Origin of the sequence: Natrinema hispanicum (assembly GCF_900111485.1) — an archaeon.
Taxonomy (GTDB): Archaea; Halobacteriota; Halobacteria; order Halobacteriales; family Natrialbaceae; genus Natrinema; species Natrinema hispanicum_A.
This window is the reverse complement of sequence record NZ_FOIC01000005.1, coordinates 167,672-222,909: the sequence shown is the minus strand read 5'-3', so window position 1 is coordinate 222,909 and position 55,238 is coordinate 167,672. Positions and strand designations below refer to the sequence as shown.

Below are 55,238 nucleotides of genomic sequence, written 5' to 3'. Positions count from 1 at the left end.
TCCGGACTCTCGTTGGCGAGAATATCATCGGTCCCGTCCTCGTCGCCGACGTCGGTCTGAAGCTGGTCGAAGACGTCGGCTGCCGTTTGCTCATCACCGACGTCGGATTCGTCCCCGTCGGCGGTCTCGGTCTTCGTATCGTCCCCTGAGTCGCTATCCGATTCGATCTCCCCGAAGAGGGCCGCGCTCGAGCCCACGTCGAACCCAGAATCGCCCGCCTGTGTGTCTATCGTACTATCTGTCATGCGCTCGCTCTATAGTAGTGGATTGTCACGAGTATTTAATTTTTGGAATTTTTCCAGTCCGGTCAAATTACATCAATGACGTATTAGTCTACTGGCCGCCAGCGGGAGATAGCGGGAGCGGTGGTTGACAAACGCCCAGCCGAACGGCATCAAAGCCGTCGATCCAGCGAATCTGACGTTGTGTGAGCAAGCCGCCGTCGACCGACCCCGGCCGACTGACGATCGGCACAAGTCCTATTAGTCGACGCGATGAATGCGATTCGGTACCATGACTGGAATCGAGTACGACGACTTTCTGGACCTCGGGTACGAGCCAGCGGCGACGGACCTAACCTGTGAGTTTACGATCGACCCGGCCGCGGACATGTCGATGGAAGCCGCAGCGAGCCGGGTCGCCTCCGAGTCCTCGAACGGCACCTGGGCAGCGCTCCACGTCGACGAGGACGAACTGACGGATCTCGGCGCGGTGGCCTGCGAGATCGATGGCTCCGAGATCACCGTCGCTTACCCCGCCGCGCTGTTCGAGGCCGGCAGCATGCCACAGATCCTCTCGTGTATCGCTGGGAACATTCTGGGGATGAAAGCCGTCGACTCGATCCGGCTCGAGGACTGCCACTGGCCGGAATCGATTGTCAGTGGCTTCCCGGGGCCACAGTTCGGGACGAGCGTCGCCCACGAAAAACTCGACGCCGGCGAGCGACCGGTACTGGCCACGGTCCCGAAACCAAAAGTCGGGTTATCGACCGAAGCCCACGCCGACATCGGCGAAGAGGCGTGGCTGGGTGGCGTCGACCTGCTGAAAGACGACGAGAACCTTACCGATCAGGCGTTCAACCCCTTTGAGGACCGCCTGACGGAAAGTCTCGCGGCCCGCGACCGCGCACAGGAGGCCACCGGCGAGCGCAAGGACTACCTCGTGAACGTGACCGCTGAGACCACCGAGATGGTAGAGCGTGTCGACCTCGTGGCCGAACACGGCGGCGGCTTCGTCATGGTCGACGTGATCACCGCCGGCTGGGCGGCCGTCCAATCGGTACGGGACCGCTGTGAGGAGCACGGACTGGCAATTCACGCCCACCGCGCGATGCACGCCGCCTTCGATCGACTCGAGCATCACGGCGTCTCGATGCGCGTCATCGCCCAGATCGCTCGCCTCTGTGGCGTCGATCACATCCACACCGGCACTGCAGGGCTTGGGAAACTCGCAAACGAGGACACGCCGGGAATCAACGAGTGGCTCACCGGCGAGTGTCACGGCCTGAATCCAGTGCTGCCGGTCGCGTCCGGCGGACTCCATCCCGGCGTCGTCGACCAGCTGCTCGACACCCTTGGCACCGACATCATCGTCCAGGCCGGCGGTGGAATCCACGGCCACCCCGACGGCACCCACGCAGGCGCGAAAGCGCTCCGCCAGTCCGTCGACGCGTCGATGGCCGGTGAGTCGCTCGAGGACTATGCCGACGACCATCCGGAACTGGCGACGGCCCTCGAGAAGTGGGGGGCAGAGACGCCGCGGTGACGCCGTCGGGACCGGTCGCCGTGAGCACCACGACCCAGCTGCCGGGGCCGGTAACACTCATGTAACTAGACATTCTTCTAGAATTCAGATAAATACATATAAATACAGCTGAGAGATACGGTAATGTCGTATAGACAGTCACGTCATCGTGGACGTCCGTCGCCGGTGACTGTTCTGACCACAGTGACGGCTGCCCTGATCGCCGGGGCGGCACTCGGCGGCGTGTTGCACGCGACCGGCAGTCTTCGGTCGGTGGCCGATGTCTACGGGCTCGAGGGGGTGGTAAACGAGTGGACGTTGGTCTTCTGTCACAGCCTCGTTGCGGGCGGGCCGTTCGTCGCGCTCGTCACTCGGCTTTCGCGAGGCCGATATACCCCGCAGCCGCTCGCCGAGTGCTATCGAAGTCCGTTCCTCGGTGCCTGCGTGGGCCTTTCCTACGGTGTCATCCTCTGGGTGACGGTCGTCGCCTACGGTGGCCCGCTTTTGCTCGGGCTCGCTACGTCACGTCCGTATCCGGTTCCCGTCGACCACTGGGGGAGTTTCGTCGGGCTGTCGACGTTCGGGGCCGTCTTCGGGGCGTGGTATCCGCTGCTTCGGGCGTTTTTCGCCGACCGGCGCTGATCGCGGTCGCCAATTGAAACGGGATTCGTTCTCAGTGGGTGAGCCGATCGACCTCGAGTGTCGTCTTTCCGGCGAACTTTTTTGTTTATTGTCATCGACCACCATGATCGTATGTCAGAGTCGCCACCAAACGTTCAGCCGCCGACACCGGCGGAGATCCGCGAGTACGCACGACGCCATCACATCGACCTGACCGACCAGGAGGTCGAAGACTTCGAAGCCGCCATCGCCGAGACGCTACTGGGCTACGAGCGATTGGACCAGCTTCCAGACTATCGACCGCGCGTCGAGTATACGGACCGCGACCCCGGCTACCGGCCGGGACCCGACGAAGATCCACTCAACGCCTTCGTCACGAAGTGCAAGGTAAAGGGTGCGGACGACGGCCCGCTCGAGGGCTACGAGGTTGGGCTCAAAGACAACGTCAATCTGGCCGGCGTTGAACTAACGGCCGGATCGAAACTCTTCGAGGGATACGTCCCGTCGACCGACGCGACGATCGTCACGCGGTTGCTCGACGCCGGTGCGACCATTACCGGGAAACTCAACATGGAAGACATGGCCTTTTCCGGCAGCGGCGAACTCTCCGCGACTGGGCCGGTACTGAACCCCGTCGATGAGGACTACATCGCGGGCGGGTCGTCGTCGGGGTCGGCAGCGGCCGTCGGCAACGGCGACGTTGACGTCGCCATCGGTGGCGATCAGGGCGGCTCGATTCGAATCCCCGCCGCGTGGAGCGGCCTCGTCGGCCACAAACCCACGCACAGTTTGGTTCCGTACACCGGGATCGTCGGTCTCGGTCGCTCGTTCGATCACGCCGGGCCGATCTGTCCGACCGTCGACGACTGCGCGCGAGTGCTGAACGTAATCGCCGGAAAAGACAGTCTCGACCCTCGCCAGGGAGTCGTGCCGACCGACGACTACCGCGAGGCGCTTTCGGACGATCCATCGGATGTGACCGTCGGCGTCCTCGAGGAGGGGTTCGACCGCGAGACAGGTGAGTCGGGTGTCGACGAAACCGTTCACGACGCGCTCGCCGAGTTCGAGGACGCTGGAGCGACGGTAACGGAAGTCTCCGTGCCGATGCACCTCGATGGGCTCACCATCTGGAACGCCATCGCACTCGAGGAGACGGCCGCGACAGTTGACGGCGAGTGCGTCGGCCACTACGGGAAGGGCTTTTACGATACACAACTGGCCGATGCGTTCGGGCGAGCACGGCGGTCGGACGCCGACGATTACATCACGACGTTGAAACTCACGCTTGTCCTCGGAGAGTACCTCGCGGACGAGTACCGCGGCCACTACTACGCGAAAGCGCAGAATCTCAGTCGGAAACTGGCCGAGGAGTACGACGACGCGCTCGCGGACGTCGACGTCCTCGCGATGCCGACGACACCACAGACTGCCCACCCGGTCGATGAGTCGATCTCGCGTCTCGAGGCGATCGACCGTGCGCTGAACATGCTCCACAACACGGCTCCATTCGACGTAACCGGCCATCCGGCGACATCAGTGCCAGCCGGGACGGCAGACGGGTTGCCGGTCGGACTCATGCTGATCGGGGAACGCTTCGACGATGCGACGGTGCTCTCGAGCGCGTGTGCGTTCGAACAGCAGATCGAAACCGGCCTGTGAGCGGCGGACGATCACGGGATCGTGACCGTCCAAAAACATTATATACTCGTTAACCGCCATTCTGAGTGTGGTTTACGAGACTGGAAACGAGACGGTCGACGACGCACTCGAGCGGGTCGTGGCCGGCGAGCGACTCGATCGGACTGACGGGCTGGCGCTGATGGCCCAGTCGGTCGACGTCCTCGCCGAAGCCGGCGCGGCCGTGCGCGATCACTTCGGTGATGGCACGGTCGATGCCTGCTCGATCGTCAACGCGAAAGCGGGCAACTGCGCCGAGGACTGTGGGTTCTGTGCACAGTCGGTCCACTTCGACACCGGCATCGAGACCTATGGCTTTCTCGGCCCGGAGAAGGTCCTCGAGGCCGCCAAACGCGCCGAACGCGACGGTGCCCAGCGCTTCGGGATCGTCGTCGCGGAGAAAGGCGTCTCGAAGGAACACCGGCCCGAGGAGTGGGCCGAGGTCATCGAGGCGATCCGCCTCGTGCGCGACGAGTGTGATCTCGAGGTCGACGCCTCGCTCGGTATCCTCACCGAGGAAGAGGCTGCGATCCTCGCCGACGAGGGGATCAATCACTACAATCATAACATCGAGACCTCGCCGAACTACTTCCCCGAGATCGTCGACACCCACAGCTTCGAAGATCGGGTGAAGACCCTCGAAGTTGCCAAGGAGGCCGGCATGGACCTCTGTGCGGGCGTCATCCTTGGGATGGGCGAGACCCCGACCGACCGCGTCGAGGCTGCTATCGCGTTGCAGGATATCGGCATCTCCTCGCTGCCAGTGAACGTCCTCAACCCGGTTGAGGGAACGCCACTGTACGAGCAGGGTGTCGGCATCTCGACCGAAGAAATCGTGAAGACGGTTGCGGTGTACAAACTCCTCCATCCCGAGTCGCGGGTGCGACTCACCGGCGGCCGCGAGGTCAACCTCGCGCCCGACGAGCAGCATCTGCCACTGGAGGCCGGCGCGGACGGCCTGCTCACCGGGGACTACCTCACGACCGAGGGCCAGTCTCCCGGCGAAGACATCGAGATCATCGAGCGTGCGGGGCTCGAGCCCAACCGGGAGACCAACGAGTTCGACCCCGAGGAAGTGAAGGCCCGCCACAGCGACGCTGCGGAGTCGTCGACCGAGACGACAGCACGAACAGGCGCAGAACCGAGCGACGACTGACAGAGATTCAACATACCACGACAACCATGGACGACGTTACGTTTGCGGTACTCGGAACCGGCGGTATCGGCCGACGAGCACTCGAAGTGAGCCAGTACAAAGACGCCCTAACACCCGTTGCGGCGTGTGACCGCCACGGGACCGCGATCGATTTCGACGGCCTCGACGTCGACGAACTGCTCGAGGCAACTGAAGGAAATATTGACAACGAGGTTGCGACCGATGGGGGAGCAGACGCGGCGGCCGTTGAAAGCGGCGTCAAACAACACGGCGAAGATCTTGGCGTCGTCGCCTCCGAACAGGCCCGCCCGAGCGAGGATCCGATCCAAGACGTGATCGACCACGGCGACGAGATCGATGCCGTCCTCCTCGCACTGCCCAACTACGAACACGACTTCATCCCGCGGACCGCCGAGCGGTTCATCGAGGGTGGCTACTCCGGCGTCATGATCGACGTTCTCAAGCGCTCGCGCGTGATCGACATGCTCGACGACCGCCGTGAGGCGTTCGAAGACGCCGGTATCACCTTCATTTGTGGCGCGGGCGCGACGCCCGGCCTGCTGACCGGCGCGGCGGCGCTGGCCGCCCAGTCGTTCGTCGAGGTCACTGACGTCAACATCCACTGGGGCGTCGGCCTCAAATCGGGCTACGAGGACAACCGCGGCACCGTCCGCGAGGACATCGCCCACCTCCCCGAGTACGACATCGAGACCGCTCGAGAACTCTCCGAAGCAGAGATCGAGGAAATCATCGACGACCACGACGGCGTCATCGAGTTCGAGGACATGGAACACGCCGACGACGTGCTCCTCGAGCGTGCGGGCATCTGCGACGCCGGAGACGTCACGGTCGGTGGCATCCTCGACGTGTACAACGACGAGAAGCCGACGACGACAACAGTGCGTGTTACTGGCCGGACATTCGATGGCGAGACCGCGACGAACACCTTCCAGCTCGGCGACGAGACGAGCATGGAAGCGAACGTCAACGGGCCCGCGCTGGGCTATCTGAAAGCCGGCGTGCGACGGAACCGTGCCGGTGAGTACGGCGTCTTCGGCCCCGCCGAACTGATGCCCGGCTTCTGACAACACCGCGACGAGCATTTCCCTCGATTCGATGAGACGCACACACATGATGACACAGAACCGTCGCGTCCCGGCGACGAGCCGACCGAACAGCGCCGAATCAGCCGATCGATCCGAATCGTGAGAGTCAAACCGTGGCGCTGAGTCCGTTTAGCCGAATGGCCGACCGTGGGTTCGACCTCGAGGACCGACTCGAGACCCTCGAGGACAACGATCTGAAACGCTCGCTTTCGCCCGTCGATCGGGTCGCCGAGCGCGGCTACTTCGCCGAGCCCTCGGGCGGCGACCTGCCCGTTCTCGATTCGGCGGAGGCGCTTGTGTTTGCCTCGAACAACTATCTGGGGCTGACGGACGACCAGCGCGTCCAAGACGCCGCGCGGCAGGCTGCCGCGACTGTCGGTACGGGTGCCGGGGCGAGCCGGCTCGTCACGGGCGACACGATGGTCCACCGGGACCTAGAGCGGCTGCTCGCCGAGACGAAAGGAACAGAGCGCGCGCTTGCCTTTTCGTCGGGCTATGCCGCGAACGTCGGGACGATCACGGCGCTCGAGCCGGACGTCGTCTTCTCCGACGAATTAAACCACGCGAGCATCATCGATGGCTGTCGACTGTCGGGTGCCGAGACCGTCGTCTACGACCACTGCGACGCGGCGAGTCTGCGATCGAAACTCGCGGAGCGAACCGACCAAGCAAGACGGGACGGCCGCGACCCGGCCGACGAAGCCTGGCTGATCGTCACCGATTCGGTGTTCAGCATGGACGGCACTGTCGCCCCGCTTGCGGCAATCTGTGACGCCGCCGAAGAGTACGGCGCGTGGGTGATGGTCGACGAGGCCCACGCGACCGGCCTCTACGCGAACGGCGGCGGGGTCGTCCAGGCCGAAGGGCTCGAGGACCGCATCCAGATCCAGCTGGGGACGCTCTCGAAGGCACTGGCCAGTCAGGGCGGCTATGTCGCCGGCAGTACCGAGCTGATCGAGTTACTGATCAACGATGCGCGCTCGTTCGTCTTCTCGACCGGGCTCGCGCCGCCGGCGGCCGCTGCCGCAAGCGAGGCGTTGCACATCGCTCGCCACAGCGACGTCCGCGACCGCCTCTGGGAGAACGTCGCACATCTCCGCGACGGGCTCGAGTCGATGGGCTTTGAGGTATTGGGCTCCTCGCAGATTCTGCCCGTGCTCGTCGGCGACCGACAGGACGCACTCGCGCTCGCGGATGGCATCCGCGAACGAGACGTCGTCGCGCCGGCGATTCGGCCGCCGACGGTCCCCGAGGGAACAAGTCGAATTCGCGTCGTCCCGATGGCGACACACGATCAAGACGACGTCATCGCCTGTCTCGAGGCGTTCCGTGCGGCCGGCGAGGAGGTCGGGGTGCTGTGACCGCGACCCAACCGATCGCCGTCGTCGGCACCGGCACTGGCGTCGGAAAGACGGTCATTACGGCCGGGCTCACGTGCTTGCTTCGCGAGGCCGGCCACGACGCACGGGCGATTAAGCCGGCCCAGACGGGACATCCGCCCGACGACGACGCGGAATTCGTCGCCACTGCCTGTGACAATCCCAAGGCTGCGACCTGTCCCCGATATCTCGAGCCGGCGCTCGCTCCACGGGTTGCAGCCGAGGTCGCCGACGAATCCCTCTCCTACGAGACGATCCGCACCGCATGTGAACGCGAGATCGACGCGACTGCAGTCCCGATCGTCGAGGGAATCGGCGGGCTGCGGGTGCCACTGGCCGGCGACCACGAGGTGATCGACCTCGTCGCCGACCTCGAGGCCACGGCGGTCGTCGTCACCCGGTCGGGACTGGGCACGCTCAACCACACCGCCCTCTCGATCGATGCCCTTGAGGCCCGCGGGATCGATATCGTCGGCATCGTCTGCAACGAGTACGCCGGCGAGACGGTCGCCGAACGGACCAATCCAGACGAACTCGAGCGGATGACCGGCTACGCGGTCGAGACGGTGCCGCCGCTGGCTGACGATGCTCTTTCGGATCCGCGTCAGATGGCTATCGGCGTCGGGGACGCACTGTCGCCGGCGTTCCGTGAGTTACTGCCGGTAGAAACCAGCTGATCACACCCTCAGGCCGACGGCGCTGGTCGCTCTTCGTCGACTGTCGACTGCTCGCTCTCCGATGGCAGTGGCCTGTCCTCGACGTGGTCGTCGACGAGGTGTGACACTACTTCGGACTTCCGATGCTCGACCTCAAGGTGAACCCGAAGGTCGGTTCGGTCGGTGTACGTTTCCGTACAAAGCGGGCAGCGACGTGGTTCTGTCATTCAGGCGGTCACCAACAGCCACTCTCACCGTTCACCGATGTAATAGTGTCGATTGGTAAGAAATCATTTACTTTCGCATCGAATGTAATCAGAAGTCGTGTCCTAATCGGAACTGTCAGATACCACAGTTACAGATCGATCGAACGCGAGAGACGATGAGCCCACACGGACTGCTTGAGTCTCCAGCGTCTCGATGGAACCGCTGGCTCACATGAAGTCGCCCAATCCGGATTGATCGCCATCCGGTTCGTCAGGTGCCGTTGAGTCGGCAGCCGCTGCAGATTCATCTGCCAACGTGTCGTCCGCCGATGTCGCAACCGTTCGCTGTCCACTGTCGTCATCGTCGGTCGAGTCGTCGGTAGTCTCACTCGAGCGTTCGGTCTCGAAGAAAGCGTTGCCCGAGTGTTCGACTGCCTGCTCGGCTTTCAGATCGGCGGCGTCCTCGACGATCGACGCGACCTTGTTGGTGTCTTTCCCGCTGCCGGTAATAAACGAGACCTCGGCTTCGTCGAGGTCATATGCCGCTGCCATCCGGACGGTCAGGTCTCGATTCCGACAGTGGTGTGTCATCGTCGAGAGGAACGGAAGGATCTCGCGGCGGGCAGTAGCGACGCTTGCGCCTTCGCGCTCGGCGATGCGTTCGGCGATCGAATCGCGGGTGTTCCGGGTTCCCTTGGTGCGGCCGAGTTTCGACCAGTAACTCGGTGGGCCGTAGCGCGTCCAGCCGCCTTTGGAGCCACGTCTCGAGGCGGCGACCCCGGCGGTCATGTTGTCCGTCGCGTATCGCCAAAACGAGTAGTCCTGTGTCGCCCGGACTCGACCAAGCCAGCGGTCGGCGTTCGAGAGGAACCCGTAGGCATCGGCCAGTTCCGCGCCCTCGTAGTCTTTCGGGACGTTGTCCTCGATCCAGTTCAACAGGTCGTCGGGGGTTTCGTCGACGTCGTAGGAGGCTCGCAATGCACCTTCGGCGTCTTGCTCTTTGATGAGGTCGTCGAGGAAGTCGAAGATCCCTTCGGTGGTGTCGCGCTCGCTTGTGACCACGTCCTCGACGGTCAGCCGCTCGGTTTCCTCGGCGACTGCCTGCAGGTCGTTGACTGCCGAGCGCAGGTCGCCGCTGGTCGACTCGGCGATTTTCGCTAAGGCTTCCTCCTCGAACTCGACACCCTCGCGCCGACAGATGTCCCGCAGGACGGGCACGATCGAGCGCTTCGAGACGTCGCGAAACTCGATCGTCTCGCAGGCGTTTCGGAGCGACTGGCTCATGTCGTAGAACTCGTTTGCCACGAGGACGATCGGCTGACTTGCGTTCTTGACAACGCGAGTGACCTCCCGCGAGCCGCCGTAGTCGGCGTTCCCGTGGAAGTTGTCCGCCTCATCCAAGATGACGAGTCGGCGGCCTGCCTCGCCGCCCGTCAGCGTGCCGCTTTTGGCGGCCTCGCCGGCGATCCGCTCGATGACGTCCGCCCCGCGGCTATCGCTGGCGTTGAGCTCCATCACCGGCCAGCCCATGTCAGCGGCCAGCGCGTGGGCAGCGGAGGTCTTCCCGACGCCGGGGCTGCCGTGGACGATCACCGCCTGCCGGTGGTCGTCCCAGGTTTCGGCCCACTCTTTCAGCTGGTCGCGGGCCTTGTTGTTGCCGCGTACCTCCGACAGTGTCGTCGGGCGGTACTTCTCCGTCCAGTCGGTCATTGCATCGTGGTAGGGGTGAGCCGCGTTTAGTGGTTGCGGAGCCTCACTCCTCGTGCTCGTCGACCGTCTTCAGGTCCAGACGGGATGTGACGTCTTCGTACGTCTCGTCGCTTGAGACGATTGTCTCTCGATTCGATTCAACGAGGTGAAGTGCGTCGAACGGTGTGAACCCGTGGTCTTCCACATACGTCGCCGCCGTAACGACCGTCTCCACATCACCACGTACCTCGACGAGGTTGGCGGCGTTCGAAACGACGCGTTCGGTATCACGTTCCTCGCGGTAGGCGACCATCAGGAGTTCGATGAGCGTGAACTGCGACGTCCATAACTCGTCGTGGTGCTCTCGGTATATCGACTCGGCAGCGTCGCCGAGCCAGTCATCGTCCTTAATCAGCGCGAGAAGGAAATCTGTTTCCGCATACATCTATCGTCCGGCCGCATCGAGCGCTGCTTCACGTGCTTCGTTACGAAGTTCGTCGGCCGACTTCTCGACGTCCGCGAATTCGTCCCTGAGTGCCTCGAGCGGGTCGTCGGCGACAGGAATTAATTTGATCCCATCAGGGAGCTGCACGACGTGATATCGGTCCCCGTATCGCTCTCGGACCTCCTTCGGGAGCGTGAGACGGCCACGGTCGTCCAGCGCTACGTCGGACATACCTCGGTGTATGGTGGGTGAAAATAAAAATGTTCCCCGATATATGAGGATACCCATTCTGCGTCCCCCGATCGGAATTTGTCTTCACATCCGTGAGCGAACGATAACGCGTATTCGACGTTCTCAGCGCATCGAATCTCCATCGTATTTCCCCGACTTCGCCGTCCAGTCGGTTATTGCATCGTGGCAGGGATGAACCGCGTTTAGTGGTTGCGGATCGGTATGCCGCGGTTATCCCGACGCGTCACTATGATCATCCGGTGTGAGGTCGCCGAGACAGTCGCTTGTGTCGGGGTTCTCGTGTGTCGGGACGACCCGCTCGTAGTCCGCCTGTCGAGTCGTTAGCGACGAGATGACGGTGCCGTCGCCGCCGTAGTCCGAAATCGCGACGATGATCTCGCCGTCACGCTCCCGGATGTGGGAGCCGTCAGCGATTTCGAAGATGACCGTTCCCGAAAACGGGGCATCGACGTCTTCCCCGAAGACGACGCCATCCTCGAGACGGGTATCACCGTAGAGCCCGTCCTGGTAAAATCCCGTGTTCGCGAAGGCGACGTCACCCGCCTCGAACGTGCCGGATACCCTGGCTCGCTCACAGGAATCGAAGGTCACGTCCCGGTGTGTCTCGTCGGTCGTCACCGTCTGGTCAGAACTGTCGGTGTCCGTCTCGGCGTCGGAGCTCGTCACTGAGTCGTTCTCGGAATCCATCGGTTCAGTCTCGTTGCTCGGTTCGGTTTCACCGCCCGATTCGTTACGCGCCGTGGTGAGACAGCCCGCAAATCCCATTCCGAGTCCGGTGGTCGTGACGAACGTCCGTCGATCCATACCGTGCCCTGTCTGCCCCGCACCATAAAATGTTTGAGAACAGTCATGTTTGGATACAATCACTGATTTCGACGTTTTGTGCTGGCAGGTCAGTCCGCCGACTCGAGCGCACGCCTGTTCCCGCTCGAGTGTTGCTCAGCATCTGTCTGCGGTGGTAATCGGGAATCGATTCAGCAACCGCTAGGCCGCATGCCGTTTCTCGAGGAGCCGTATACACACCGCCGCGAAGCCGGCAACAGTGAGAACGAACCGCTCACCGGTCGCGGTGATCGGGAAGATCCGCTCGACGTTGGCTGCGGGTTCGCCACGGGTTGGATCGAATCCCGTCCGGTAGTGGGTGTTTTCGGTCGTCCCGCGGACCGTCGACTCGGCAACGCCACCGGACTCGAGCTCGACGAACGTCTGGACGAGTCCGCGCTGGTCGGTCACGAGCAGCGTCCCGGAGAGGTCGTAAAACCGGTCATGAAGCGGCCAGAAGAGGTTGACGCCGTTGAAGAAGGCGTCGAACAGGACGTGTGCGAACAGCAGCGCCGCCAGCGTGACCCACGCGACGCGCGGGGCGGCGTCGCCCCATCGTCTTCTGACGAGCGATTCCTCGCGGATCACACCGTCCCACAGCAAGACGGCGGCGGGAACGAGGACGATCCAGACGTTGTGCAACGCTGCCCGATGCGTTCCAGGAACGACGATTCCGATCAGCGTATCGAGATCGAGGAGGGCGCTCGTGCCCATTACCACCAGGATCGATCGCGTGTCGAAGGTCTCATCGAGTAACGCGGCCCCGAGCAGGCCGGCGAACGCGACGTGGACGACGGTCGATGGCACACTCCACCGACTCGAACTGCGAGGGCTTGACTGTTGGGGACACCGGGAGACGAACCCACCTCACTGATGGCGTCGCTTGCGGAGGTACTGTCCGAGCGACAGGAGCCCACCGATCCCAGCGACGATCTCAAGCGACCCCTCGTGGAAGAGCAACACGGACGCGGCAACGAACAGGGCTCCAGCGAGGACGGCGTAGCCGACTGCTGGATCACCGCCGGTGGGTGACTCGACGGGCTCGGTCCTGACGACGAGTTCGCCGCGCTCGAGTTGGCCGAAGACGGTGTCGAACCGGGCCGGGGTCCGTGCGAGGACGGGCAGTGATTCGCGCAGATCGCCGCGGACGTCCGAAAGCAGCGTCTCGAGTTCACTCTGGATAAAGCCGTGGTCGACGAGAAACGAGCGTGTGACCCCGAGGAAATCGAAGTCGGGGTCGAGCGTCCGACAGACGCCTTCGCCGACCGTGCCGACGCGCATGAGCAACATCACGTTCGGCGGGATGCGAAACGGGAATTCGTGGAGCCGCGCGAACAGTTCGGTGATGATCTGTCGCCAGGTAACCTCCGAGCGCCCTTCGAGGTTCTCGATAACGAGTTCGAGCACCCGCCGGACCTGAACCCGATCGACCGCCGGGTCGAGCACCTCGAGCGCGATGAGCGTGTTCAGGAGGCCGTCGACGTCGCGACGGACGAGCGTCCGGTAGAGGGCGGTGATGTCGGCTTGCTCGTCGGCTGTCAACCGCTGGCTCATCCCGTAATCGTAGATGACAAGTCGGCCGTCGTCGGTCACCGAGAGGTTCCCCGGATGGGGATCCGCGTGGAAGACGCCGTCGATGAGTCCCATCTTCAGGTACGTGCGGGCGATCAGCGTCGCCATCTCAGTGGGTTCGATGCCGACCGCGGCCAGCGCACGCTCATTGGTGATCTTCCTGCCCTCGACGTACTCCATCGCGACGACGCGCTCCGAACACAGGTCGGGATAGGTATCGGGGACGATGATCCGATCGTCGTCGGCGAAGTTGTCGTCAATCTCCGCCATGATCGACGACTCCCGCGCGAAGTCGAGTTCCTCGAGAATGATGTCCTCGAAGTCGCCCGCGAGGTTTTCGATCGAGTAGCGCTGGCGCTTGTCGGCGAGCAACAGAAGCAACGGGACGAATCCCCTGATGACCCGCAGGTCGCGCTCGATCACCGCAACGATCCCCGGCCGCCGGACTTTCAGGGCGATCCGCTCGCTTTCGTATTCGGCGGTGTAGACGAACGCCAGTGAACCGCCGGCGACCGGCTCGAGCGTCTCGAGGTCGATGGTATCCTCGAGTTCGGCTTCGACGACGGTCATCGGATCGCCGCCTGCCTCTTCTGGGACCTCGTCCTGTAGCGTCGCGAATTCCTCGACGTACGTCGGCGGAACGATGTCCGGTCGCGTCGACAGCACCTGGCCGACCTTGATGAACGCTGGCCCGAGATCCAGCATCGTCTCTGTGAGTTGCTGGGCGCGATCCCGGTGGACTGCGGTCGAGACCTGCCGGGATGGCCCGAACAACAGAAACCGCCGTCTATCCCTGAGAAACGCGATCGCGAGGGGAAAGAACCGAAGGAGAACCTGAACGTACCGAAGATAGTAGCCCCTCATCGGTCGTCGGAACCGGCCACCTCGATCGGACGCTCGTCCATACGTCGTGTTCGAACACTGGACACAAATACGTCAGTGCTCCGGCGGGTGATACCGCCGGGACGATCGGTCGCCGCGATGGCGGCAGGTATTAGACCCCAACCAGTCTCCGGTAGCTACTTGAGTCGACCGGATGACCGACGGGTATGAGCGGGCGTGGACCGAAACGGGAGCTCGCGGAGAAGATTGCCGGGGAGATTACGCTAAGCGACGACCCCGGCGCGACACTGCGCAAATGGCGCACCGACTTCGATATCTCACAGACCGACCTCGCGGCCGAACTCGACGTCTCGTCGTCGGTCATCTCCGACTACGAGAGCGGTCGCCGGGAAAGCCCCGGCATCGGCGTCGTCGGCCGACTCGTTGCAGGATTGCTCACAATTGATGAGCGACGTGGCGGCGAACGCATTCGACAGTACGGCCGCGTTCTCTCTGCCGGGTTCGAGAGTGACGTCGTCTACGACCTCCGAGAGTACGCCACCTCGATCCCCCTCGCACGACTGTACGACGACCTCGAGGCGACCGAAGTCGCCGCGGGCAGCACCGACCGCGTCAGCGGCCACACCGTCATCGACAGCATCGAGGCGATCACGCGCCTCTCGAGCGAGGAGTTCTTCCGCCTCTACGGGCAGAGCACGAACCGCGTGCTCGTGTTTACCGGCGTGACCCGCGGGGAGTCACCGCTCGTGGCGCTGCGGGTCGTCAATCCGACGCCCAACGCGGTCATCCTCCATGGCATCGAGGAGGCAGATCTCTGGGATCACGCGGCCGACCTTGCGCGGATCGACGGCTACTCGCTTGCCGTCACGAACGCGCCGCTCGACGACATGCTCGAGTATCTCGTCAGTCTTGAATAAGATGCTTTGTTGAATAGGGGTATGCCGTCGGGAGTTGGCTGTGCAGTGATCGTGACTGCCAGTGGCGACGCTCGGTCGATCGAACGCCGGACGGACGGATGGCTGTCGTGGGTCCGACCGCGTCGTGAAAAAGCGATTGAACGAGTCAGTACCGACGGACGCGATCGGTCGCCTCAGTAGAACTCGCGGACGAGGTCCATTGCGTCTTCGGGCGCGCCGTCCGGGATCTCGGACATGTCCTCGGTGACGCCGTGTTTCTCGTGGTACGGCACGGAGTTTTCGTCCTGGTACATGACGCCCTGGTACTCCTTGTCGCTGTCGAGGATGACTTCCTTGGCGGCCTCGTAGTCGGTCGGGTCGTGGTCCTCCTCCTCGAGGTCGACGAGGTTGTCACGGAAGTAGTCGTAGGTGTCGACGTCGTTGAACGTGACACACGGGCTGAAGACGTTGACGAAGCCGAAGCCGTCGTGTTCGATGGCCTTCTCGACGATTTCGGCGTGGCGCATCGCGTCAGAGCTGAACGACTGGGCGATGAAGGACGCACCGGAGGCAAGCGCCAGTGCAAGCGGGTTGACCGGCGGCTGTTTGGTGCCTTCGGGGGTCGTCGAGGTCTCGAAGTCGGACCGCGAGGTCGGCGAGGCCTGTCCCTTCGTCAGCCCGTAGATGCGGTTGTCCATGACACAGTAGGTCATGTCGACGTTCCGGCGGACGGCGTGGACGAAGTGGCCGGCACCGATCGAGTAGCCGTCACCGTCACCACCAGCAACCATGACCTCGATGTCGGGGCGGGCCATCTTGACGCCGGTGCCGACCGGGAGCGCACGACCGTGGACCCCGTGGAGGGCGTAGCTGTGCATGTACGTCCCGATCTTGCCGGAACAGCCGATCCCGGCCACCACGAAGGTGTTGTCGGGGTCGTTGCCGGTGTTCGCGAGGGCTTTCATCATGCCGTTCATCGTCCCGAAGTCGCCGCATCCGGGACACCAGGTCGGCTGCTTGTCGGATTTGAAGTCGGTGAATCGTACGTCGGAGCTCATTGTGCTGGCACCTCTTCAGAGAGTTTCGCGGTAATATCGTCTGCGAGTTCGTCCGCCTTGAAGCGGACGCCGGTGTACTTGTTAATGCGTTTCACGCGGGTAAGCACGTCGTGTTCGATCAGATCGGCGAACTGCCCCGTCGCGTTACACTCGACGACGATCGTCTCGTCGGCGGCTTCGATCTCGTCGGACAGGTCCGGTCGTGGGAAGATGTAGGGCACCGAGATGACGCGGACGTCGATGCCGTCGTCCTCGAGATACTCGAGTGCTTCAGCGAGTGCGCCCTCGTTGGAGCCCCAGGAGATGACGAGGTTGTCGGCGTCTTCGTTGCCGAACTCGCGGTAGTCCCAGTCCTCTCGTTCGCGGGCCGTCTTGACTTTGCGGTTGCGCTTGTCGACTTGCTGGACGCGTTCCTCTTCGTCTTCGGTCCGGCGACCGAGTTCGTCGTGCTCGAGGCCGGTGCTCATGTGCGCACCGTCGGTCATGCCGGGGATGGCACGCGGGCTGATGCCGTCGTCGGTGACGGCGTGGGCGCGGAAGTGGCCCTGCGCGTCGAGCCACTCGTCGACGTTGTCCTCGTCGACGAGCTTGCCGCGGTCGATTTCAACTGCGTCCATGTCGAAGGCCTCCGGCGGGAACGTCTGTTCGGTAACGGACATCGCCAGGTCAGAGACCAGGAACACGGGCGTCTGGTACTTCTCGGCGAGGTTGAACGCCTCGACGGTCTTCCAGAAACACTCGTCGATCGACGTCGGCGCGACGACGAAGCGCGGCACTTCGCCGTGGCCACCGTACAGGGCCATGTTGAGGTCGCCCTGTTCTTGCTTCGTCGGCATCCCCGTCGAGGGGCCAGAACGCTGGACGTCAGCGATAACAAGCGGCGTCTCGCTGGTCGCGACCAGTCCGAACGTCTCGGTCATGAGGTCGATCCCTGCGCCCGACGTCGCGGTCATCGATCGGGCACCGGCACGTGCGCCACCGAGTGCCATGTTGATCGCCGAGAGTTCGTCTTCGGCCTGGACGACGTGGCCGCCGTATTCCTCGATTCGCCCGGTCAGATACTCCATGATGGAGGTCGCGGGCGTGATCGGATAGCCGGCGTAGAACCGACAGCCGGCGGCGAGTGCTCCCATGCCGACCGCCTCGTTGCCGTTGAGAAGGACGTAGTCGTTGTCCGTCGTCTCGAGGTTGTAGCCGAGGTGAGAGAGATCGTAGTTCTCCTGGACGTACTCCTGCCCTGCCCGAGCGGCTTCCTTGTTGTTCTCGACGATCTTCGAGCCCTTGCCGCCGAAGCGCTTCTCGAGTGCTTCGTCTAGATACTCGACGTCGAAGCCGGTGATCTCACACGCAGCACCGAGCGCGACGATGTTGCGCATGATCGCGCCACCGGCTTCCTCGGCCAGCGACTTCAGCGGGACGTCGACCGCCGTCATCTCGTCGGGAATCTCGGCCTCCCACGAACGCTCGCCGTCGTAGATGATGGCGCTGCCTTCGTGAAGTTCGTCGAGATTCTCGTCGATAGTACGCTGTGTCAGCGCGACGAGGATGTCGAGACGGTCGACGACGCTTTGCACCTGGTCGACCGACGTGCGAATCTTGTAGGCGGTATAGCCACCCCGAATTCGCGATGCGAAATCTTTCGACGTGAATACGTGCCGTCCTGCTCGGGCAAGTGCCTGAGCGAAGATTTTCCCGGTGGAATCGATACCGTCTCCGGCTTCGCCACCGACCGCCCAGTTGAGATCCTCAGCCATGTTATCCTGAGCCTTGCCCCCCATAAATGAAAAGGCTTCTGAAACCCTAGGCGTACCTCCGCAACAGTGGAAGGTTTATCTTATAACTACTGTATTTATAATTGACAATTATCGTTCCTGATCGGGGCCGACTCCAACAACGACTGGCGATCAGGTCCCTCTCAGTCTCGCCCGCCGCGTCCGGCGCGTCCTGCCACTGACGCGGCACAGACGCCCTGCCGAAACGGAACGCCTTTTCAATCGGCAGCCAAACCGCCTTGCATGGAGGGGACGCCAGTCACCGTCGCATCGGTCAGCGAAGTCGGACCCGGCACCGTCGCACTCGAGCTCGAAACACCAGCGGACTTCGACGCCCAGCCAGGGCAGTTCGTCTTACTCCGAGCGATGCCCGACGACGAGGAGATCTCGCGTCACTACACGCTCTCGTCGCCGTCCGTCGAGGACACGTTCGAACTGACCGTCGGCATCGATCCCGACGGTGATCTCTCGCCGTGGCTTGCCGACCTCGAGGGCGGCGAAACCGTCGCCATCGAGGGGCCGTTCGGTCGAAGTACCTACGACGGCGACGGTGACGTCGTCGCGGTCGCCGGCGGTCCCGGCGTCGGCGCGGCGGTCGCGATTGCCGAAGCAGCGCACGAGGCAGGCCATGACGCCGTCGTGATCTATCAGGACGACGAGCCCGCACACGAAGCCCGGCTCGAGGCACTCGAAGACGCGGGCGCGACGGTCACCGTTCTCGAGGACGATGCGGACACAGCGCTGGCAGACGCCGTCGCGACCCACCGCGAGGAGGGCCAATTGTATGCGTTTGGATTCGACGACTTCGTGACGTTCGTCGCCGACACGATCGAGCGCGACGGCGGCGATCCGGACGAGGCCCTGATCGAGAACTTCGGGTAACGTTCCCGCGCGGTCGGTCGACTCGCGGAGCGGCTTACGGACGACAGCTTTTGATTCGACCGTGTCCGTTGGTGTCTCGAGCAACGACAGTCACTCTCAGAAACCAGTCAGCAATGGTGACAAAGATGTTTAGGTCACATCGTAGTGGCGTCGACTATGCGACGGCGTCATCTGTTCGTCGGCACGGCCGCCGTGCTCGGCGGGCTCGCTGGCTGTGTTGATTCGGCGCTCGAGCGCCGCAGGACGGATCGAACTGGCAGCTCGGGCGGCGGACCCGGCTCCGGATCGGACGAGCCGATCACCGTCGGCGATCCCGACGCCGTTCCGTTCCCCTCTGCACAGCCGCCACACGAACTCGCGCTTCGCAACGACGGCGACACAGAGCGCACGGCTGCCGTCGAGATCACGGCCGACGAGAACGAGCCACTTCTCGAGCGTGACATCACGGTGTCCGCAGACGAGACGGTCACGTTCATCCTCGTCGAGCCACGTTCGTACACCATCTCGATAACGACGAGCAACCCAGACGGGAGCAGCGAATCGAGTACGACTGTCGGCGTCGATCGCGAGCCGTTCGACTGTACGCAGTCACAAACGACGGTGACGCTGCGCGAGAGCGGAACCAGCACGGACTCGACGTCGCGATCGACGTCGTGTCCCGAACCAGCGGTTACGGACACGTCACTCGAGAGCAACGCGCAGGACTGTACGAGTGGAACGGACGGAACTGCGACCGTCGAGTTCACGGACGAGGCCGTCGTCGTGACCGGACGGATCCCGACGCCGACGCCGTGTTACGAGCCGTCGTTCGCCGACGTCGCGTACGATGACGGACGCGACGTGCTCACGGTGGTCGTCGACAGCGGCGAGCAGACGGCCGACGGCTGTGCCGACTGTCTTGGTATCGTCGACTACGAGGCCACAATCGACCTCGATGGCCGATACCCCGGCCGCGTCGAGGTGCGCCACGAAACGCGCGCCGAGAGTCGACAGGTGGCTACGGCTACGCCTGCTGTGTCTGAGTAACAACAACCCGAAACAGCCAAGCGATCGCCGTCAGTGTTCGACGAGTTCGACCAGAATGCCGCCGGTGTCTTTCGGATGGAGGAACGCGACCGAGTGACCCCACGCGCCCGGCCGTGGCTCCTCGTCGATGAGCGTCACGTCGTGGTCGCGGACCGTCTCGAGGGCGGCCTCGATGTCGTCGGTCGCGAGCGCGAGGTGGTGGATACCCGCACCGCCATCCTCGAGATAGCGGGCGATCGTCCCGTCGTCTTCGAGGGGTTCGAGTAACTCGAAATAGCCGTCGCCACACTCGAGGAAAACGACGCGCATGCCGTCGAACTCCTCTTCGTGAGCGACCTCGAGACCGAAGAGATCGCCGTACAGTTCTGCGAGTGCCTGTGCGTCGTCGGTCGCGATGCCGGCGTGATCGAAGTGCATCAGGCTGAGTTCCTCGCGGCGACCGCGTTATTGTTGTGATTTATCCTCGAACAGCCGATGGCGCGCTTGACAGCGTGTAATCAACTGTTAGATTCGCGCGTGCTTGCGAAGGTGAGACGAGACGATAGAAGATAGTCGTGAGATGGAGCGGTCGGCAAGTCTCGAGGCCGCTGTTGTACGGCCCGTCATGAAGTCATTGATAGTCCGGGTCGATCTCATCGACGAGCCAGTCGACGGCCTGCTGGTACCAGTCGTCGGTCGTGCCAGCGTTGATATACCGCTCCCAGTCATAGATTCCCGATTCCTTGGCGAGCCGGCGAAACTGCAGCGTCAGAATCGCCGAGTCGAGAATGACGCTCGAGCGGACCATGCCCGCGTCCTGATAATGTTGCTGGCCGTCCCGCATGAGTTGCTGTTCGTCGTCGTTGAGCAGTTTCAGGTCCCGCATGTCGACGAGGACGCCGAACTCGTCGGGCGAGTCTTGAAGCGCCGCTCGCGAGTCGTTGATCCACTCGTGGAGTTCTGCTTCGTCCATCTTTCCGGCAAAGGTAATCTGAAATCCGAAATCCGTCCGTTCAATTGTATACATTAGTGAACTATGTTGGCGTGACGAAATATCACGGTATTACCGTTGCGGTATCCGCTACGACATGTTCGCCGCCTATACAATAGCAGTTGGCGAGAATGCCGTCGTGGGGTCCCGGTCGAATCGGATTCGACAGCGACCGATCCCGTCAGACGACGGTCCGAAAAGATGCGCTCGCGTCTCGCGTCTCCTCGGTGGCGGAACCGTGATATCTGACGGGATAGCCGCCGACCGGGGTCAGTGCCAATTCGGGATGTGAGTGCTCGAGAACGCCCTCTCAGACCGCGCTGCCGGGCTGGTACTCGCCGAACTCGTCGCGCAGGACGTTACAGATCTCGCCGACCGTCGCGTAGGTTTTGACGGCATCGATGATATAGGGCATCAAGTTCTGGTCGCTCTGGGCGGCGTCCCGCAGGGCCTCGAGTGCCGCATCGACTTCCTCGTCGTCGCGATCTGTGCGCGTCTGCTCGAGGCCGTCGATCTTCCGTTGCTGGTCTTCCTGCGTGACCTCTTCGACGTCCATCTCGGGCTCTTCGTCCTCGATTTCGAACTCGTTGACGCCGACGATGATCCGGTCTTTCTCCTCGATTTCGCGCTGGCGGTCGAAGGCCGTATCCTGGATCTGGCGCTGGACCCACTGTTGCTCGACAGCATCGAGCATGCCGCCGCGTTCTTCGACTTCGTCCAGAATCTCGTAGGCTTCTTCCTCGACCTCGTCAGTCAGGGATTCGACGTAGTAGCTGCCGGCAAGCGGGTCGATGGTGTCGGCCGCGCCGGACTCGTGACCGAGGATCTGCTGGGTGCGCAAGGCGGTGCGGACGGACTCCTCAGTCGGCAGGGCGAGTGCCTCGTCCTTGCCATTGGTGTGGAGACTCTGGGTACCGCCGAGGACGGCCGCAAGCGCCTGATAGGCGACGCGGACGACGTTGTTCTCGATCTGCTGGGCGGTCAGCATCGAGCCCGCGGTCTGGGTGTGGAACTTGAGCTGTTTGGACTTGGGATCGTCCGGGTCGAAGCGCTCGTCGATGATGTCGTGCCACATCCGACGGGCCGCGCGGAACTTCGCGACCTCCTCGAAGATGTTGTTGTGGCCGTTGAAGAAGAACGAGAGCTGGGGCGCAAAGTCGTCGACGTCGAGGCCGGCCTCGATCGCCGTCTCGACGTACTCGATGCCGTTACCCAGCGTGAAGGCAAGTTCCTGGGCCGCGGTCGAGCCGGCCTCGCGGATGTGGTAGCCCGAGATCGAGATCGTGTTGAACTTCGGCGTCTCCTCGGCACAGAACTCGAAGATGTCCGTGATGATCCGCATCGACGATTCCGGCGGGTAGATGTAGGTGTTGCGTGCGATGTATTCTTTCAGAATGTCGTTCTGGATCGTCCCTCGGAGTTCCTCGCGGTCGACGCCCTGCTGGTCGCCGACGGCGATGTACATCGCCAGCAGCACTGACGCCGGCGCGTTGATCGTCATCGAGGTCGAGACCTCGTCGAGCGGAATGCCGTCGAAGACGGTCTCCATGTCCTCGAGCGAGTCGATCGCGACGCCGGCCTTGCCGACTTCGCCGGCGGCCATGTCGGCGTCGGAGTCGTAGCCCATCTGGGTCGGCAGGTCAAACGCCATCGAGAGCCCGGTCTGGCCCTGATCGAGCAGATAGTGATAGCGCTCGTTTGTGTCTTCAGGGGTCGAGAAGCCGGCGTACTGGCGCATCGTCCAGAGCCGACCGCGGTAGCCCGTGGAGTAGACACCGCGCGTGTATGGCGGCTCGCCGGGGTTGCCAAGGTCTTCCTCGTAGTCGAGGTCATCGACATCCGCCGGGGTGTAGAGGCGATCGACTTCCTGGCCGCCCGTATCGGTCGTAAACGTTTCCTTGCGTTCGCCGAAGCGGTCGAGGACGGGTTCTACCTCCTCTTCGTGCCACTCCTCCTTGCTGGCACGGATCTCCTCGAGTTCGTCGGGATCGAACATTATCGAAAGCGAGGACGGCACGGGGCTTGAACTTTGATGAACACGCTCAGGGCCCCTATCGTGTCACTGAATCGACTAATATAAGTCTAGACGTTGTCGTCCGGTTCGTGTCGGGCCGCCATCCTCGAGGCTTCCTCGGCATAGCGAGCCTGTGTGTCCGGATCATCGACGGTTCCGAGCGATTCGGACGGGACGAGTAATCCGGCTTTTGTCTCGCGTTTTGGGCCCGTAAAACTGGTCAGCGCTCGCTCCCGGCGGTGGTACTGCCGACCGTCTTCGGTCGCGTACACGAGGATAACGATATTGAGTTCGTCGTCGCCATACGTTCGCTCGACGAGCCAGACGCGAACGTCGTCTTCGTCGCTGTCGGCGTGCTCGTTCTGGGTCGTCGGCTCGGATCCATCAGCAGTCATGACTGTTGGATGTCCGTCTGTCTCTGGTTATGGATTTCGGCATTCGACGGCCCAGTCACAGGTCCAGCGTCGCTGTAGGTGTGCGCCACTGTCACCGACCCGTATCGTACTTGTACGTCGCCGAGTCGGGATCGATGCCGAAGTCCTCGGGCGATTCTTCGCTGTCCGCGTCTTCGCGGCCTTCCGGCGCGCGCTTGAACGCCTCTCGGAGTCGCGCTGGCATCCGGAACTCGTCGACGTCGATCGACAGCGGTACCGCGTCCGGGTCGGATCCGTCGCGTTTGGCGTCGAGTCGGTCCTGGAGTACGGTCGGCAGGTCCGACTCCGAGATCCGCTGAAAACCGAACTGGGCGAGATAGGGCCCCTCGCCGGTCAGGGCGTAGACGGTATCGAACCCCTCGTCGCCGGCGTACTCCACGAGTCGTTCAATGACGTGGGCCCCGACGCCCTGTCCGCGCCAGTTCTCGAGGACGCCGATGCTGGTTAACTCGCAGACGTCGTCCGAGTCATTGGGTTTGTGGACGCGGATCCGGCCGAAGCCGGCCTTTTCGCCGGATTCCTCGTCGATAGCAACGACGTAGTCGCGAGAGCGAAACGCCGTCTCATCGAGTCCCATCGCCTCGATGTGATCCAGCAACCAGACTTCCTCTCTGTTTTTCGCGTCCCGAACGTACATGATTCGACGTAGGCGACGTGCAGCCAAAAGGGTTTGTGGGTTGCCATACCGTTCGATCACGGTCCGCGTCCCTCGCATCGGTTGGCGGGCCAGTCGTTCGACAGCCCGACGACGCTGATCGCACGGTCCTGTTCCAGATTCGATGTCCATCCGTAGCACACCATAGTTTGACAGATATTGTATTCTGGATGCAATCAAATTATGAACACTGACTAATACACCGAAGCGAGGCCTGATACATCCGAATGATATGCATAATCGCAACATTTGGAAAAGGTTTATACCTGGCCATGACAACAAATAGCACATCATGGTAGAGTGCGAACGCTGTGGCGATAACGTCTCCCGGCTCTTTACGCATCGACACCGGTCCGACACCATGACCCACCGCCGAACGCGAGAAGTCTGTGCGACCTGCCATCCGTCCGTCCCGAAGGCAGTCTGATCCGATCGTTCCTCCGAGAGACCCATCGCCGACGGCGAGACACACGCCGCGTGTCCGATCTGTTCAGGAACTACGATCGCCGTCGGTGACTCGCCGACGTGTGTCGACTGTGGGTGGACCGGCAAACGGTAGTCGGTCTCCAGTTCCGGAACCCAGTTCGACCGGGTCGGCCGTCACTGAAACGGATGTCGCCTACTCGAGACGGACGACGTGCTCCTCGTGGCGGCTAGCCGCTCGACAGCGCTTCATCGAGTCGCTTCTCGATGTCGGCCAGTTCCTCGCGCAGGGCGTCTCTCTCGGTATCGTCGAGGTCGTCGATCCGGTCTGCGAGTCCCTGCAGCCGCGAGTACTTTTCGTCCTCGTCGACGCCCGTCTTCTGGATGTAGACGTCTTCGGTGACGTCGTAGACCTCGTCTGTCTCCAGTTCGGTCACCGCGAGGACGACGTCCAGTTTGTCCCGGTCGATGCCAGTGACCCACTCGCGGGGGATACCGTGGTCGTCGAGCGCGGCGAACACGGTTTCGGCATCCTTCGGCCGGCGACGGTCCCGTGTCGTCCGCCGGACGGTTCCGTATCGCCCGTAACGTTGCTGGTCCGGCCCTAGCCGCTCGAGCAGCGGTTCGCGCGCCGAGCGACGCAGTCGATCGGTGCCGTGCTGGACATCGGATGTGAGGACGTACAGATCCGTCAGCGAGTCGGTCTCGAGTGCTGCGAACTCGTCCGTCTCGAGCCGTTCGAGCAGCGCCGCCAGAAGCAACGCGTCGTCGTGGACGCGTTCGCGCGGGGCCCGTGCGTCCGCCGCGGAGACGAGAAACGGACTCTCCCCGGCGACGGCGTCGGGGTCAGAGCTGATCGTCCCGTCGTCGACCGCATACTCGTCGGTGAGGGTTACGACGCTTGCATACGGTTCGATCCCCGGCTGCAGTCGCTCGATAGCGACCGCCCCCTCCTCGAGTCGCTCGAGGACGACGACGAACTGTTCGCGCCAGAGCGACTGTCGCTCGCCGCTGTCCCCGAACCGGACGACGATCCGATCTGCTGCGGTTCGCTCGATGCCGAACGGCCGCTCGGAGACCGGTGTGATCAGTTCTGCACCCGGCTCGAGGGCTTCACACTGCTTCCGGAGGCTCGTCCAGGTGTCGTCGGGGTCCATACGTCGTGTACGGCACGGAGGCGCAAAAAGCGCGGCCACGAATCTGCCTCGATCCAGCGCTCGTCGGTTCCGGGTGGGGCTCACAGCCGCTCGGGGTGGCGGTTTGGTCGGGGTCCGTGCGTCGAGGAGCGGCCCTCTTACCGGAGCGCAGCCGGAAGCTGCGACAGTGACGAGAGCTGATAGGTCGGCGTCGCATCTAAATCGGGCTCGTCGGCTTCGGGCCGCGAGATGAGCGCCGAATCGATACCGGCGTTGTCGGCTGCGCGGATGTCGACGGCCCGGTCACCGACGTACAGCGCGGTCTCGGCCTCGAGATCGGCGATCGCAGCCTCGATGTTCGTTGGATCGGGTTTGCGTCGGGACAGTCCATCGGGAGTCAGCGGGCAGCCATAGACGGTCTCGAACAGCGATCGGAGCCCGAATCGATCGAGCAGCGTCGAGACGACGGTCGGATGGTTGTCACTGACGATTCCAAGGGGTGCCTCGAGCGACCGCATCGCGGCGACATCGTCGTAGGCGGAGCGAAGCCCACGTTCGACTTCCTCACGCTGGACTCGGACCATCTCCCGGGCGGCCTGGGCACAGAACGAGTCGGTTTTGATGCCGAGGCTGTGACACCGCTGGGCGAGCGACTCGAAGTCGCCACGCATGAGTTCCTGAAACGTTTCAGAAGCCGGCCCAGAGCGACCGAATTTTTCGTAGGTTCGGCCGAGCGCGTCGTAGAGTCGCTGGGACGAGGGATTCTCGACCACGACCCCGTCGAAGTCGAACAGGACCGCGTCGTATTGCATTGCTACCGGGTCGTATCGACTCCGAGGCTATAACCCTATCTGATGCTCTCGACTCGCGTGAAGACTGTCCGTCACATCCAGTGGGCCCTGCGCTCCGACCCTGCTTCGGAAAGCACAAACGTACTACTGAATATGCCGACCGTTCGTGGCGCGTCTCGAACCGCCGGCTGACCGCAATCCTGTTGTGACTCGTCTGCCGAAGAAAGCGCAGTGGCACTCTCGAGACGGCTTCGACGAACGCTCTGGGTACTGGTGGCGGCAGCGACGTTGACAGTCATGGCGGGGGCCGTTCTCGGCCCGGTCGTGCCCCGGATTCAGCGCGAACTCGGCGTCTCCGGGCTCGCAGCCGGACTCGTTATCACGACTCACGGCGGTGTCATCGTCCTCGCGAGCCCGCTTATGGGATCGCTCGTCGATCGGATCGGAGCCCGTCGGCCCTTCGTGGGCGGCCTCGTCGTCTACGGCCTTGGCGGCGGCGCGGGGCTGTTCGCCGACTCGTTGTACCCGCTATTGGCCTCTCGGATCGTCCTCGGACTCGGCACCGCTGCAGTCTATACGTCGGTGACGGTCCTCATTTACGACTGCTACGAGGGACAGGCGATGGAGCGGGCACTCGGATATCGAAGCAGCGCGAACAGCGCCGGTGCCGCAGTTTGGCCGCTGGTCGGTGGCGCGGCCGGTGCGATCGCGTGGAACCTGCCGTTCGGCATCTATCTCGTCGCGGTCCCACTGGGCGTCGTCGCCGCGCTCACGGTTCCCGAGACGGAGCAGGCTGCCACCAGCAACGCGGCCGCCGACGGGAGCGGACACGGAGACGAGCACAGCGACATCGCGGCGGTGCTTTCCGTGTTTCGCGACCGGCCAGCGCTCCCGCTCGTGTACCTGCTGTACTTCGGTGCGAACGCGTTGCTGTACGTGATCGTCGTGTTCTATCCACAGTTTCTGGCCGGTATCGACGTGACAGACTCCCTCCAGATCAGCCTCTATCTCGCAGCCAACGGCGCTGCCGGTGGCCTCTCGGCAATCACGTACGACCGCCTACTGCGGTACGTCGATCGCTCGGCGCTCGTGCTGGCGGCGCTCGTCCTCTGGACCGTCGGATTCGGGATCGCAACCGCCGTCGGAACGCCCACGGGCGCGGTGATACCGGTGGTCCTGTTCGGACTCGGCGTCGGGCTGGTCTTCCCCTCGACGTTCGCATGGGTTGAAGCGTTCGCACCGGCGACACGGCAGGGCCAGTTCAGTTCGTACATCGCTTCCTTCGGCTACACCGGGCAGTTCCTCTCGCCGGTCCTGTTCGGGGCTCTCGTGCCGTTTGCAGGCGTTAGAGGTGTTTTCGTCGCCGCCGGTGTAATCGCTGGCCTCGCCGCCGTCGGGCTCGCCACGAACCGACTCCGAGGAGCGGCAACCTGAGTCGGTCGACCTCGCAGGTCCCGGTGCGGTCTGTGCGCCGAACACGACGCGCCGAGCCCGGTTCGGACACCCTACAGTGTGACTGACTCGAGCTCGATGCGAGTCGATTCGGGCACCGACGCAGCCGACTCGCTCGCGACGGCGTATGTCCCCTGTTCGGTCGGCGTCTCGTCGCCGTTGGGCAGCACGATCACGCCCCTGGCCAGCAGCGGCGCAATCACGCCGGCCGCGACGGTTCGGGGATCCGACAGCGGCGCGCGGACGACGACTCGGTCGCCAGCCTCGAGGCCGACGTCGTCGACGACCCCGCGGGCGGCGTCCAGCACCCCCTCGTGGGTCACCGTTTGCTCGCCGTCGGTCAGGATCGTGGTGTCGGGATCGATCGACAGCGGCGGGAACGACGGGTTCTCGGTCCAGACGCCAGCGTCGAAGTGGTGGACGTCCGGCGAGTCGGGTTTGTCGCCGTAGCCGACTCGCTGTGCGCCCTGTGGCAGGTCATACTCCGCGAGTTCGTCGACGGGCGCGACGAGCGCCCGGAACGCGTCGTCGTCCGCGAGGTCGGTTGGCGGGTCAAAGCGAGTCTGCCCCTCGAGCAGCGTCGTCCCCAAGAAAGCAAGCAGGGCCAGCGGGCCGTCGCCGACGACGCCGACGGTGACGCCCTTGCGGACGCCCGCATGGCGCAGGAAGTTCCCGGATTTCCAGGCGGTGGTACACAGCCAGTGGTAGTCGTACTCCCGGCCCGTCACGTCGACGAGCCCGGTCTGTTCGTCACGCAGCTCCCGGGTAAGCAGATCGTCGACCGTCGCGGCGTTCATACGAATGTCTGGGGAGCGCGGCGAAAAAAGCACGCCGACTCGGCTCCCGGATGATGACGTCGAACGCCGTCATACGACGGGAGAGGGAGTCATCCCAGTGTAATATCGAGATACAGCATCACGATCACGCCGGCCATGACTCCGAGCGTGGCGATCCGCTCGTACCCGCGGGTGTGGGTTTCGGGGATGATCTCGTCGGAGATCACGAACAACATTGCACCGGCAGCGAAGCCCATCGCGTAAGGGAGCAGCGGCGTGACGACGCTCACCGCCAGTGCGCCAAGCACCGCAAGCGGAATCTCGACGACACCGGACCGGATTCCGGCGAACGCTGCGTAGAAGCGCCGATCCAGCCCGGCATTGATCGCGGCCACCGAGACGGCCAGCCCCTCGGGAATGTTCTGGATGCCGATCGCGAGCATGAGCGCGATCCCGTTCTCGACATCACCGGAGCCGAAGGCGACCCCCACGGCCAACCCCTCGGGCATGTTGTGGAGCGTGATCGCCAAGATGAACAGCACGACGGGGACCAGCCGTTCGTTCTCGAGCGGCAGCGACGTACTCGGATCAGCTTCGTCAGTCCGTGTACGGCCAGTCAGGAGAAAGTGAGCGTGGGGGACGAGCCCGTCGGCACGATCGAGAAAGGCCGCGCCGAGTGCGACGCCCACGAGCGTCGGGACCGGGTCCCCACCGGCGTACTGTTCGATCCCCGGGATAATGAGGCTCGTAAAGGCCGCAGCGAGCATGACGCCGGCTGCGAACCCAAGCGCCCCATCGAGCGCGCGCCTCGAGGGGTCTCGCCAGACGAGGACCAGCAATGCGCCGACCAAGTTCAACGTCGCGATAACGATCCCGCCGATGAGTCCCTGTATCACCGGGTTTTCGCCGGCTACCTGCACGAACAGGTCGACTATCGAGACCATGCATCCATCCTTCGAGTCACGGTCTCGTCTCGTCGCTCACTGGTCCCCATTGCTGTCATATATACTGACGACCAGCATATAAGGCCACCAATCAGGTGCGGTGAGTTACCACGTTAAGCGACGGTGCGAAAACGCGATTGTAGACCCTCTAGAACGCCCGCTTGATCTTCTCGAAGAAGCCCTCTTTGACCTCGATCTCGTCGCCACCTGCCTCGGCGAATTCCTCGAGCGCCTCGCGTTGATCCTCGTTCAGGCTCTCGGGGGTGACGACCTGCACCTGCACGTAGAGGTCACCCTGCCCGCGACCGCGCAGACGGGGCATGCCCTTCCCCTCGAGGCGGAAGGTCTCGCCGCTCTGGGTGCCCTCTGGGATTTCGAACTCGACCGCACCGTCGAGCGTCGGCACGGAGACGGTATCACCGAAGGTCGCCTGCGGGAACGAGATCGGCAGCCGATACCGGAGGTCGTCGCCTTCGCGTTCGAACTGTTCGTGCTCGCGGATGGAAACGTCGATCAGCAAGTCACCGTGGCGGCCCCCTTCGGGACTCGGCGCGCCTTCGCCCTCCATCCGGAGCGTCTGGCCGCTCTGGATGCCCGCCGGGACCTCGACAGTCAGGGTCGCCTCGCTACGGACGTAGCCTTCCCCGCGACACTCATCGCAGGTCTCGGAGTAGAGCGTCCCCTCGCCTTCACACCGGGGACAGGTCGTCGTCTGCTGGACGCGCCCGAGCGGCGTCTGCTGGACCTGCGTCACCTGGCCGCGACCCTGACACTCCTGACAGGTCTCAGCGTCGGCCTCCGGCGGATGGCCTGCTCCATCACAGACCTCACACTCTTCGGGCCGTTCGATGGTGAACTGCTTTTCGGCCCCGTTGTAAGCCTCCTCTAAGGTGATCTCGAGCTCGGTGCGCAGATCGCGTCCCTTGCGGGGGCGACGGCGGCCGCGGCCACCACCACCGCCGAAGACCTGCTCGAAGAGGTCGCCGAGGCCGCCGCCACCCATGCCACCGCCGCCCATACCGCCACCCATGCCGCCGAACGGGCCACCGCCCATGCCGCCGGCACCACCGGCGTCGCTGGCGTCGAAGCCGTGTTTCTCGGCCTGCTCGTAGCGGTCGTGGCCCATCTGGTCGTAGGCCTGGCGCTTTTCCTCGTCGGTCAGGACTTGCTTTGCCTTCTGGATCTTCTTGAACTTCTCCTCGGCGTCAGGATCGTCGCTGACGTCGGGATGGTACTCGGTGGCTTTCTCCCGATACGCCTGTTTGATCTCCTCGGCAGACGCGTCGGGGCTCACGCCGAGAACGTCGTAGAAGTCCTCGCTCATTCGTTGTTCCACCGATACTCGGTTGAGACACTTGAAACGAACGTTCCCGCGAGCACCCGTCTAAAACAGGAACTAGCGGCTCACGGACCCGCCGGCGAGCCAGTGGGCGGTATCCGGTCTGCTGTCGCGAGTTCCCGGCGCGACGCAGGACAACTCGCAGTCGCGCCACGAACTGACCGACAGGCGTCCGTCTTACTCGTCGTCTTCGTCCTCGTCGAAGCTGACGTCCTCGAAGTCGGCGTCGACGAACTCCTCGTCTTCGTCACCGGCAGCGCTCGCGCCGGCGTCGGGGCCGGGGTTCGGGCCACCGCCCATGCCGCCCATGCCTGCACCGCCAGCGCCTGCTGCGCCGCCCGCAGCGCCGCCAGCACCCGCAGCGCCGGCTTCCTGGTAGATCTGCTTGCCGATCTCCTGAAGCTGCGTGCTCAGCTCTTCGGTCGCCGACTCGATGGCCTCGGCGTCGGCATCGTCGTCGTCGATCGTCTCCTCTAAGTCCTCGATCGCGGCCTCGATATCGGCACGGAGGTCGTCGTCGACCTGCTCGTCGTTCTCCTCGAGGAGCGTCTCGGCACGCTGGATCGTGGCCTCAGCGGTGTTGCGGGCCTCGATGCGCTGGCGCTTCTGCTGGTCTTCTTCGGCGTGTTTCTCGGCCTCCTCTTGCATCTGCTCGATCTGTTCGTCGGAGAGGCCGGCGCCGCCCTCGATGGTGATCTCCTCGGTCGTGCCGCTGCCTTTGTCCTCGGCGGAGACGTTGACGATGCCGTTCTCGTCGATCGAGAAGGAAACTTCGATCTGTGGGGTTCCCGCGGGGGCCGGCGGGATGCCGGTCAGGTGGAACTCGCCGAGCAGTTCGTTTTCGGCGGCCAGTTCGCGCTCACCCTGGAAGACACGGACCTGCACCGTGGTCTGGTTGTCCGCCGCAGTGGTGAAGATCTTCGACTCCTCGGTTGGGATCGTCGTGTTCTTCTCGATGAGCCGCTCGAAGAGGCCACCTTTGACCTCGATACCCAGCGAGAGCGGCGTGACGTCGAGCAGGACGATGTCGTCGACCTCGCCGCCGAGGACGCCACCCTGAATCGCCGCACCCAGTGCGACGGCCTCGTCGGGGTTGACGTTCTTCTGGGGCTCCTCGCCGATGAGTTCCTCGACCTTGTCGGAGACCTGTGGCATCCGGGTCGAGCCACCGACCAGCAGGACCTCGTCGATGTCGTCTTTACTGTAGCCAGCGTCCTCGAGTGCCTGCTCGGTCGGTTCGACCGTGCGGTCGATAAGGTCCTGGGTCAGCGACTCGAACTTGGCCCGCGTCATCGACTCTTCCAAGTGGATCGGGCCGTCGTCGGTCGCCGTAATAAAGGGCAGGTTGATCTCGGTCTCTTTGCGCGAGGAGAGCTCGATCTTGGCTTCCTCGGCGGCGTCTTTGAGTCGCTGGAGGGCCTGCCGGTCCTCGCGGAGGTCGATGCCGTGTTCCTCCTCGAAGTTGTCGGCGAGCCAGTCGATGATGGCCTCGTCCCAGTCGTCGCCACCGAGGTCGTTGTCACCGTTGGTCGCGACGACCTCGTAGACGCCGCCGCCGAGATCGAGAATGGAGACGTCGAACGTGCCACCACCGAGGTCGTAAACGAGCACGGTCTGGTCGGAGTCGTCGTCGAGGCCGTAGGCCATCGACGCAGCCGTCGGTTCGTTGATGATGCGCTCGACCTCGAAGCCGGCGATCTCGCCGGCGTCTTTGGTCGCCTGACGCTGTCGGTCCGAGAAATATGCGGGGACCGTGATGACGGCTTTCTCGACCTCGTCGCCCAGATAGTCCTCGGCGTCGCGTTTGATCTTCTGGAGGATCTTCGCCGAGATCTCTTCGGGCGTATATTCTTCGCCCTCGATCTCGACGGTATAGTCATCCTCGCCGATGTGGCGCTTGATCGAGGCGATCGTCTTTTCGGGGTTCTGGATCGCCTGATTCTTCGCCGGTTTGCCGACGAGCCGTTCGTCGTCGTCGGTAAATGCGACGACCGAGGGCGTCGTCCGTTCGCCCTCCGCGTTGACGATGATCTCCGGATCGCCACCTTCCATTACCGCGAACGCGCTGTTCGTCGTCCCAAGGTCGATTCCGAGAATCTTGTTGCTCGCCATTCTGGACGGCTATTGTGCGCACTTTGTTTTAAAGGTTACTAGAGACGAGCGGTCTGCGAATAAAACGTCGCTGTAGCCACTCACACGTCGGATTCCAGTAGTTTGGTTGCAGTAAAAACGGCCACCACGACCGAACAAGGACTCGAGCGATCGGCTCCCGGGGTGGCAGGCGGATCGCTTAGGAGTCAGCCCCGTCGTCGGCAACGTCGCCGCCGAGTTCGAGCGCGTCGTCTTCGTCCGTGACTGTGTCGGTGTCACCGCTGGGCGTGTCAGTGCCAGCGTCGCCGTTGTCACAGTCTGCGTCGCCCTCGAGTTCGCCGTTCGAGACGGTCACCTGGGCGTTCTGGATAACCTTCTCGCCCATCTCGTAGCCGGGGGTGTAGACGTCGGCGATGGTGCCTTCAGGATGGGCGCTGTCGATCTTCATCATGACCTCGTGGCGTTGTGGGTCAGTCTCGGTGCCGGGGTCGGGATCGATCTCGGAGACGTTCTCGTCTTCGAGGATGCGGTCGAACTCCCGTAGCGTCATCTCGACGCCCTGCTGGAGGCTGTCGGCGTCGCCGCTTTCCTCCTCGAGTGCACGCTTTAAGTTGTCTCGGACGCCGATGAGTCGCTCGACGAGGTCCTCGGCGGCGCGATCCTTGATCTGCTGTTGGCGCTTTTTGGCCCGTTTCTTGTAGTTTTGAAAGTCCGCCTGCTTGCGTTTGAGTCGACTTTCCAGATCCTCGATCTCGGCTTCGTACTCGTCGATCGTCGCTTCGGCGTCCTCGAGTTCGGCCTGCAGTTGATCGATCGTCTCGGCCTGGGACTCGATGCGTTCCGTGAGGTCCTCGAGTTCCTCGCGCTGGTGGCTTACGGTCCCGTTGAGGTCGCGGGCCTCGTCGGCGAGCGAGGCGACCGTCTCGGCGAGTTCGTCGTCGACTTCGGTGAGCCGATCGAGGACGTGCTGGATGTCCTCGCTCGTTTCGGGAGCGCTAGCTGTGTCTTCGTCGGGCGTGTCTGCCACTGCCGTCGTTTCTGTATCGACCGATTCGGCTGCCGATTCCGACTCCCCGGTCGGTGCCGTCTCGGGATCGGCGTCGGCCATCTCGCCGTCGTCGGATTGCTCCTCGGACGGGACACCCTGGGCTGACGCGTTCGTGCCCTCGTCTTCGCTCATATGGCAGTCAACGAACAGCGGTAATAAAAGGGTTGAGGTACCCGATTACCCCATTCCATCCAGGCCTAAACGCCGTTATTCTATTAGTACGAGTCGGGATAATACTGGCCGCAGGCGAGTTCTACAGGCGGAGCAGGCCGAGTGCCTCGGGGTCAAGCCCCGAGGCGGTTCACCCGACAGCATCGGTTTGAGACCGGTTCCGATGGAACACACCGTTGTGCCCGCGGGACGGCACGGCGTTCCACCGAACACCCGACCGTATATGTGCGTGCTGTCCCGACTATGGGCCGTGACACGGGCTTCGGCGGACGATGTCTCGGCGATCGACCTCTACTATGAGGACGGCACGATCCGACTGGACAGCCTCGAGCAGTCGCCGCTCTCGCCGTCGTCGCTGCAGGCGACCCTGCCCGACCTCGAGGCGGACCCGCGAACTGACAGCTGGCGGCTTCCCGCCGGTCAGTATGCCGCCCTGCGTGCTGCGGTGGACAGATCGACTGCCGCGATCGACGATCACGTCCTCGAGCTCGAGTCGGTGGCACCTCTCGCGTCGGCGTACGAACTCCGCGACTATCAGCAGACGGCACTCGAGACGTGGCTCGCAACTGACCGCTGGGCCGACGGGCCGGCTCTCGAATCCATCGAGCGAGCCCCCGCCGGCGTCCTCGAACTGCCGACCGGCAGCGGCAAGACCGTCATCGCGCTGAAAGCGATCGAACGGCTCTCGACACCGACGCTGGTCGTCGTGCCGACGATCGACCTCCTCGAGCAGTGGCAGCGCGAACTCGAGCGCGAATTTGGAGGACAGATCGGCCGTTTCGGCGGCGGCGAACAGCGCCTCGAGCCGATCACCGTTTCGACGTACGACTCGGCGTATCTCAAGGCCGGTTCCGTGGGCGACCGCTTTGGCTGTGTGATCTTCGACGAAGTCCATCACCTCGGCGGCGAAGGCTATCGGGAGATCGCACGCCTGCTGGCCGCACCGGCACGGCTGGGGCTAACCGCGACGTTCGAGCGCCCCGACGGCGCACACGAGGTAATCGAGGACCTCGTCGGCCCGCTCGTCCACCGCATCGACGTCGACGAACTCGCCGGCGACCACCTCGCCGACTACGACATCAAGCGCCTCGAGGTGGCACTGACGACCGACGAGCGCGAAGCATACGAGCGAAATCAGGACGTGTTCACGAGCTACCTCGCGAAGTCGGGTATCGACATGCGCAGCGGCTCGGATTATCAAGAACTCGTCAAACGGTCCGGGAACGATCCCGAAGCCCGAAAAGCGCTACTCGCGCGCCAGCGTGCGCGTGAGATCATGCTTGGGAGTGAAGCCAAACTCGAAGCCCTCACCGAGATCCTTGCCGACCACCGCGACGAGCGGATCATCGTCTTTACGGCACACAACGATCTTGCGTACGACGTCAGCGAGCGGTTCCTGATCCCGACGATCACTCACCAAACTGGAGCGGCGGAACGCCGGGAGATCTTGGAGCGCTTCCGCGAGGGGACGTATACCCGGATCGCGACCTCGAACGTCCTCGATGAAGGCGTCGACGTGCCCGACGCGAACGTCGCGGTCGTCCTCTCGGGCAGCGGCAGCGAACGGGAATTCACCCAGCGGCTCGGGCGAATCCTGCGGCCGACGGCGGACGGAAACCGTGCACTGCTCTATGAAGTTGTAAGCGAGGGGACCGGGGAAGAGCGCGTCGCTGAGAGGCGACGCTAATGCGGCGTTTCTCGAGTGTGTAGACGAGCCGTCCGATCAGCCCCCAGACGCCGTCGTGAGTTTCGTACTCGATTCGGAGGGCCGAATCGTCCATCTGTGGTGTTGGAACGGAGCCGCCGTAATCCCGGCGACTGCGCCGACCCCCGTCGTGACCGATCACGAGACGCCGCCGTCCGGGTGACTTTTGCCGTCGCAACCCCGACTCGAGACCGATGCTGACGAAGGACCTGCTGCGCGTCTCGCGGGCCGGCGGGGGGTATCACCCCCAGTTTGCCGACCGGAGCCATCGGCCACTCGCCGCCCGCGTCATCGGCACCTATCAGGGTCACGTCGGCGAGCCGCGGGCGGCGCTGGAGGATGCACTCACAGGACTCGAGCGCGAGGCCGACGATTTCAAACTCGCTCGCGGCCTCGCGGCGCTGGTCGAACGGGAGGCGACGTTCGAAACCGACGCGGCGATCGAGCCCGAACGCGCCCGTCGAGCCGCCTTCGAGGCCGCTGAAGCGGTCGGCGTCGTCACCGAAGACGAGCGCGCGATGGCACTCATTCGTGCGAGCGAATCGCTCGACGTGTCGGCCGACGACCTCGAGACCGCACTGTACGCTGATCTCGAGGAGCGCCAGGTCCTGACTGCAGTCGAACCGCGCTGGGATCCCGACGGGCTGGTCGCCCAGTACAACCTCTCGCTGGCCCAGACGGCGCTGTTCGACGCGACCGAGGTGCGGGTGCGCTCGAGCGATCCCAAAGCGCTGATTTCGGCGATCAAGCGCCTGCGCTTGATGTACGAGATTCGCCGGCTCGAGGGCGACGCTGCGGACGGCGCTGACGAGCTCTCCAACCGCGAGGTCGTCGTCACGGGTCCGACACACCTCTTTCGGGCGACCCGCAGATACGGGACCCGCTTTGCACGACTCCTGCGGACCGTCGCGAGTGCCGACGCGTGGCAGCTCGAGGCAACGATCGACGACCGGGGCACAGAGCGAACGCTTACACTCTCCGACGCGGACCCGATTCGGGTTCCAGACGCTGATCCGGTCGCGGAGGTGTCCTTCGACAGTGGCGTCGAAGCTGATTTCGCGGCTCGCTTTTCCAGTCTCGATCTCGACTGGGAGCTCGTCCGCGAACCCGAACCGCTCGCGACAGGCACGCGGGTGATGATCCCCGATTTCGCCTTCGAATATGCCCACGGTGACTTCCGCGTTTACTTCGAGATCATGGGCTTTTGGACGCCCGAGTACGTCCAGAAGAAGCTCTCCCAGCTCGCCGATCTCGAGGACGTCGCCATGCTTGTCGCCGTCGACGACTCACTGGGCGTCGGCGAGGAGATCACCGCCCGTGACCACCGGGCGATCCCCTACTCGGGGACGGTGCGGGTCAAAGATGTCGCCGACGTCCTCCGGGAGTACGAACGACAGCTGGTTGCCGAGGATGCAGCACAGCTTCCCGACACGTTGCAGCCGGACGACGACGTCATCACGCTCGAGGCGCTCGCCGAGCGCCACGGCGTGAGCGCGGCTGCCCTCGCGGACAAAGCCACGCCCAACCACGAACGGGTCGGCCGGGCGCTGGTTCGGCCTGCCGTCCTCGAGTCGATCAGGGACGACCTCGAGGCCGGGATGGCACTCGAAGGCGCCGAGGAGGTGCTCGAGGCAGACGGCCTCTCCGATGCGAGCGCGGTCCTCTCGCGACTCGGCTACCGCGTCGAGTGGGACGGATTAGCCGGTGGGACGATCGTCGAGCGGTAGCAGATGACCGCAGCGATCGTTATCGATCACTGACGCGGTCGGTGTGATCCCAACATGCTTTGTACGTAGCCTTAAGTCTGCAGCTTCCTTCCACTCGAGCGAGCAGACCCGTGTCTCAACAGTCCGACTCCGAGTCTGTGTCTATCTTGCTCGTTGAGGACAACCCCGGCGACGTTCGCCTGATACAGGAAGCGTTCAGAGCGACAGGGTTCGAGCCGACGTTTCACACGGTCGTTGACGGCGACGCAGCCCTCGAGTTCCTGCGGGAGCACGTTTGCGAGACGGCCGGCCCAAGTATCGACTTGGTGCTACTCGATCTGAACCTCCCCAGGACGGACGGGTTCGCTGTCCTCGAGGCCATCAAAGACGAACAGGAACTGATGGCCTTGCCGGTCATCGTGCTAACGAGTTCGAAAGCGACCGAAGACATCCGCAAAAGCTACGAGCTGTGTGCGAACGCGTATCTCACGAAACCGAGCGATCCGGCTGAGTTCGCTGCACTCGGTCGGGCAGTCGAGGCGTTCTGGATCGACGAGGCGACGCTGCCGTCCGTGTGCTCGTGAGCTCTCGGCGGAGATAAAGCGGTCTTGAAGCTGCTTAGTTCCGGTCGGTCTCGCTCCAATCGCAGTCCTGACACTTGCGGCCCGTGACGAGTTCGGTCACGGATGGCATGTACGTCACTGTCAGGACGGACCCGCCACACGCCGGACACTCCTGATCGGCCTCTTCGATCGAGTCGACTTCCATCACGGAGTCACCTTCGACGATCTCGGCAAGCTTTCTGGCTGTCACCATTCGCCCTTCGACGACGCGATTTTCACTCATGCTCGCAGTGTGGGACTGGACGCTCAAAGCGTTTCCTGACACCGGAGAGAAAGACTGATCCGGGTCGGACCGGAGCCGAGGTCGAGGTTGAAACAGTCGGACGCGGTCCGCCGAGAAGTCTCCATCCAGCGCCTGCGAGGGGACGCTGCTGTGCGGCCGTCGACCCACCACCTACCGCATCCAGTACGGCGGACCGAGACGATATCAGTGTGCCCCACACAGCATGTGCACGGCGTGCACACCGCGGCGCTTCGAGAGTTACGGACTTACTCCTCGCGCTCGAACGGCATCGCTCGTCGCTGGAACGCGTCGAACCGATCGATCGCCCAGTGCCTGACTCGGTCGTCGGTCGACTCGAGTAGCGCCGCCGGGACGCCGCTTTCGTCATGGACGCCGATCTGGACGGTATCGTCGACGATCCCGAGATAGAATTCGATCGCCGCCGGAGCGACCGAGACTGAGAATCCATCGCTGTCGACGACGGCCATGAACTGCTCTGCGATCGGTGACGCCGTCCGAAGCGTCTCTGCGATCGACGTCGTGACGATCAGTTCGACAGTCGCGCCCGTCTCGAGTGCGTCCTGTGTCGTCTCGATCGGCTTGGTTCCGACCGCTGGCAGCAGCAGCCGGGCGTGTGTCACGTCGGCGAGGCTAGCCGCGTGGCGCTCGACCGGTGCGTAGGGCGTGGCCGTCGTGGATTCGACCACGGTCGCGTCGGCGAGCCGCTCGATGTCGAATTCGAACGTCTCCGCTGGGAGCCGCTCGAGAACCGGCTTGAGACGCGTCGCCGCCCCGACTCGCTCGAGCGCCACTGACAGGCCACTCGTGACGAGCGCGCCGGCAGCTGTCAGCTCGTACTGTCGATTCCGTTCACGAATCAGCCCTCGATCGATCAATCCCTGCAGGCTTCGTTGTAGCGTCGTCCGGACGACGTCGACTTCGGCGGCCAGCGAGTCTCTCGATGCGATACCGTCCTCTGCGAGTGTTTCGAGGATCGAAACGCGACTCGGGGATCGGGCCACGAACTCGAGCGTCCCGATCGCCTCCCCCCTTCGATCGGCCATCACACATTGACCCTCCGAGCGAATCCACTTTATCGCTCTGGCCCTGGAGGCTAGCAACGGAGCGTCGGAATCGCGTCCTCTGAGCGGTCGGCTTGTGCATGCGGGCACAATCATATAGATGCGCGTGTCCGACTACTGGTGCATGGAGACGCGATGGGCGACCGTCGACGGCGTCACCCTCGAGCTACCGGTTGACTGTACCGCCGGTGAACTCCGGGCAGCCCTGTCCAAGCCAGACGACGCCGTCTTGATCGCGGTGACGGGGGATCTCGTTTCGATCGTCAACGACCAGGAGCGGCCGCTCTCGGAGCTCATCGCCGGCTGTGCACACACGTATTACTTCCGACGGCCGTGCGAGCCGGCGCGGAACGAGTTGGTGGCAACGCTGGACCTCGAGACGGCCCTCGCGGAGTCAGACGACGAGCAATCGGGGGCCGAGACAACGTTCGAGCATCCCGGAATCGACCACTGAGACGGACTGCTGTCACGGGTTTCCGGCGTAGCCAGACGGCGGGTCGCGGCCGGCCGGCACTGACTGACAGCAGCCCGCATGAACCGGCGGCCACCCGCTATCGGACTCAGTTCGTCACGACTTCGACCGGATCGTCCACGCAGAGCGTCTCGCCGCAGTCGTGGTCGAGAACACGCGTGAGGATCGTCAGCGAATAGTAGTGATCGAACGCGTCGGCGTCCGCCCAGTCGGGAAACGCCGCTTCGCGACGCCGAATGAACCGCTCCCGAAAGTCCGGTGTCACTTCGCCAGTATCGGGGTCGCGCTGGGGGACGATACATCGGGCACACGGTTTGACACCCTCGAACCGGACGCCACCGATCTCGAACGCTGGCGCGTCCGCGCCGACGAACTGATCCTCCCAGAACGGCTCGACGCCGCCGATCTCGATGTTCGTCCGGAGTCGCCGGCGCACGTCGTCGACCGTCGTCTCGTCGAACCAGTCGGCGACGGTCCGAAGCGTCGCCGTGCTGACCACCGACGGCCCCATGTCGCGTCGGTCGACGAATCCCAGCGATCGATCCCGCTCGAGCGAGAGGTCCACGTCGAACCACTCGCTAAACCAGGCCGTTGCGGTCTCGGGCTCGTTCTCGAGGTCGAACCGTCGGTGCTCACCATCAGGCGTCGCAACCGTGAGCACAGCCGTCTCCGGATCGAACCCAGTATCGAGATCGTGGACACGGGCAGTTCGTTTCCCGTTGATCACCTCGCCGTCGGCGTCGAACAACGCGAACTCCCGGTCGTGTTCGATGGTCCCACCGTCGAGGACGGCCGCTCGCTCGAGGTCGATGCCGTCGAGTGCCTTTACCGGATAGGCCCTGAGCCGCTCGAGTCGTGCCATTGATGGTTCGTATCGACTGCTGTCGCATTACAGTAGCGACTGCACCGGGGTCCGTTACTGGTCTCTCGCGAGCAGACGGCAGAGGAAAAATGGAGAGCAGCAAACAGGGAGAGAAGATGCCGTCTCCCACTCAATCGATCGTAACGACAGTATCCCCGGTTTCGTCAAACGAAATATGAATCTGGTGGCCCGCGTACGTGAATTCAACGGTGCCAGAACGACGTCTCCCGGACGCAGTCGTTTCAAAAACCGTCGCGAGTGCATCGGGATCGACTGCATCGAACAACGGAGGTAACTCTACCGGTTCGGTTCCCTCGAGTGCTGCGACGCCAGTGACGACTCGTTCGTACACCTCGTCAGTGTCGACGGCAAGCGTGTGCACCATTGCAAGCTATCGCCACATCTCTCCATTAGTAGCTTTCGGAACATTTATTATTAACAACCATTATGGAATGGCGCTAACATCCGAACACGGGCCGCAGACAGGCCAAACCAGGCTTTTGTGTCTGGAAACCGATACACGAATGCGGCTATCATGATCAAAGCCCACGTTTACCTCCCAGTTTGTGACCGTGTTCCTTGCCCGCCCGCCTGAAGGCTGGCAGGATACCGGCGGCGACAGAGAGGAGACGGAAATCGGGCCATCGACGGACGACGCGGGGGGCAACGAAACGGGAGCCGACAACGAGACGGACGATGCCTAGTCGTCACTCTCTGCTCTCGAGCGTGCGACTAGATCGCTTCGGCCTGGAACAGGAGGTCGAGACCGCAGCGAGCGATACTCGCTGATTACGCCGTCTCGAGTTCGAACTGTTCGTTCTCGGAGACGATGTTGAGCACGATGCTCGTGTTCGACTGCTTGATATCAGGGTCGGTAATCAGAGACTTGATCTCGTCGTTCATGTCATCCGTATCTTTGAACTTCCCGATCGCGATGACGTCGTAGTCTCCCGTCACTTCGTAGACGGAGATCATCTGCCGGTGATCTTTGAGCGTCTGTGTGATTTCGGGGAGCGCACTCCCTTCGGCTTTCAGTTGCATGATCGCCGTGACATCGTAGCCGAGCGCGTCATAGTCGACCCGTGGTGTGTAGCCTTCGATCACACCCTCGTCCTCGAGAGCAGAGAGATGGTTCGAGACCGTCGTGACGGAGACATCGAGTGTTTCAGCCAGACTTCGGAGACTGGCCCGACCGTCACCAAGAAGTTCGTTTACCAGATCTGCATCCAGATGCTCGTAGGTCATTAGCTGGTCCAACGTACGCCACGTACTAGAGGTTTACGAACATCCAGTTCTACCCAGGGTCAGTGAGCCGATGTCCTATGGTAGACGGCAGTCTCTTGCATAGCTGTAGATTAGTGGGACCAATGCCAGCGTTCGTATCTGTCGGGAGGATCGTGTCACTGTCTCTTAGTTTTCGATCGTCACCGGGGACGCTGTCGTCAGTCGTGCTCGAGTCGACTGCTGACTTGTCGATGGACCCGATCCGGACATCGTCACCGGCTACCGGAACTGACGGCTATCGAATCGTGAAAGTTCGGTAGAAGTGCTCCGTCTGGGATTTGAACCCAGGTCATCGGCTCGAAAGGCCGAAATGATTGGCCGGACTACACCAACGGAGCGATCCGTCACACACCTTGTGTGCAACTCATCGTTGCCGGGGGCTAGTAAAAAGCGTTCCGTTCCGAGTCGACGATGGCACGCTCTCACGCACCCATCAAGGCACCAGTCACTGTCGGAAGCGTGACAGTCTGCCGAGTCCCATCACGAGATTACGCTCGGTTTCCAACAGATTGGATCGAGCCGATCGCGGGGGGCGTGGGCGTACGAGGTGTATTGCTGTCACCGCACACTGGCCGCCTCCTCAACGCTTTTGATCCCCGGTACCCATTCCACCGAGCATGAAATACGTCCGCTTTCGCGATCCAGCCGGCGCAGTCCGTCGCGGCGAATACGAGAACGGAACCGTTCACTTCGCAACCGAGAGCTACGACCTCGAGAGCGACGAAATCGACGTCCTGCCGCCGTCGGAGCCCTCAAAGATCGTCTGTATCGGGAAGAACTACGCCAAACACGCCGCCGAACTCGATTCGGAGGTCCCCGATCGGCCGATGCTCTTTCTCAAACCGCCGAACACGCTCGCGGCCCACGGCGATACCGTCACCCTGCCGGCAGGGAAAGACCGCATCGACCACGAGGCCGAACTCGGCGTCGTCATCGGCGAGCAGTGTCGTCACGTCTCCGAAGCCGATGCGATGGACGTGGTCGCGGGCTTTACCTGCGTCAACGACCTCTCGAACCGCGACGACCAGCGCCAGGAACAAAACTGGATCCGCGGCAAGGCATTCGACGGTGCCGCACCGATGGGGCCGGTTCTCGCGAACCCCGACGAAGTCCCCGAGGATGCCGCTGTCCGAACCCGCGTCAATGGCGAGCTCAAACAGGATGGCTCCCGCGAGAACCTCATCTTCCCCATTCCGGAGCTGATCGCCGAGATCACGACCTACCTCACTCTCGAACCAGGTGACGTGATCGCGACCGGCACGCCCGAGGGTGTGGGTCCACTCGCCGACGGCGACGAGATCGAGATCGAAGTCGAGGGTGTCGGGACGCTCGAGCACTCGGTTCGGATTCCCTGAGAGAACGCTTCCATGACCGTCCACTTCGACGCCGTGACCGTCGATTGGTTCGGCCTTGCGACCGTCCGACTCGAGGGCCAGACAGGCGCGGTCGTCTACATCGATCCCGGGCCCGAAGAGTACGGTGTCTTGGACGGGCTCGAGCCCCGCGACGGGGACCTGATCCTCGTCAGCCACGATCACCACTACGACCCCGACTCGATCCGACGGGTCGCCCGGGAAGACGCGCTGATCGTCGTTCACGAGTCGATCGACGCGAGCGAGAACGACCGCGTCGAGGGAGGTCCCGACGACCTGCCGTTCGACGTCGAGCGCGTCGGCGCGGACGAATCGTTCGTCCTCGGGCCGCTCGATCTGTTCACGACGCCAGCATACAACGATCCCGACGGGCCACACGTCGACGATGACGGGCGACCCTACCATCTCGAGGGAGCGGGCTGTGGTTTCGGCATCACCGTCGATGGCGTCACTGCGTTCTGGCCCGGCGATACTGACGTCCTCCCGGTCCACGAGGACGTGCCGGTCGATTGCTTCATCCCGCCGATCGGCGGCACGTTCACGATGGATCGCCACGACGCGGCAGCGCTGGCCGCCCGGCTCGAGCCGGATGTCGTGCTCCCAGTCCACTACGACACGTTCGCAGCGATCGAAACCGACGCCGACGCGTTCGTTGTCGACGTTGCACGCCGGGGCGTGCCGGTCGTCCTCGACGAATAACGGATCATCCAACGCCGGCGCTGCGCTCAGACGCCGACGCGTGACCAGCCAAACGCCGCGAGAACGACGAGCGCGAGGACGCCGACCACGAGCCATTGACCGAGTGCACTCTCGATGAACAATCCAAAGATGTCGATCGCAGAGCCGGTTGCCTGCAGAAGCCCCAGTGCCAGCACGAGGACGAGCGCGATCGATATCAGACCGACCGTGGCCCCCTGTTTCAACATCCACGCGGTCTCGTCGGCCTCCTGTGCGCCGGACATCGTTGGTTCGTCGATCGCCTCCTTGTCAGGGTCGCTGTGCATCGGCCGTTGGCTGTCGTTTTCATCCGTCATAGCACAGTTCTAGACGGAGACTGGCGATGTAGCCGGGAACCGGTTGCACCTGCAGACACAGGCAATCACGGAACAGGTGAATCAGAGCGTGTCGGAAAACAGCAGTAAACGCGTACCTCGAGAGCGGACTCGATACGCCGCTCTAGAAGACGCCCATCTCGGTGAGCCGTTCGGGGAGATACGTCTCCGTCACGAAATCCAGCCCGTGAGACGCCAGTGCCTGCTGTTCGGACTTCTTCCCGAGGTCGAGTTGCAGTTCGATCTGTTCCTCCCAGTAGTCGGTCTGGAAGCGGGGGTCCTCGAGTTCGCTCTCCAAGGCGTTGATGTCCGAATCCGAGAGCGGGTCGGTCGGCAGGTCGTACTCGACGATGTCGGCGGGCTGGATGCCGATGAACTGCGCCTCGGGGGTCGCGAGGTACTCCGAGAGGTGGGCGGACTTGATCGAGCCGTAGGCGACCGAGCCGTAGATGCGGTACGACCACGGGTCACCGTCCGTAAAGACGGTGACGGGAAGGTCGAGTTCGTCGTGGAGTCGCTTCGTGATCCGGCGAGTCGCCCGCGCGGGCTGGCCCTTGAGGTGGACGAGCAGGGCGTTGTACTCGTCATCGAAGCCGTTCTCGACGAGTCGGTCGCGCATCCCGCCGGTCTCGACCGCGAGGATGAAGTCGGCGTCACAATCGAGGAAGTCGATCGTGTCGGGGTTGTTCGGGATCTGATAGCCGCCCTCGCCGACGTCTTTCTGACAGTGGATCTCGCGTTCGCCGCGGCGAGTCTGTTCGCGGAGGTGCAGCGGTCCCATGAGCGTCGCGCCCGACTCCTCGGGGCGCATGTGGAAGTCCTCGCGGGTGACCCCCGAGACGATCTCTAAGTCCTCGATGAGGCCGTTCGATTCGTCCTGATCCGAGAACTGGGCTTCCTCGTTGTCCCAACTCTCAGAGAGGTAGTAGAGTTCACGCAGGGTCGAAGAGCGATCTTCCTCGAGTTGGTCGGCGAGGAACTCGATGGTGTAGACCGCCTTCAGGAGCTTTCGCGCCCCCCGAACCGAGTTGGCCGAGCGGGTCGACTCGCGGTCACCGTAGACCCAGACGTCCTTGTCCTCGTCGTACTCGATGTTGTTCTTCGTCCGCGTCGGAACGGACATGTGCGGGATCTCGCCCAGTTCGAACTGGTCGTAGAACTGCGCTGCGAGATCGATCAGCTGCTCTCGTGCCTGCTGGTCGTTGTCTGCACTCATTGTTTTACCGTAAGTTTCTCGCTTTCGACGCCTTTCACGTCCAGATCGAACGTCGCATCGTCCGGCACCTCGTACTCGAGTGTGGCCTCGTCGTCGCTTCCCACCTCGGGTTCCCACTTGACGAACCACTCGCCGTCCATCTCGACGACGGTCGCGCTGTCGGAGAGGTTCGTCGGTTCGGCCGAGACGATGTCGGTGATCTCGAGCGATTCGTTCGTACTCGAGTTGTTTTCGACGACGACGGAGATGGCCTGACCGTCGCCGTTCGCTTTGGTCTGGCGTTCGACGAGCACGTTGTTCATGATGCGAGCGATCGCGTCGTCGATGTCGGGTTCCTCGCGGCCGGTGACCTCGGCGACTTTCGTGGCCATCTCGGGGAGGATCTTCCCGAGGACGTTCTGTTTCTTCCGGCGTTTTTGCATCGACCGGCGCTTGTTCAGATAGCTCTTGAGCTCGCGTGCCGCCTCCCGAATGGCGAGTTCGATCTCGTCTTCGATCTCGGGGACGTTGGCGATGGCGTCTTTCGACTCGCTGGTGAAGGGCACGTTCGTCGAGGCGACGTGGATCATGATCACGACCGGCCCGTTCGGCAGGCCGGAGCCACCAGGCTGGTTGAGCCCGTAGTTGCGCCAGCCGATCGTCTTGACCACGTCAGTCGTCGCACAGGCCCCCCGCTGGTAAACCAGCGGGACGCGGTTTGCAAAGCGCATGACTTCTGCGGTCCCTTCGGCCGGTAGCTCCCCACCGTAGGCGATGCCGGCCTCGACGATGAACGGATCGCCGCCGGAGACGCCAGCGTCGCGCGTCGCGGAGGCGTAGAAGTCGGCATCGAACTCTTTCTCTAAGCCGGCAGTGATGAGGTCTTCTGAGATCGGGGAGAGACACCGCGTCGGCGGGGCCATGATATCGGTCGCGCGCATCGCGTCGACGAGGTCGCTGGTGGCGTCACGGTCGCCATTGAGTTCGCGGACGAGCGGTGGCTCGTCTGGCACCGTCGCCATGACGTCCCAGACGGCCTCGACGACGTTTTCGCGAGCCGTCTCGCCGAAGGAGACCTCGTCGTACTCCTCGGTCAAGTCTGCGGCTCGGTCGACGAACTCCCGAAGCGTTGCGCGTGTGAGTCGATGGCGATCGTCCTCGAGATCCTCGAATTTGCCCGCGAGCCGGTCTGCGAAGGCGTGGATCGTCTCGTCGTCTTTCCGCGTGCTCGTCGCGTCGTCTGCGAGGTCGTAGAGGTCGGCGACCAGCCGCGAGTCGCCGTCTTCGCCGACGACATCGTCATCCGCGCCGGCAGCGTCGATCAGTGCGAGCCAGACGGCCTCGACGGCGTTTTCGCGGACGGTGTCACCGAATGTCGTTCCGTGCTCGGCTTCGACCGCTTCAGCAGCCGATTCGACGGCCTCGAGCAGTTCGTGGTGAGCGATGCGGTCCTCGTCTGCGACCGCGTCGGCGATGGCGTCGGCGAAGGCCGTCGTCGCCTCGGGCCCTTTGTTGGCCGTTGCGTCCTCGACTGCGGCGGCGAGATCGACGTCGTCGTGTGCTGTGGGCGGCCGCCAGCGCATCTCGCGGCCGTAGTGACGATCACGGAACGCGTCGATGATCGAGTCGGCGGTCTTCTTCCCAACACGAGTGAACTCCTCCTGAACGAACCCCGAGACCGTCTGGGAGTCCGTCGCCGCCAGCATCTTCATCACAGTCCCGAGTTCGACGCCGTGGGGGTGTGGACGGATTTCTTCAGTTTCCTCGGGGAGTTGGTCGGTCGCGCGCTCGAATTTGAAATGTTCCTGGGGTTCGCGCAACTCGAGGCGGGCGTGGGGGTTGACGACCGCCGTATGCTTGATGTAGTCGTGGAGTTGCCCGCGGGCGCGCATATTGGCCTCCATCTCGAGTTCGATGCGGGTGCCGTGAGGCCGGTCCCACGTGGTCGTCTCCTCGACGCTGATCTCGGGTTCGTTTGCATCGGTGTCGACGATGAGCTCGAAGTACTGTGCCTCGCTCGAGCCCTGGGTTCGGCTGGTGATCTTGGCGGGTTTCCCGCTGGTTAGTTGCGAGTAGAGCACGGCAGCGGAGATCCCGATCCCCTGTTGGCCACGGGATTGTTCGCGTGCGTGAAAGCGAGAGCCGTAGAGCAGCTTTCCGAACACCTTGGGCAGCGAGTCTTTGGTCAGTCCGGGCCCGTTATCCTCGACGATCAGGCGGTAGTAGTCGCCGGCTTCCTGAATCTCGACGTAGATATCCGGGAGAATACCGGCCTCCTCGGCGGCGTCTAAGGCGTTGTCGACGGCCTCCTTGACGGCCGTGACGAGGCCTCGAGCGCCGCTGTCGAAGCCGAGCATGTGCTTGTTCTTCTCGAAGAACTCGGCGATGGAGATCGACTGCTGGCTCTCGGCCAGCTCCTCGGCGATCCCCGGCTCGTCACCGAGTGTCGACTGGAACGACGTCATCGTCTCCCTGTACTAACGGCGGGGCTAAAAGCTGTGTGCTACCGGAGTGAAAGTGAATCGCAAGGGATTTCGTGGTAGTTCGATGCGTAGTGGGGCCTGGAGTTGCCCCGTTGATTGGTCAGAACGTGATAATCTCGGAGCCGTCGTCGACCAGCGAGCGAATGCTGGGATGGCCGCCGTTCTCGTCGGCGGTGATGATATCGGCCTCGTCGACGATGTCGTCTACTCCGAAGGCGTTGGCACAGTAGTCACAGACGATCACTTCGTTGCGTATCGACCGATAGAGGGCGTGATAGTCGTGACTCTCGTCTTCGAGTTCCGGAATCCACTGCGTTCCGGCACCGTCGAAGAGCAACGCTACCTCGTCGTTGGGGTTGTCGGCGAATTCCGCGGCCGTCTCGAGGCCGTTGACGAGCCGGCCGAGGTCGGCGTGCGAGTCCGTCCCCGCCAAGATGACGATTGCTGCGGTTGCCATTGCAGCCGGGACTGCGGTCCGGGAGTAGAAAAGCCGATGTCGGTCGTGTATCGCGTTTGCAGATCCGGCGACGATTTACTGGCTGTGGTCGTGTCCGTGTTCGTGGCCGCCACGAGTGAACTGCCCCGCGAACGCTCGCTGGACGACCTCCGAGAGCGCGGGGTGGATGTGAACCGATTCCCGGATATCGTAGATCGTCCCGGATCCGGCCGTCATCGCTACGACGACTTCTTCGATCAGGTTCGAGGCGTCGGGGCCGATGATGTGACAGCCCAGGATCTCGCCCTCGAGGTCGATGAGCGGCTTGACGAACCCCTCGGCGTGCATCGCGCTCCCGCGGGCAGTCTCCTCGTATCGATACGTTTGTTTCGCGTACTCGCGGTCTGCGGCGCGTAGTTCCTGTTCGGTCAGCCCGACGCCGGCGACCTCCGGCGAGGCGAAGACGGCAAACGGTATCGCCGTGTAGTCGACCGGCTCGAGGTCCTCGCCGAACAGATTGCGCATGACGGCCTGGGCTTCGTGGTTCGCGTTGTGTTTCAGCAGGTACTCGCCGACGATGTCGCCGAGCGCCCAGACGCCGTCGGCGGTCGTCCGTAGGTACTCGTCGGTCTGTATGAATCCGTCGCGGTCGGTTTCGATACCGGCGGCCGCGACGTTCAGCGTGTCGGTGTTGGGAACGCGACCGGTCGCGACGAGCAACTCGTCGCCGGTGACAGTGATGGTGTCCCCCGGGCGTGCCCCGCCGCCATCGTCGTAGGTGTAGGGACGCGCCTCGACGGTGATCGGGTCCTCGCCCTGCAGGACCGCAGTAGCCTCGTAGCCGGGATAGATATCGAATCGATCCGCGTAGCGCTCGGTGAATTCGACGGCAACTTCCTCGTCGGCATCGGGAAGCAGGTTCGGTCGCCGACTGATGATTGACATGTCGCTGCCGAACGCCCCGAAGAACTGCCCCAGTTCGGCGGCGATGTAGCCGCCGCCGACGATCACGAGGTGGTCCGGCGGGCTCTCTAACTGCAGTGCCTCGGTGCTGGTGAGGTAGTCGACGGTTTCGATGTCGTCGATCGGCGGAATCGCGGGGCGTGTCCCTGCTGCGACGAGGACGGTATCCGCGGCGAGGCGCTCACCGTCGTGGCTCTCCCCGTCGAGTTCGATCGTCCGTTCGTCGACGAACCGGCCTTCCGCCTCGTACAGGTCGATCCGATCCGACGAGTGCAGACCGCGCCGGATCGCGTCCGAACTGCCGTGGACGTCCTCGGTGACCTCACGGACGATGTATGCAAACTGAACGTCGTTCACCGTGGCGTCGATGTTGAACTCGTCGGCGCGCTCGATCGTTTCCATCACGTCGGCGTGATACAACAGCTTCTTCGAGGGGATACAGCCGCGATTGAGACAGGTCCCGCCGAGTCGCCCTTTCTCGACGACCGCGACCGACTTCCCCTGATTCGCCGCCACGTTTGCCACGTCGAGCCCGGAGCCGGAACCGATAACGAGGAACTCATACTCCTCCATACCGCCGGACACGACTCGCAGCGCAATGAAGACCAGTCCGGGACACTCCGGGATGCGAGCGAATTCTATCGACAAACAGTCGAGCGTCCAGAGCGGGCTGGCTCACTCCTCGAGCGGCGGCCACTCCCATGCGTCGGCTTCGACGACACCGAGCAACCGGCGGCGGCGGTCGGTCAACTCCGCGATGGAGTCGGCGAACGCCGGATCCGAAACGGTCGGAATGTCGTCTGCACGGAGCCGCTCGAGGTTCGGCGATCGGGGAACCGCCGGCTCGGGCTCGATAAAGGACTGATCAAGCGTCTCGAGGTAGCTTTCGACGCTCGAGCGGGCGCTCTCGACGACGGCCGGATCGGGACTCGCGTCGTCCGGGATGGCGCATCGAAAGAGCGTGAGCGACTCGTCGAAGATGGGGACAGCCACGGCCGAGGCGCGTTCGCCCTTCTCGCTGTGATAGTAGTGCAAGATCGGATACGACTTGTGCTGCTCGGCGAGGGTGCTCAACTCGCTACCGAGCGTCTCGAGGGTTCGCTCGAGGCCGTCGAAATCCTGGCCGTTCCAGCCTGCGCGGACGAACGCCTCGCTTCGGCCGCCCAATCCCGTGACGGTGGTGGCGAACGATCGCTTGTCCGAGACGGCCCCAAGCACGGTGAGAACGTAGGAGACGCCGAGCGTGACAAAGGCCATACCCGAGGCCGTCGTGAACGCGCTGGCGACTTCCCAGACGTCACCGCCGTACAGCGGGGTGTAGTCGCCGTTTCCGTCCGTGAACATCGTGTAGGCGACGTAGTAGAACCGCCCCCACCAGTCGGCGGTCCCGCCGGTGCGCGTGTCGATCAGCGCAGTCGGATAGCTGGCGAAGATAAACGTCCAGCCGACCCAGATGAGGCCGATCCACAGCGCGAGTGTCAAGGCGAGGGTAATTGGGCCGGCGAGGCTGAGCGCTCGGTCGTGGTCCCGCGTTACGGCGCGGAGTCCCCGCCAGATGCCTGTCGTGAATCGGCCGGCAATTGGCCCTGACCCGCCGTCGACCCAGAGGGTCGTCCAGAGGATGTCGACGATTCCGCCACCGAGCAACGCGACGCCCACGGCGAGATAGAGCGGGTTCATTCGACGACCGCTCGCTGCTCGACGACCTCGGCCAGCACGTCCGCGATTTCCGCGTTCGTTTCGGGGCTGTAGTGGCCGCCCTCACCGCGCTCGACGTACAGCGACTCGACGTCGCCATCGTCTGGCGAGAGGTGCGTCGCCATGTCAATCGTCGTCAACTCGTCGTACCGATCGTCGAGACGTTCCATGAGGTCGCCATAGATCGGCCCGTGATCGGCCTCGTATTTCGCGTAGCGAAGCTGCTGGACCATCACGAAGACCGGCTCGAACTCCTGGTCGTCCGCGTAGTCGACGAACTCCTCGATGAGCGCGTCGAAGAGCGGTTCGTGGGTCTCGAACAGCCGCTCGTGGTATCGCACCCGGGGCTGTTCCAGCCGCAGCGCCGACTGCGTCTGTGCCCGATCGAAGTCGATTCCAGGGACCGACCGGCCGAATCGGCGCTCGAGTTCCTTCCCGGCCGTGTAGCCGGCGTACCGGAGGTGTTCTCCCTTCTCGAGGAAATCTGTCGTATACGGCCGCGTCGCGAAGTGGGGCTCGAACCAGTGGTCGTAGTGGAAGTCGTACGCACGGAGGAAATCGGCCTTCGACTCGAGGTCGAGCAGGTCTGCTTTCTCGTCGACGGGGCTCTCGACGCGCTCGAGGCCATCGTCACCCAGCACGTACCGGGGTTTGACCGCCAAGATATTGCCGAACTCCTGATAGTGTTTCCAGACGCTCAGAATGCGCGCGATCGAGGAGGCGGTGACGACCATGAAGACGTGGTCGGTCGGATCCTCGGGGTATTTACGCTTGAGTCGCATGAGCGCTTGATCGAGCCCGTAGTTGCCACCGCCGTAGTTGGCAACGTGAGTGTCGAGCTCCGCTGCGAGATAGTGTTGAAACGTCTCGTCGTTGTCGACCTCTCGGCAGAAACAGTAGGAATCGCCGTAGGTCGAGACCGTGAGATCGGCGTTCTCGTCGCGGTCTTTCGCGGGACAGACCCGACTGGCGTACTCGTCGGTCGAGTAGGTCACCACGCTGCGGACCTCCTCGCCGGGGAGGTGGTCGCCTGTATCTTTCTGTTTCTCCCGGTTCGGCTGCGGGACCCACCCGAGTTCCGGGTCGAAGCTGCTGAACTTCCCCAGTAATTCCCGGTCGATCTCGGGGAACTCCTCGGTGGCAACTGAGGGAAGCCGCTCGAGCGCTCGATACGACGTGACCTCGAGGACCACTATGCCACCGGCGAGAGCGATCGCTATCGCGACGAACGGAAGCATCGGCTCATCGTACCGGGACGGCGGGGAAGGGGATTGTGCCGGAAGCTGCCATTTTCCGAGACACCGACGCGAACGACAGCGTTCGCTACCGTCTGTGCACGGGCTCGAGCCCCGATCGGCTCGCCGCCTCGAGACCGTCAGCGAACCGTCGTGACTGGGACTGGCGAGTGTCGAACGACGACTTCGGCGACGCTGCCGAGCAGGAGCCGCGCGACGCCGGATCGGCCGTGGCTGCCGATGACGACGTGATCGACGGCGTCGCGCTCGGCAACTGAGAGGATCTCCTGGGCTGGCGTCCCCGTTCGCGTCTCAGTGTCGATGTCGACGCCGTGGTCAGCCGCGATGGCTTCGGCGGCGGCCAGCCGATCGGCGGTATCGTCCAGCAGCTCACGGCGCTCGGCACTTGGGACGGCGTCGTCCGCGGTGTTCGGAATGTACGGCAACGAGGTCGTATCGGCGGCAGTCACCACGACGAACTCGCCGTCGGGAAACAACTCGAACGCGTAGGCGAGTGCGTCGCGAGCGGGCTCTGAGTCGTCGAACGGGACCAGGATCCGCAGTGGCATGGTATCCCGACGTCCACGCGCGATGTCTTCAGTTTGGGTCCGTCAACTGCATCGTATTGTGCTCACAGCGCGAGGTAGGGGCCGACCGCCAGAAGAACGACACCCAGCGCGACTTTCAGCTTCTCGGGGTCGACAACGTGTGCAACGCGCCAGCCGACGATGACGCCGAGCAACAGCGGCGTGCCGACGACGACCGCGAGCGAGACGAGGACGTTTCCCTGCAGGAAATAGCCCGAGGCCGCAACCGTCGCGATAAAGATCGACTGGACCTGCGCGACGGCGACGGCGAGCAACATCGGAACGCCGACGAGCACCAGCGCGGGGACGGCAAGCACCGGGCCGCCGATACCCAAGAGGCCACTGGCGATCCCAAGGACGAACCCGAGCCCGGCGAGTACCGCTTGCCCGGGGCGGGTCAACGGCTCGAGGTCGTAGATCGGACTAAACCCCCGACGTTCGCGATAGAGGATGGTCCCGCCGACGGCCATCGCGACGCCGCCGAGCAGGAACCCGAACAGCGACCGCGGAACGAACGGGTTTACCGACGCGCCGACGAGTGCGCCGAGGACGCTCGCACCGCTGAGGACGACCGCGATCGCGCGGCTCTCGCCGGTTTTCATCTCCCCGGAGTGGCGGTAGGCCGCGCTACCGACGAGCCCAGTGACGATGAACGTGGCGTGGGCGGTGCCGGCGACCTGACTCGAGGCAAGCGGCGTCAGCGAGTAGAGTGCGATCGTCACGAAGATCCCGCCGGGACCGATAGTGGTGATGCCGATCCCCGAAAAGAACGCGATCGAGACGAGCAACAGGATCAGCGAGAGACCGAGATCGAGTGCGATCATCTCTTTCACGACGTGTGTTGTCCGACGTGTGTTGTCATTCCATGCCGTCTCACTCCACCGTTCTGCTTGCTCCGATCGGACGACGCGGGTATCGCACACGAGTCCGTCACTCGCAGCTGCTCGAGTAAACGGGTTGACTGCCGTTAGAGGATAGACAGAATCGTTTCGTAGAGCGACCGGACGGTCAGGAGGCTCCCGACGAGCAGGACGAGTCCCGCCGCGATGAACGCGGCGTTTTCGTACCAGTCGACGTCGTGAAACCTGTTGACGGCACCGATGAGCGCGAAGACGGTGACCGGAAGGCCGATCGCACCGTTGACGGCCGGCATGATGATCGCCATTTCGACCGGCCCGAAACCAGTGTAGATGAGCATCGGAAGCGCGGTGACCGCCGAGAGGACGATCAGCGCGATGACGGTTCGTCGGAACGCGGAATCACCGAAGACCGTGTCTCGCCCGAGCGCCTGTGGCACCATAAAGCCGGCTCCGAACAGCGTTCCGGTGGCCGAGGAGATCGAGGCGAGAAACGCCGCGAGGATGAACACCACGAGCGCGTACTCGCCGAGGATCGACGCGAGCGGTTTTCCAGGGGTCGTCAACGACATCTCACCGCCGGAGAGCGTGACCGCCGAGACGATCATCACGAAGCTGCCGATGACGAGCGTCGTCGCGATCCCCGCGGCGTTGTCCCGACGGTACTCCCAGATGTCGGTCCACTCCTTGGTCGGCTGGATACTCGACTGAATGAAGAAATTCGGCCAGTAGACCGTCGTTCCAAGCAGGGCGATGACCGCGGTGAGATAACCGATCTCGGTCTGCAGGATCGGTTGCAGACCGGCCGCGACCGACTGCCACGGCACATCGAGGCCGAGTAGCAACAGGCCATACGAACTGAACACGGCGAACACCATCGCGGCGATCGCCGCTTCGATCCGGTCGTAGACCTTCATCTGGACGATAGCGATACCGATCCCGGCAGCGAGGACGATCCCGACGAGGACGTTGTCGAGACCGGGGATCAGCCAGGCCAGGGCCGCACCCGCGACCGCGTAGTTCGAGACGGCCCACAGTCCGGACATCAGTGAGATACCGATCAGTAGCGTCGAGCCACCGATCGGGAGCGCGTCAGCGATGTAGTCGGCAAGCGGTTCGTCGGCCACGGCGAGTCGTGCGCTCATGTCGTGCAGCGCGATGTCGACGAGGAAGGCAAGCGGTAGCACCCATAATAAGGAGTACGCGAAGTTCGCGCCCGTGTCGGCGAGGATGTAGACCGATCCCGCACCGAAGACGTTGGCAGCGAACAGTACGCCCAGTCCGTACCTGTAGAGAGCGCCGTGGATCACTTCACCGCCGGGGACTGCGTCGACGACTGCCGATGTCGACGTGGACG

General features: G+C 63.4%; 56 protein-coding genes and 1 tRNA gene (2 of these 57 running past the window's edge). 19 read left to right on the top strand and 38 right to left on the bottom strand.

The genetic code is table 11. The features are described 5' to 3' along the window. Window positions 1-245: the beginning of a midas domain-containing protein gene (locus BSG09_RS07465; protein ID WP_175542162.1), read on the bottom strand. 712 nt of this gene lie to the left of the window's left edge; only the first 245 of its 957 coding nucleotides appear in the window; the start codon lies at window positions 243-245; the stop codon falls past the left edge of the window. 268 nt (window positions 246-513) lie between these two features. Here BSG09_RS07465 and rbcL point away from each other — a divergent pair, with 268 nt between their 5' ends. From rbcL to bioD, 7 genes are all read left to right on the top strand, one after another. After that, a complete protein-coding gene (gene rbcL / locus BSG09_RS07460; RefSeq protein ID WP_092931761.1) occupies window positions 514-1,764 on the top strand; it encodes a type III ribulose-bisphosphate carboxylase in 1,251 nt (416 codons plus the stop codon). Between the two features lie 165 nt (window positions 1,765-1,929). After that, window positions 1,930-2,385 (top strand): hypothetical protein, encoded by a 456-nt coding sequence (locus BSG09_RS07455; RefSeq protein WP_223174699.1) that lies wholly within the window; start codon window positions 1,930-1,932, stop codon window positions 2,383-2,385. 111 nt (window positions 2,386-2,496) lie between these two features. Further along, complete coding sequence (locus BSG09_RS07450; protein ID WP_092931701.1) at window positions 2,497-4,023, top strand: amidase; 1,527 nt, start codon at window positions 2,497-2,499, stop codon at window positions 4,021-4,023. A gap of 67 nt (window positions 4,024-4,090) precedes the next feature. Then, the gene (gene bioB / locus BSG09_RS07445; RefSeq protein ID WP_092931699.1) at window positions 4,091-5,197 is read left to right on the top strand and encodes a biotin synthase BioB; all 1,107 of its coding nucleotides are present in this window, start codon (window positions 4,091-4,093) and stop codon (window positions 5,195-5,197) included. A 26-nt stretch (window positions 5,198-5,223) separates the two neighbouring features. Beyond that, window positions 5,224-6,282 (top strand): transcriptional regulator, encoded by a 1,059-nt coding sequence (locus BSG09_RS07440; RefSeq protein WP_092931697.1) that lies wholly within the window; start codon window positions 5,224-5,226, stop codon window positions 6,280-6,282. 158 nt (window positions 6,283-6,440) lie between these two features. After that, window positions 6,441-7,664, top strand: coding sequence for an aminotransferase class I/II-fold pyridoxal phosphate-dependent enzyme (locus tag BSG09_RS07435; RefSeq protein WP_092931696.1), 1,224 nt, complete (start codon window positions 6,441-6,443; stop codon window positions 7,662-7,664). Next, window positions 7,661-8,359, top strand: a complete 699-nt coding sequence (gene bioD / locus BSG09_RS07430; RefSeq protein ID WP_092931694.1) for a dethiobiotin synthase — start codon at window positions 7,661-7,663, stop codon at window positions 8,357-8,359. The genes BSG09_RS07435 and bioD overlap by 4 nt, the downstream gene beginning before the upstream one ends. Before the next feature lie 8 nt (window positions 8,360-8,367). On the opposite strand, the gene BSG09_RS07425 is transcribed toward bioD, so the two are convergent. The 7 genes from BSG09_RS07425 to BSG09_RS07395 form a co-directional block, all read right to left on the bottom strand. After that, window positions 8,368-8,565: a hypothetical protein gene (locus tag BSG09_RS07425; RefSeq protein ID WP_092931692.1), complete on the bottom strand. Its 198-nt coding sequence runs from the start codon at window positions 8,563-8,565 to the stop codon at window positions 8,368-8,370. 207 nt (window positions 8,566-8,772) lie between these two features. Continuing rightward, a complete protein-coding gene (locus BSG09_RS07420) occupies window positions 8,773-10,254 on the bottom strand; it encodes a replication factor C large subunit (RefSeq protein WP_092931690.1) in 1,482 nt (493 codons plus the stop codon). Between the two features lie 43 nt (window positions 10,255-10,297). Continuing rightward, window positions 10,298-10,678: a PIN domain-containing protein gene (locus tag BSG09_RS07415; protein WP_092931688.1), complete on the bottom strand. Its 381-nt coding sequence runs from the start codon at window positions 10,676-10,678 to the stop codon at window positions 10,298-10,300. Beyond that, the gene (locus BSG09_RS07410) at window positions 10,679-10,909 is read right to left on the bottom strand and encodes an AbrB/MazE/SpoVT family DNA-binding domain-containing protein (RefSeq protein ID WP_092931686.1); all 231 of its coding nucleotides are present in this window, start codon (window positions 10,907-10,909) and stop codon (window positions 10,679-10,681) included. 231 nt (window positions 10,910-11,140) lie between these two features. Then, window positions 11,141-11,734 carry a hypothetical protein gene (locus BSG09_RS07405; RefSeq protein WP_092931684.1) on the bottom strand — a complete coding sequence of 198 codons (594 nt, stop codon included), beginning with the start codon at window positions 11,732-11,734 and terminating at the stop codon, window positions 11,141-11,143. 180 nt (window positions 11,735-11,914) lie between these two features. Beyond that, the gene (locus BSG09_RS07400; protein ID WP_092931682.1) at window positions 11,915-12,559 is read right to left on the bottom strand and encodes a metal-dependent hydrolase; all 645 of its coding nucleotides are present in this window, start codon (window positions 12,557-12,559) and stop codon (window positions 11,915-11,917) included. Window positions 12,560-12,619: 60 nt separating this feature from the next. Further along, the gene (locus BSG09_RS07395) at window positions 12,620-14,188 is read right to left on the bottom strand and encodes an ABC1 kinase family protein (protein WP_092931680.1); all 1,569 of its coding nucleotides are present in this window, start codon (window positions 14,186-14,188) and stop codon (window positions 12,620-12,622) included. A 185-nt stretch (window positions 14,189-14,373) separates the two neighbouring features. Between BSG09_RS07395 and BSG09_RS07390 the strand changes: the two genes are divergently transcribed. Beyond that, window positions 14,374-15,084 (top strand): helix-turn-helix domain-containing protein, encoded by a 711-nt coding sequence (locus tag BSG09_RS07390; protein WP_092931678.1) that lies wholly within the window; start codon window positions 14,374-14,376, stop codon window positions 15,082-15,084. A 173-nt stretch (window positions 15,085-15,257) separates the two neighbouring features. On the opposite strand, the gene BSG09_RS07385 is transcribed toward BSG09_RS07390, so the two are convergent. Together BSG09_RS07385 and BSG09_RS07380 are read right to left on the bottom strand one after the other, a co-directional pair. Continuing rightward, window positions 15,258-16,121, bottom strand: coding sequence for a 2-oxoacid:ferredoxin oxidoreductase subunit beta (locus tag BSG09_RS07385; protein ID WP_092931676.1), 864 nt, complete (start codon window positions 16,119-16,121; stop codon window positions 15,258-15,260). Next, window positions 16,118-17,875, bottom strand: a complete 1,758-nt coding sequence (locus BSG09_RS07380; protein ID WP_092931674.1) for a 2-oxoacid:acceptor oxidoreductase subunit alpha — start codon at window positions 17,873-17,875, stop codon at window positions 16,118-16,120. Before BSG09_RS07380 ends, BSG09_RS07385 begins: the two co-directional genes overlap by 4 nt. A 261-nt stretch (window positions 17,876-18,136) precedes the next feature. Here BSG09_RS07380 and BSG09_RS07375 point away from each other — a divergent pair, with 261 nt between their 5' ends. Together BSG09_RS07375 and BSG09_RS07370 are read left to right on the top strand one after the other, a co-directional pair. Further along, the gene (locus BSG09_RS07375) at window positions 18,137-18,775 is read left to right on the top strand and encodes a ferredoxin--NADP reductase (RefSeq protein WP_092931672.1); all 639 of its coding nucleotides are present in this window, start codon (window positions 18,137-18,139) and stop codon (window positions 18,773-18,775) included. A gap of 156 nt (window positions 18,776-18,931) precedes the next feature. Then, on the top strand, window positions 18,932-19,801 hold the full coding sequence (locus BSG09_RS07370; protein ID WP_092931670.1) for a hypothetical protein: 870 nt from the start codon (window positions 18,932-18,934) through the stop codon (window positions 19,799-19,801). Window positions 19,802-19,831: 30 nt separating this feature from the next. On the opposite strand, the gene mce is transcribed toward BSG09_RS07370, so the two are convergent. The 5 genes from mce to BSG09_RS07345 all read right to left on the bottom strand — a co-directional run bounded on the left by mce (window position 19,832) and on the right by BSG09_RS07345 (window position 23,856). Then, window positions 19,832-20,218, bottom strand: a complete 387-nt coding sequence (gene mce, locus BSG09_RS07365) for a methylmalonyl-CoA epimerase (RefSeq protein ID WP_092931668.1) — start codon at window positions 20,216-20,218, stop codon at window positions 19,832-19,834. A 193-nt stretch (window positions 20,219-20,411) separates the two neighbouring features. Further along, window positions 20,412-20,807 (bottom strand): hypothetical protein, encoded by a 396-nt coding sequence (locus BSG09_RS07360; protein WP_092931666.1) that lies wholly within the window; start codon window positions 20,805-20,807, stop codon window positions 20,412-20,414. A gap of 274 nt (window positions 20,808-21,081) precedes the next feature. Then, entirely contained in the window at window positions 21,082-22,767 is a 1,686-nt protein-coding gene (locus BSG09_RS07355) for an acyl-CoA mutase large subunit family protein (protein WP_092931664.1), read from the bottom strand. An 86-nt stretch (window positions 22,768-22,853) separates the two neighbouring features. Next, entirely contained in the window at window positions 22,854-23,180 is a 327-nt protein-coding gene (locus BSG09_RS07350) for a hypothetical protein (protein WP_092931662.1), read from the bottom strand. Window positions 23,181-23,271: 91 nt separating this feature from the next. Further along, complete coding sequence (locus tag BSG09_RS07345) at window positions 23,272-23,856, bottom strand: GNAT family N-acetyltransferase (RefSeq protein WP_092931660.1); 585 nt, start codon at window positions 23,854-23,856, stop codon at window positions 23,272-23,274. 310 nt (window positions 23,857-24,166) lie between these two features. Here BSG09_RS07345 and BSG09_RS21550 point away from each other — a divergent pair, with 310 nt between their 5' ends. Continuing rightward, on the top strand, window positions 24,167-24,301 hold the full coding sequence (locus BSG09_RS21550; protein ID WP_262488516.1) for a hypothetical protein: 135 nt from the start codon (window positions 24,167-24,169) through the stop codon (window positions 24,299-24,301). Window positions 24,302-24,527: 226 nt separating this feature from the next. On the opposite strand, the gene BSG09_RS07335 is transcribed toward BSG09_RS21550, so the two are convergent. Both BSG09_RS07335 and BSG09_RS07330 read right to left on the bottom strand, forming a co-directional pair. Then, window positions 24,528-25,454, bottom strand: coding sequence for a hypothetical protein (locus BSG09_RS07335; protein ID WP_092931658.1), 927 nt, complete (start codon window positions 25,452-25,454; stop codon window positions 24,528-24,530). Between the two features lie 137 nt (window positions 25,455-25,591). Further along, the gene (locus BSG09_RS07330) at window positions 25,592-26,245 is read right to left on the bottom strand and encodes an HAD family hydrolase (RefSeq protein WP_092931656.1); all 654 of its coding nucleotides are present in this window, start codon (window positions 26,243-26,245) and stop codon (window positions 25,592-25,594) included. Window positions 26,246-26,455: 210 nt separating this feature from the next. On the opposite strand from BSG09_RS07330, the gene BSG09_RS07325 reads away from it, so the two are divergent. Further along, a complete protein-coding gene (locus BSG09_RS07325; RefSeq protein ID WP_092931654.1) occupies window positions 26,456-27,658 on the top strand; it encodes an MFS transporter in 1,203 nt (400 codons plus the stop codon). Window positions 27,659-27,729: 71 nt separating this feature from the next. Here BSG09_RS07325 and BSG09_RS07320 read toward each other — a convergent pair whose 3' ends face one another. The 5 genes from BSG09_RS07320 to BSG09_RS07300 all read right to left on the bottom strand — a co-directional run bounded on the left by BSG09_RS07320 (window position 27,730) and on the right by BSG09_RS07300 (window position 34,006). Further along, the gene (locus BSG09_RS07320) at window positions 27,730-28,473 is read right to left on the bottom strand and encodes an acyl-CoA synthetase family protein (RefSeq protein WP_092931652.1); all 744 of its coding nucleotides are present in this window, start codon (window positions 28,471-28,473) and stop codon (window positions 27,730-27,732) included. A gap of 89 nt (window positions 28,474-28,562) precedes the next feature. Then, a complete protein-coding gene (locus tag BSG09_RS07315; protein WP_092931650.1) occupies window positions 28,563-29,396 on the bottom strand; it encodes a ZIP family metal transporter in 834 nt (277 codons plus the stop codon). Window positions 29,397-29,544: 148 nt separating this feature from the next. Further along, window positions 29,545-30,720 carry a molecular chaperone DnaJ gene (gene dnaJ / locus BSG09_RS07310; protein WP_092931648.1) on the bottom strand — a complete coding sequence of 392 codons (1,176 nt, stop codon included), beginning with the start codon at window positions 30,718-30,720 and terminating at the stop codon, window positions 29,545-29,547. 192 nt (window positions 30,721-30,912) lie between these two features. Then, entirely contained in the window at window positions 30,913-32,847 is a 1,935-nt protein-coding gene (gene dnaK / locus BSG09_RS07305) for a molecular chaperone DnaK (protein WP_092931646.1), read from the bottom strand. Window positions 32,848-33,025: 178 nt separating this feature from the next. Next, on the bottom strand, window positions 33,026-34,006 hold the full coding sequence (locus BSG09_RS07300; protein WP_092931644.1) for a nucleotide exchange factor GrpE: 981 nt from the start codon (window positions 34,004-34,006) through the stop codon (window positions 33,026-33,028). A 262-nt stretch (window positions 34,007-34,268) separates the two neighbouring features. Here BSG09_RS07300 and BSG09_RS07295 point away from each other — a divergent pair, with 262 nt between their 5' ends. The 3 genes from BSG09_RS07295 to BSG09_RS07285 all read left to right on the top strand — a co-directional run bounded on the left by BSG09_RS07295 (window position 34,269) and on the right by BSG09_RS07285 (window position 38,040). After that, window positions 34,269-35,732 (top strand): DEAD/DEAH box helicase family protein, encoded by a 1,464-nt coding sequence (locus tag BSG09_RS07295; protein ID WP_092931642.1) that lies wholly within the window; start codon window positions 34,269-34,271, stop codon window positions 35,730-35,732. A gap of 212 nt (window positions 35,733-35,944) precedes the next feature. After that, window positions 35,945-37,477 carry a DUF790 family protein gene (locus tag BSG09_RS07290; RefSeq protein ID WP_092931640.1) on the top strand — a complete coding sequence of 511 codons (1,533 nt, stop codon included), beginning with the start codon at window positions 35,945-35,947 and terminating at the stop codon, window positions 37,475-37,477. Window positions 37,478-37,587: 110 nt separating this feature from the next. Next, window positions 37,588-38,040 carry a response regulator gene (locus BSG09_RS07285; RefSeq protein ID WP_092931638.1) on the top strand — a complete coding sequence of 151 codons (453 nt, stop codon included), beginning with the start codon at window positions 37,588-37,590 and terminating at the stop codon, window positions 38,038-38,040. A gap of 34 nt (window positions 38,041-38,074) precedes the next feature. On the opposite strand, the gene BSG09_RS07280 is transcribed toward BSG09_RS07285, so the two are convergent. Further along, on the bottom strand, window positions 38,075-38,302 hold the full coding sequence (locus tag BSG09_RS07280; RefSeq protein ID WP_008012393.1) for a DUF5795 family protein: 228 nt from the start codon (window positions 38,300-38,302) through the stop codon (window positions 38,075-38,077). 266 nt (window positions 38,303-38,568) lie between these two features. Next, window positions 38,569-39,366, bottom strand: coding sequence for a helix-turn-helix transcriptional regulator (locus BSG09_RS07275; RefSeq protein WP_092931636.1), 798 nt, complete (start codon window positions 39,364-39,366; stop codon window positions 38,569-38,571). A gap of 142 nt (window positions 39,367-39,508) precedes the next feature. On the opposite strand from BSG09_RS07275, the gene BSG09_RS07270 reads away from it, so the two are divergent. Then, the gene (locus BSG09_RS07270; RefSeq protein ID WP_092931634.1) at window positions 39,509-39,838 is read left to right on the top strand and encodes a hypothetical protein; all 330 of its coding nucleotides are present in this window, start codon (window positions 39,509-39,511) and stop codon (window positions 39,836-39,838) included. A gap of 106 nt (window positions 39,839-39,944) precedes the next feature. Here the strand turns inward: BSG09_RS07270 and BSG09_RS07265 are convergent, their stop codons facing one another. Both BSG09_RS07265 and BSG09_RS07260 read right to left on the bottom strand, forming a co-directional pair. Continuing rightward, window positions 39,945-40,718, bottom strand: a complete 774-nt coding sequence (locus BSG09_RS07265; RefSeq protein WP_092931632.1) for an MOSC domain-containing protein — start codon at window positions 40,716-40,718, stop codon at window positions 39,945-39,947. A gap of 130 nt (window positions 40,719-40,848) precedes the next feature. Next, window positions 40,849-41,103 (bottom strand): HalOD1 output domain-containing protein, encoded by a 255-nt coding sequence (locus BSG09_RS07260; protein WP_092931630.1) that lies wholly within the window; start codon window positions 41,101-41,103, stop codon window positions 40,849-40,851. Window positions 41,104-41,284: 181 nt separating this feature from the next. On the opposite strand from BSG09_RS07260, the gene BSG09_RS20725 reads away from it, so the two are divergent. Then, window positions 41,285-41,422: a hypothetical protein gene (locus BSG09_RS20725; RefSeq protein ID WP_175542161.1), complete on the top strand. Its 138-nt coding sequence runs from the start codon at window positions 41,285-41,287 to the stop codon at window positions 41,420-41,422. 85 nt (window positions 41,423-41,507) lie between these two features. Here the strand turns inward: BSG09_RS20725 and lrp are convergent, their stop codons facing one another. Both lrp and BSG09_RS07250 read right to left on the bottom strand, forming a co-directional pair. Further along, entirely contained in the window at window positions 41,508-41,975 is a 468-nt protein-coding gene (lrp, locus tag BSG09_RS07255; protein WP_463508214.1) for an HTH-type transcriptional regulator Lrp, read from the bottom strand. A 290-nt stretch (window positions 41,976-42,265) separates the two neighbouring features. Continuing rightward, window positions 42,266-42,340 (bottom strand) — tRNA-Glu (locus tag BSG09_RS07250). 279 nt (window positions 42,341-42,619) lie between these two features. On the opposite strand from BSG09_RS07250, the gene BSG09_RS07245 reads away from it, so the two are divergent. Both BSG09_RS07245 and BSG09_RS07240 read left to right on the top strand, forming a co-directional pair. After that, a complete protein-coding gene (locus BSG09_RS07245) occupies window positions 42,620-43,357 on the top strand; it encodes a fumarylacetoacetate hydrolase family protein (RefSeq protein WP_092931626.1) in 738 nt (245 codons plus the stop codon). A 12-nt stretch (window positions 43,358-43,369) separates the two neighbouring features. Beyond that, window positions 43,370-44,074 carry an MBL fold metallo-hydrolase gene (locus tag BSG09_RS07240; protein ID WP_092931624.1) on the top strand — a complete coding sequence of 235 codons (705 nt, stop codon included), beginning with the start codon at window positions 43,370-43,372 and terminating at the stop codon, window positions 44,072-44,074. A gap of 26 nt (window positions 44,075-44,100) precedes the next feature. Here BSG09_RS07240 and BSG09_RS07235 read toward each other — a convergent pair whose 3' ends face one another. The 10 genes from BSG09_RS07235 to BSG09_RS07190 form a co-directional block, all read right to left on the bottom strand. Then, a complete protein-coding gene (locus BSG09_RS07235; protein ID WP_092931622.1) occupies window positions 44,101-44,409 on the bottom strand; it encodes a hypothetical protein in 309 nt (102 codons plus the stop codon). A gap of 142 nt (window positions 44,410-44,551) precedes the next feature. Next, window positions 44,552-45,643: a DNA topoisomerase IV subunit A gene (locus BSG09_RS07230; protein ID WP_092931620.1), complete on the bottom strand. Its 1,092-nt coding sequence runs from the start codon at window positions 45,641-45,643 to the stop codon at window positions 44,552-44,554. Then, on the bottom strand, window positions 45,640-48,087 hold the full coding sequence (locus BSG09_RS07225; protein ID WP_092931618.1) for a DNA topoisomerase VI subunit B: 2,448 nt from the start codon (window positions 48,085-48,087) through the stop codon (window positions 45,640-45,642). Before BSG09_RS07225 ends, BSG09_RS07230 begins: the two co-directional genes overlap by 4 nt. A 118-nt stretch (window positions 48,088-48,205) precedes the next feature. Further along, the gene (locus tag BSG09_RS07220) at window positions 48,206-48,562 is read right to left on the bottom strand and encodes a DsrE family protein (RefSeq protein WP_092931616.1); all 357 of its coding nucleotides are present in this window, start codon (window positions 48,560-48,562) and stop codon (window positions 48,206-48,208) included. 75 nt (window positions 48,563-48,637) lie between these two features. Next, window positions 48,638-50,077 (bottom strand): dihydrolipoyl dehydrogenase, encoded by a 1,440-nt coding sequence (locus BSG09_RS07215; protein ID WP_092931614.1) that lies wholly within the window; start codon window positions 50,075-50,077, stop codon window positions 48,638-48,640. A 102-nt stretch (window positions 50,078-50,179) separates the two neighbouring features. Beyond that, window positions 50,180-51,184, bottom strand: a complete 1,005-nt coding sequence (locus BSG09_RS07210) for a hypothetical protein (RefSeq protein ID WP_092931612.1) — start codon at window positions 51,182-51,184, stop codon at window positions 50,180-50,182. Next, window positions 51,181-52,440: a hypothetical protein gene (locus BSG09_RS07205; protein ID WP_092931610.1), complete on the bottom strand. Its 1,260-nt coding sequence runs from the start codon at window positions 52,438-52,440 to the stop codon at window positions 51,181-51,183. The genes BSG09_RS07210 and BSG09_RS07205 overlap by 4 nt, the downstream gene beginning before the upstream one ends. Before the next feature lie 137 nt (window positions 52,441-52,577). Continuing rightward, window positions 52,578-53,006, bottom strand: coding sequence for a universal stress protein (locus BSG09_RS07200; protein WP_092931608.1), 429 nt, complete (start codon window positions 53,004-53,006; stop codon window positions 52,578-52,580). Window positions 53,007-53,068: 62 nt separating this feature from the next. Beyond that, window positions 53,069-53,848 carry a sulfite exporter TauE/SafE family protein gene (locus BSG09_RS07195; protein WP_092931759.1) on the bottom strand — a complete coding sequence of 260 codons (780 nt, stop codon included), beginning with the start codon at window positions 53,846-53,848 and terminating at the stop codon, window positions 53,069-53,071. A 143-nt stretch (window positions 53,849-53,991) separates the two neighbouring features. Beyond that, a protein-coding gene (locus tag BSG09_RS07190) for an NRAMP family divalent metal transporter (RefSeq protein ID WP_092931606.1) crosses the window boundary here: on the bottom strand, window positions 53,992-55,238 show its 3' portion. The gene runs 22 nt beyond the window's last position; 1,247 of the gene's 1,269 nt are visible here — the last part of the coding sequence; its start codon lies off the right edge, out of view; its stop codon occupies window positions 53,992-53,994.

Excerpts from the sequence above, each read along its gene's own strand:
- rbcL (WP_092931761.1), top strand. The coding sequence starts at position 514 with ATGACTGGAATCGAGTACGACGACTTTCTGGACCTCGGGTACGAGCCA.
- BSG09_RS07450 (WP_092931701.1), top strand. The coding sequence starts at position 2,497 with ATGTCAGAGTCGCCACCAAACGTTCAGCCGCCGACACCGGCGGAGATC.
- BSG09_RS07440 (WP_092931697.1), top strand. The coding sequence starts at position 5,224 with ATGGACGACGTTACGTTTGCGGTACTCGGAACCGGCGGTATCGGCCGA.
- BSG09_RS07435 (WP_092931696.1), top strand. The coding sequence starts at position 6,441 with ATGGCCGACCGTGGGTTCGACCTCGAGGACCGACTCGAGACCCTCGAG.
- BSG09_RS07425 (WP_092931692.1), bottom strand. The coding sequence starts at position 8,565 with ATGACAGAACCACGTCGCTGCCCGCTTTGTACGGAAACGTACACCGAC.
- BSG09_RS07420 (WP_092931690.1), bottom strand. The coding sequence starts at position 10,254 with ATGACCGACTGGACGGAGAAGTACCGCCCGACGACACTGTCGGAGGTA.
- BSG09_RS07415 (WP_092931688.1), bottom strand. The coding sequence starts at position 10,678 with ATGTATGCGGAAACAGATTTCCTTCTCGCGCTGATTAAGGACGATGAC.
- BSG09_RS07410 (WP_092931686.1), bottom strand. The coding sequence starts at position 10,909 with ATGTCCGACGTAGCGCTGGACGACCGTGGCCGTCTCACGCTCCCGAAG.
- BSG09_RS07405 (WP_092931684.1), bottom strand. The coding sequence starts at position 11,734 with ATGGATCGACGGACGTTCGTCACGACCACCGGACTCGGAATGGGATTT.
- BSG09_RS07395 (WP_092931680.1), bottom strand. The coding sequence starts at position 14,188 with ATGAGGGGCTACTATCTTCGGTACGTTCAGGTTCTCCTTCGGTTCTTT.
- BSG09_RS07390 (WP_092931678.1), top strand. The coding sequence starts at position 14,374 with ATGAGCGGGCGTGGACCGAAACGGGAGCTCGCGGAGAAGATTGCCGGG.
- BSG09_RS07385 (WP_092931676.1), bottom strand. The coding sequence starts at position 16,121 with ATGAGCTCCGACGTACGATTCACCGACTTCAAATCCGACAAGCAGCCG.
- BSG09_RS07380 (WP_092931674.1), bottom strand. The coding sequence starts at position 17,875 with ATGGCTGAGGATCTCAACTGGGCGGTCGGTGGCGAAGCCGGAGACGGT.
- BSG09_RS07375 (WP_092931672.1), top strand. The coding sequence starts at position 18,137 with ATGGAGGGGACGCCAGTCACCGTCGCATCGGTCAGCGAAGTCGGACCC.
- BSG09_RS07370 (WP_092931670.1), top strand. The coding sequence starts at position 18,932 with ATGCGACGGCGTCATCTGTTCGTCGGCACGGCCGCCGTGCTCGGCGGG.
- mce (WP_092931668.1), bottom strand. The coding sequence starts at position 20,218 with ATGCACTTCGATCACGCCGGCATCGCGACCGACGACGCACAGGCACTC.
- BSG09_RS07360 (WP_092931666.1), bottom strand. The coding sequence starts at position 20,807 with ATGTATACAATTGAACGGACGGATTTCGGATTTCAGATTACCTTTGCC.
- BSG09_RS07355 (WP_092931664.1), bottom strand. The coding sequence starts at position 22,767 with ATGTTCGATCCCGACGAACTCGAGGAGATCCGTGCCAGCAAGGAGGAG.
- BSG09_RS07350 (WP_092931662.1), bottom strand. The coding sequence starts at position 23,180 with ATGACTGCTGATGGATCCGAGCCGACGACCCAGAACGAGCACGCCGAC.
- BSG09_RS07345 (WP_092931660.1), bottom strand. The coding sequence starts at position 23,856 with ATGTACGTTCGGGACGCGAAAAACAGAGAGGAAGTCTGGTTGCTGGAT.
- BSG09_RS21550 (WP_262488516.1), top strand. The coding sequence starts at position 24,167 with ATGGTAGAGTGCGAACGCTGTGGCGATAACGTCTCCCGGCTCTTTACG.
- BSG09_RS07335 (WP_092931658.1), bottom strand. The coding sequence starts at position 25,454 with ATGGACCCCGACGACACCTGGACGAGCCTCCGGAAGCAGTGTGAAGCC.
- BSG09_RS07330 (WP_092931656.1), bottom strand. The coding sequence starts at position 26,245 with ATGCAATACGACGCGGTCCTGTTCGACTTCGACGGGGTCGTGGTCGAG.
- BSG09_RS07320 (WP_092931652.1), bottom strand. The coding sequence starts at position 28,473 with ATGAACGCCGCGACGGTCGACGATCTGCTTACCCGGGAGCTGCGTGAC.
- BSG09_RS07315 (WP_092931650.1), bottom strand. The coding sequence starts at position 29,396 with ATGGTCTCGATAGTCGACCTGTTCGTGCAGGTAGCCGGCGAAAACCCG.
- dnaJ (WP_092931648.1), bottom strand. The coding sequence starts at position 30,720 with ATGAGCGAGGACTTCTACGACGTTCTCGGCGTGAGCCCCGACGCGTCT.
- dnaK (WP_092931646.1), bottom strand. The coding sequence starts at position 32,847 with ATGGCGAGCAACAAGATTCTCGGAATCGACCTTGGGACGACGAACAGC.
- BSG09_RS07300 (WP_092931644.1), bottom strand. The coding sequence starts at position 34,006 with ATGAGCGAAGACGAGGGCACGAACGCGTCAGCCCAGGGTGTCCCGTCC.
- BSG09_RS07295 (WP_092931642.1), top strand. The coding sequence starts at position 34,269 with ATGTGCGTGCTGTCCCGACTATGGGCCGTGACACGGGCTTCGGCGGAC.
- BSG09_RS07290 (WP_092931640.1), top strand. The coding sequence starts at position 35,945 with ATGCTGACGAAGGACCTGCTGCGCGTCTCGCGGGCCGGCGGGGGGTAT.
- BSG09_RS07280 (WP_008012393.1), bottom strand. The coding sequence starts at position 38,302 with ATGAGTGAAAATCGCGTCGTCGAAGGGCGAATGGTGACAGCCAGAAAG.
- BSG09_RS07275 (WP_092931636.1), bottom strand. The coding sequence starts at position 39,366 with ATGGCCGATCGAAGGGGGGAGGCGATCGGGACGCTCGAGTTCGTGGCC.
- BSG09_RS07270 (WP_092931634.1), top strand. The coding sequence starts at position 39,509 with ATGGAGACGCGATGGGCGACCGTCGACGGCGTCACCCTCGAGCTACCG.
- BSG09_RS07265 (WP_092931632.1), bottom strand. The coding sequence starts at position 40,718 with ATGGCACGACTCGAGCGGCTCAGGGCCTATCCGGTAAAGGCACTCGAC.
- BSG09_RS07260 (WP_092931630.1), bottom strand. The coding sequence starts at position 41,103 with ATGGTGCACACGCTTGCCGTCGACACTGACGAGGTGTACGAACGAGTC.
- BSG09_RS07245 (WP_092931626.1), top strand. The coding sequence starts at position 42,620 with ATGAAATACGTCCGCTTTCGCGATCCAGCCGGCGCAGTCCGTCGCGGC.
- BSG09_RS07240 (WP_092931624.1), top strand. The coding sequence starts at position 43,370 with ATGACCGTCCACTTCGACGCCGTGACCGTCGATTGGTTCGGCCTTGCG.
- BSG09_RS07235 (WP_092931622.1), bottom strand. The coding sequence starts at position 44,409 with ATGACGGATGAAAACGACAGCCAACGGCCGATGCACAGCGACCCTGAC.
- BSG09_RS07230 (WP_092931620.1), bottom strand. The coding sequence starts at position 45,643 with ATGAGTGCAGACAACGACCAGCAGGCACGAGAGCAGCTGATCGATCTC.
- BSG09_RS07225 (WP_092931618.1), bottom strand. The coding sequence starts at position 48,087 with ATGACGTCGTTCCAGTCGACACTCGGTGACGAGCCGGGGATCGCCGAG.
- BSG09_RS07220 (WP_092931616.1), bottom strand. The coding sequence starts at position 48,562 with ATGGCAACCGCAGCAATCGTCATCTTGGCGGGGACGGACTCGCACGCC.
- BSG09_RS07215 (WP_092931614.1), bottom strand. The coding sequence starts at position 50,077 with ATGGAGGAGTATGAGTTCCTCGTTATCGGTTCCGGCTCCGGGCTCGAC.
- BSG09_RS07210 (WP_092931612.1), bottom strand. The coding sequence starts at position 51,184 with ATGAACCCGCTCTATCTCGCCGTGGGCGTCGCGTTGCTCGGTGGCGGA.
- BSG09_RS07205 (WP_092931610.1), bottom strand. The coding sequence starts at position 52,440 with ATGCTTCCGTTCGTCGCGATAGCGATCGCTCTCGCCGGTGGCATAGTG.
- BSG09_RS07200 (WP_092931608.1), bottom strand. The coding sequence starts at position 53,006 with ATGCCACTGCGGATCCTGGTCCCGTTCGACGACTCAGAGCCCGCTCGC.
- BSG09_RS07195 (WP_092931759.1), bottom strand. The coding sequence starts at position 53,848 with ATGATCGCACTCGATCTCGGTCTCTCGCTGATCCTGTTGCTCGTCTCG.